We start from the raw sequence: 56,560 nt of genomic DNA on the forward strand, positions 1-56,560 counted from the left end.
CGTCCAGACCCCATGCGGGGATTTGCCCACCGGCACCTGGCGCAGGACCTTGCCCTGCACCGTGTCGATGAAGGTCAGCTTGCGCGCCCAGCGCGAGGTCACCAGGATGGTCTTGCCATCGGACAACAGGTCCATGCAATCGGGCCCGCCCGGTGCCGGGTAGGTGGCCACCACCGTCAGGGTGATCAGATCGATCTTGCTGATCGTGTTGGCCACCCGGTTGCTCAGCAGCACATGACGCTTGTCACCCACCGCACGGAAGGCATGCGCCCCCTCCCCGGTCACGATGCGCTTGACCAGAACCGGCTTGGGCCCCGCCACGTTGTAGACCTCGACGTAACGGTCGCCCGTCAAGCCGATCAGCACATGGCGATCATCGGGTGTCACGAAGACATCGGCCGGCAACTTGCCTGTCGGTATCTTCCAGCGGGGCTTTTGCGTGGCCAGGTCGATGGCGATCAGCTCGTCGCTGTCCTGCATGGTCACGTAGGCCACGGTGCTCTTGCTGTCGAAATAGACATGGCTGGGCGTCTTGCCCGTGGGCACGCGCTTGACCAGCGCCAACTCCAGCCCGGTGGTCGGCTTGAAGGTGGCCCGGTAGATGTCGACATGGTCCAGCCGGTTGGCGGCCGTGACAAACCACTTCATGTCAGGCGAAAAGCGCAGTTGATAGGGGTCGGCAATGTTGGGGATCACCTTCTGGATGGCGCCGGTGCGCGGATCCAGCAAGGTGATCGAATCGCTCAGGGCGTTGGCCACCAGCAAAGATCGCTCGTCAGGCGAGAGGTAGAGGTGATGCGGCTCCTTGCCGGTGGGCACGCGCCGGATCTCCTTGAAGGTGACAGGATCGATGATGCTGACATCTGCATCCAGGGAATTGAGCACGAAGATCGGACTGGGTGCACGCGGAGCCGACACTGGCGACGGCGCAGCCTTGGGCTGCGCCCCCACCCAGCCACACCAGGACAGCAGGAGCGCCGCGCACACGCGAGAAACGATGGAACGAGCTTGGGTCAATTCGGTCACCTGAAATCAAGCCGCGCAGTGTACGCGGCCGATGCGACTGCCCGTCTGAGTCGCATCAAAGCATCAGAGTTCAACGCTTTACTCGTCATCTCCGCCCAACAGGCCACCCAGCAGACCACCGCCGGCCAGGCCGCCGAGCATGGAGCCCTCCTCGCGGCTGCCGCCACGTTGGGGTGCGGCCGCGAAGATGCGCGAGGCCAGGCGCGAGAAGGGCAGGCTCTGCAGCCACACCGTCCCCGGGCCGGCGAGGCGGGCCAGGAAGATGCCCTCGCCGCCAAACAGCGCCGTCTTGATCTTGCCCACGTACTGGATGTCGAAATCCACCGACGGGGTGTAGGCCACCACACAGCCCGTATCCACCAGCAAGGTCTGACCGGGCTGCAACTCACGACGTACCAGGGTGCCGCCGGCATGCACGAAGGCCAGGCCATCGCCCTCCAGCTTTTGCATGATGAAACCCTCACCCCCGAAAAACCCGACCCCCAGCTTCTGCTGAAAGCCGATGCCCAGCGACACACCACGCGCGGCGCACAGGAATGAGTCCTTCTGGCACAGCAGGGTGCCCCCCAGTTGCTGGAGGTCCATGGGGATGATCTTGCCCGGATAGGGTGCGGCAAACGCCACACGTTTCTTGCCCGAACCCTGATTGGTGTAGACGGTGGTGAACAGCGATTCACCCGTGATCAGCCGTTTGCCAGCTCCCAGCAGCTTGCCAAAGATGCCACCTTCCTGCTTGGAGCCATCCCCAAACACCGTGTCCATGTCGATGCCGGCATCCATGAACATCATGCTGCCGGCCTCGCCGATGGCGGCCTCGCCCGGATCGAGTTCGACCTCGACGAACTGCATCTCGCTGCCCTTGATTTCGTAGTCCACAACGTCCATTGCCATGAGAGTGCTCCAAAAAAACAACATGAGGCCGGGCGCCAACCGGCCCGCAAAAACACCGCACAATCAGCGCTAGCTGCGATGCAGATCCGTCCTGCCGTGCGAGGACCGGATTGTGCTTGAGTTCACAAACCCTTTGCTGCCAACATCATCACTGTGGAGTCATTGCACGCCCCCACCCTGTTCGTCACTGTGATCGTGGTGATGGCCACGGCCGCCAGCCTGATGACCTTTGTCGGGCTGGTTCAGCGCACCTACCGAGGCTTCTGGTGGTGGGTGCTGGCGCAGTGGCTGAATCTGGCCGGCGCCTTGTGCCTGGTCTTCAAGGAACAGTCTCCGCTGGCCTTCGCGCTGTCGGTGGTGCTGGGTCTGCAATGGCCCATCACCATGCTGGCGGGCCTGCGGCGCTTCTACGTGCGCTCCGAGCTGCCCGTGCCCTCCTGGGGCGACAGCGTCGTGCTGGCCGGGGCATTCCTGTGGTGGGTCGTCATCTGGGGTCGCGACCCGGACGATGCGGGGGCCCGCGTGGCCGCATTCACCATGTCCAGCATCACCTGCTACCTGTACGCCGCCTGGATGGTCTGGTCCATCCGGGAATGGCGTCAGAGCGCGCACCTCAAGGCCTTCCTGACCTTTCTGGTCGTCGGCATCGTGGTTCAGATCCCTCGGCTGCTCGAAGGCCTGAGGCATTGGGGCCACCCGGTAGAAAACCCCAACGCATTCGTGCAACAGCCCTTCCTGGTGCTGGTGCTCACGGTCGGCGTGATCTTTGCCGTCTACATGGGCCTGCTGCTCACCTACGAGCGCACCGAGCAGGACCTGCGCGAATCACAGCGGCAACTGCGCATGATGGTGGACTTCGACATGCTCACCCAGTTGCCCAACCGGCGGCATTTCCAGGACATGGCCCAGCAGACGGTGCGCCTGTCCCCCCCGGGCGCCTGTGCCCTGATGCTCTTTGACATCGACCACTTCAAAAGCATCAACGAGAAGCACGGCCATGCCGCTGGCGACTCGGCCCTGCGGCTGGTGTCCAGCGTGGCGCGCACCATGTTGCGCGGACGTGATCTGGTCGGACGCATGGGGGGCGACCAGTTCGTGGCCCTGCTGCCCGACACGGCCACCCAGGATGCCCTGCGCGTGGCCTCCCGCATGGCGCGCCAGATCGAACAGAAACAGGCCGACTCGACGCGGGAGCCCATTCGCCTGAGCGCGGGCATCGTGCAAGTCCAGGAGCAGGAGCCCCTGGACAAGGCCCTGCATCGGGCCATCGAGGCGCTGGCCGAGGCCAAGCGCCAGGGGCGTGGTCGGGTGGTCAGCGCCGACACCTCTCCAGAAGGCAACCTCGTGGTCATCGCCACGCGCACGCTGGGATCGTCGCCCCGCTGACCCTGCCTCCTTGAACCATGAACTCCTTTGATGTCGTCGTGATCGGCGCCGGCGCCGCCGGCCTGTTCGCCGCCGGTGCGGCCGGCCAGCGCGGACTGCGCGTGCTGCTGATCGACCATGCGGCCAAAGTGGCCGAGAAAATCCGCATTTCGGGGGGCGGGCGCAGCAACTTCACCAACCGCGATGCCACCCCTGCCAACTACCTGGGCGACAACCCCCACTTCTGCCGCTCGGCCCTGTCGCAGTACACCAGCGCCGACTTCATCAAGCTGGTGCAGTCGCACGGCATCGCCTTTCACGAAAAGCACAAGGGGCAGCTCTTTTGCGATCACAGCAGCCAGCAGTTGATCGATCTGCTGCTGGCCGAATGCGCCAAGGGCGGCGTCGAGCGCTGGCAGCCCTGCGGCGTGCAGGCCGTGCGCCGCCATGAAGGCGATGAGGCCCGCTTCGAACTGGACACCGACCGGGGCCTCGTGCGCTGCCACAACCTGGTGGTCGCCACGGGCGGGCTCTCCATCCCCAAGATCGGCGCCACCGACTTCGGTCACCGGCTGGCCACGCAGTTCGGGCACCGCATCACCCCCTTGCGCCCGGCCCTGGTGCCGCTGACCTTCGATGCCACCCTGTGGACGCGCTGGTCGGCGCTGTCGGGTGTGGCCGTGCCGGTCACGGTGTCGGTGACACCGCCACCACCGGGGGGCAAGGGCAAGGCCAGGCCGGTCAGCTTCGACGAAGACCTGCTCTTCACCCACCGGGGCCTGAGCGGCCCGGCCATCCTGCAGATCTCCAGCTACTGGGCACCGGGTCTGCCCCTGAGCATCGACCTGGCCCCCGGCACGGCCCTGGCGTCTGCACTCAAGCAGGCCAAGCAAGGCAGCAAGCGCCAGTTGTCCACCGTGTGGCGCGAGGCCCTGCCCGAGTCCCTGCCCCAGCGCCTGGCCCTGGCCTGGCTGGCCGACATCCGCCATGAGCACCCGGCACTGCGCGATGAGGCCCCCGCCGCCGAGCTCAAGGACAAGGACCTTGATGCGCTGGGACAGTCGGCCAATGCCTGGACCCTCACGCCCAGTGGCACCGAGGGCTACGCCAAGGCCGAAGTCACCGCTGGGGGCGTCGACACCCGGGAGCTGAGTTCACAGACCATGGAGAGCCGCCTGTGTCCCGGCCTGTACTTCATTGGCGAAGTGGTGGATGTGACCGGCTGGCTGGGTGGCTACAACTTCCAGTGGGCCTGGTCCAGCGGCATGGCCTGCGCCAGGGCCTTGCAGGCAGCCTGAAGGGGTAAGATGCGCCCATGAGCTCTACCCACTTCGGTTTCGAAACCGTCGACGAATCCCAGAAAGCCTCGCGCGTGCGTGGCGTGTTTGACTCGGTGGCCGGCAAATACGACGTCATGAACGATCTGATGTCGATGGGCCTGCACCGCCTCTGGAAGGCCTACACCATCGCCGCCAGTGGCGTGCGCGAGGGCCACAAGGTGCTGGACATCGCGGGCGGCACGGGCGATCTGGCCCTGGCGTTCGCCAAACGGGTGGGCCCGCGCGGCACCGTGGTCCACACCGACATCAACGAGGCCATGCTCAGCACCGGCCGTGACCGCCTGATCAATGAAGGCGTGATGCTGCCCACCACGATCTGCGACGCCGAGCATCTGCCCTTCCCCGAGGGCAGCTTCGACATCGTCACCGTGGCCTTCGGTCTGCGCAACATGACCCACAAGGATCAGGCGCTCAAGGAAATGTGCCGCGTGCTCAAGCCTGGCGGCCGTCTGCTGGTGCTGGAGTTCTCCAAGGTCGCCAAGCCCCTTGAAAAGGCTTATGACTTCTACTCGTTCAACATCCTGCCCAAGATCGGCAAGCTGGTGGCCAACGACGAAGAAAGCTACCGCTATCTGGCCGAATCCATCCGCATGCACCCGGACCAGGCCACGCTCAAGTCCATGATGAAGGACGCCGGCTTCGGTCATGTGGACGTGCACAACATGACCGGTGGCGTGGTGGCCCTGCACATGGGCCTCAAGTGCTGATCTCGGCCACCCGGGCCGGCGAGCGGCTCAGCCGGTCTGGCCCAGCAGTTCCCGCTTGAGGTAGTCCCCGGCGGGACGGGGGCCCAGCCAGACCTTGAGCAGGCCCTTGTAGAAATCCTCGCCCGGGATGTCATTGCCCAGGGACATGCCATTGATGGTGATGTGTGTGCCCGAATCGGGGGCGTAATCCAGGATCACCAGAGACCCCTTGCTGGCTTCACCGCGCAGCGCCATGGCCTTCTTGAGCTGATCCACCCGGGGCTGCAATGCGGCCATCTCCTGGGCTGACAGATTGTCAGCCATGCCCTTGCCCAGCACTCGCCCGAAATCCTCGCCGTCCACGTCGCGCATCAGCACCAACTGGAGCCGCTTGGGCCCGGGCATGTCCAGCACCTCGGCGGGCGAACTGGCACGGTGCGGCAGGTACATGCCGATCACATAGACCCGAAACACTGCCAGGGCCCGCATGCCTGCGCCATTGAGGACCAGCGATTGCTCTCCGACCTTGGTGCCCTCGGGCAGGACCACGCCAGACACCTCGGCTGCCTGAGCGAGCGACACGGACGCCCCATACAGGGTCAGAGCCGCCACGGCCGAACGCCACGCCATACGCGGGAAAAGAAGCTGTTTCATCACGAATTGGCTCCTTGCCCGGAGCTGGGTTTTAAAACGATACTTTATGCTACATCAAAAATGCAACATAGTGCTCGGTATCATCCAACTCCAGCTCCCATGATCGTTCGATGACGACTTCCAAACCGCCGCGCCCTCCCCGAGTCAAGAAGCGTGCGTCCGCGCCCGCAACGTCCGCCGCCGAGCCTGGCACCGCGGACACCAGCGGCGGCATGACGGTGGATGATCTGGCCCAGCGCACGGGCGTGTCGGTGCGCAACATCCGCGCCTACCAGACCGCCGGTCTGCTGCCGCCCCCGGCCCTGCAAGGGCGTCTGGGTCTGTACTCGCATCGGCATCTCTCGCGCCTGGAGCTCATCCGCGAACTGCGTCAGATGGGTTTCGGGCTGGAGGCCATCAGCGACATGCTCGATCACGTCCCCAAGGGGGCCGGCGCGCAGTACTCGCTGATCGCGCAGATGTTCTCCAACGGCTTTTTCCAGGTGGAGCAACCCGAATCCAGGACACTGCAGGAACTCACCGCGCACTGGGGTGAAAGCGCCACACAGGCGCAGCTCACCCGCCTGCTGGAAAGCGGCCTGTACCGCCGCGTCGGGGGCGACGAGCAGACCGACGCCTCCCAGGTGCGCTTCGAGATGCTCAGTCCCTCGCTGTGGAACATCGGTAAGGAGATGGCCGCGCTCAACATCCCCCTGGACACCGTGCTGGACATGCAGGACAGCCTGATTCGGCACACACGCGCCATTGCCCGGGGTTATGTGGACCAGTTCATCCTGGCCATGGTGCGAGAGATCACGGCCTCCAGTCAGGATGGTGCGGCACTGACCGACGAACAAGGGAACCCGACCCTGCCACCCAGCCTGCTGCGCACCGTGCGCGGGGTCATCGAGCGCCTGCGGCCACTGGCCATCGGCTCGGTGTCGGCCGCCTTCCCGGTCGTGCTGCAGCAGGAGTTCGAGCGCGACGTGCTGGACCGCATCCAAACCCACCTCCAGCAGCAAGGCGACCGCCCACCGAAGGGTGACGTCGACTGATCCCCGTGACCGACACCAGTGCCCTGCCCCCGCTGGACTCGCCTCTGGGTGTGGGCATCGCTGTGGCGCTGGGCTGCGGCCTTCTGATCGGTGTGGAGCGCGAGCGTCGCAAGAACACGGCAGGTCACCGCGCCACGGCCGGCGTGAGAACTTTCACCATCGCGGCCCTGGCCGGAGCCCTGGCTCAGGGCCTGGGCCAGACCTGGCTGCTGGCCCTGGGCGGCCTGCTGGTGGTGGCCCTGATGTGCATCGGCTACTGGCGCGAGCGCTCCAAAGATCCGGGCATCACCACCGAGCTGGCCTTGTTCGTCACCTATGTGCTGGGCGTCACCGCCGTGGACTACCCCCGCGTGGCAGGCGCCACCGCCGTGATCGTGGCCATCTTGCTGGTGGCACGCAACCGCCTGCATCAGTTCTCCACCGAGGTGCTGACCAGCCGCGAATTGCACAGTGCCCTGGTGCTGGCCGGCTCGGCCCTGGTCGTCATGCCCCTGATCCCCGATCGACCGCTGCCTTATCTGGCGCAGGTCAACCCGCGTGATCTGTGGCGCCTGACCGTGCTGCTCATGAGCCTGCAGGCGGCCGGCCATGTGGGTCTGCGCATGGCGGGGGCCCGCCTGGGCCTGGCCTTGACCGGGGTCGTCTCGGGCTTCATCTCCAGCACCGCCACCATTGCCGCCATGGGCGCACGTGCCAGGGAAGAACCCGCCCTGCGCTCAGCCTGCATCACCGGTGCCCTGGCCTCCAACCTGTCCACCGTCGCCTTGATGTTCGTGGTGGCCACCACCGTCGAGGCCCGGCTGTTGCCCGCCATCGCCCTGCCCATGCTGGCCTGTGCGGCCGTCGTCGGTCTGACCGCCATCCTGAGCCTGCGCCGCCAACAGGAAGTGCCCAGCGCGGTGAACCCGCAATCTCGGGTGTTCAGCTTTGCTCAGACCATCGGTTTTGCCGCCATGCTGTCCGGCGTGACCACGGTGGTGGCCCTGCTCAGTGAGCATGCCCCTCAGGGTGCGCAGTATCTGGGCGTGGCCATGGCCGGGTTTGCCGACGTGCATGCCGCCAGCGCCGCAGCCTTCAATCTGGTCGCCAGCCACAAGATCCAGCCTGATGGGGCCGTGGTGCCCATGCTGCTGGCACTGACGACCAACAGCATCAGCAAGGTGATCGGCGCCTGGGTCAGTGGAGGCGCCCGCTTTGGCGCCCTGATCGGCCTGGTCATGGCGGCCATGGTCGCCGCTGGCTGGTCAGCCTGGTGGCTGAGCCTCTGAGCCTCAAGACGCGCCGCCTGATTCTGGCCGCCAGACTCTAGCCGTCTCCTCGATACCGCGCTTTGCGGCCCATCAAGCCCGATCCACGGCGTGGCCCCCACCTGTGACCCTAGGGGGGCTCAGCCCCCTAGTCCTTGGGAGGCGCGCGCGGCATGCACTTCCTAGACTGAGTCACATCTCACTTCAGGAGTTCCTCATGCCCACCCTCACACCCTTGGCCAGTGGTCTGTCCGGCGCCATCGGTTCCCACTTTCATGCCCCCAGCAACCGCCTGTACTTTGTCGAGTTTGGCGGCAAGCTGTCGGTCTACCACTTCACCCGGCCCGTGCAGAGCATCGCGCTCAATGGCGTCACCCGCACCCTGCACGGCACCTGGTCGCTGGACCTGGACACCGGCATCGAATCGACCAACAACCAGTCCGACATCTTCTGGAACCAGCAGACCAGCATCGAGCGCCGCATCGTGCCCAGCAATGGCGCGCAGATCGCCTATCTGGGTGTCATGAGCACCACGGCCTTCAATGCCCTGGGCGCGCCCCAGTTGCAGGCGCTGGACTACAGCAGCACCCCGATCAACGGGGACAACAACGCCAGCAACCTGCTGGTGGTCAACGCAGTGTTCGCGGTCCGCACCAGCCAGGGCCATGTCAGCAAGGTGCAGGTCAAGACCTATGGCTACGACCTGGTCCTCAAGATCACGACCTACCGCCTGCAAAGCGCCTACCAGGTGCTGGGCACGGGCTATGTGCAGCCCGAAGATGTCAAGGTCAACCCGGCCGGCACGGTGGCCTACATCACCGAGCGTGGCGGGCAGGTGCTGCGTGTGGCCCTGAACAACCCGGCCGTGCCGCCCCACCGATCGGCGGCCTCCGTGCTGAGCAGTGGCCTGACGGCCCCCCATCAGATCTCCCTGCACACCGACCGGGGGGTGCTCTACACGGTGGAGTTCGCGGCGCTGGGCCGGCTGGTGCGCATCGACCTGGGCACGGGTGCCGTCACCCCACTGGCCTTCAACCTCGATCGTCCGATCGGGCTGGCCCTGTCGGCGGACCATCAATACGCCTACATCAGCGAACAGGCGGCGTCAGGCGGGCGCGTGCGGCGCATCCGTCTGGACTCGGGTGTGGCCGAGTCCGTGGCTTCAGGGCTGACCTCGCCCTTCATGTTGTCCTTCCTGGACAGCAGCGCCAACTTGCTGGTCGTGGCCGAGCGGGATCCCGCCAACCGCATCAGCGTGCTGGACCTCAGCGCCACCCCGGTGGTTCGACGCGACCTGGTCACCGGTACACCGGCACGCCCCTCCAGCGCCGTGGGTGGCCCCGAGGGTCAGTTGCTGATCTGCAGTGACACGGTGCTGAGTGCCTGCCCCCTCACCCTGAGCCCCTCGGCAGGCACCGGCCCCCTGATCATCGGCATCGGCCATGTGCCTGTGGACCGCATCGTCAGCGGCTACGCCGACACCAGTGTCGATCCGGCCTACTTCTTCCAGGTCAAGGACTGCCCCTTTGGCGGCTCCCTGCGCCTGATGTTCAACCACGAGCGTGCCCGCCTGATGGGCGCGGCCTACTACCAGGTGCTGGTCGATGGCATCCCGGTCACCAGCACGGTGAGCGACTACCGCTGGAACAATGCGACCAGCCACTTCGACCTGATCACCACGGCGCCCACAGCCTTGTCGATGCTGCCCGTGCGCACGCCCGGCCCGCTCTGGTACACGCCCCACCTGGGCCTGGACCTCAACAGCACCACCTTGAGCGATGGCTTGCACACTGTCAGCGTGCGTCTGTTCGGCAGCACCAGTCTGGCCAGCCAGATCAACACCACGGGCGTGCCCTTTGTGCAGACCCAGCTGATGATTGACAACACGGTGCCTACGGCCCGCATCAATGCCATCTTCCATGATGGCGCCCCCGTGGGAGCCTGTGCCATCGTGGACAGCGGCTCTGACCAATTCACCTTCGACATCACCGCCTCAGACCCCGAGCAGCACCTGCTGAGCTGGAATCTGTATGCGGTCTGGGGCAACAACCAGTCCAAGGGCGTGGCCAGCGATCACTACAACAACCATGTGTCGCCCACGCGCCGATGGGCCGGACTCAGCGGTGGCGGACCGGCCAGCACCGTGCCCAGCCCGGCGTGGACAGCCACCGTGGCCGGCGACCCCACCTCGCGCCGCTGCGCCCACACCTTCATCCTGCAGGTCTGGGACCGGGTGATCAATGGCTACGGCTACATCCACCCGAACTCGGCCACCTACTCGGTGACCTTGATGCTGCCATGAGACAGTGATCGGTTCATGCTCCGCTACATTGGCGGAGCATGAACCCCCACGCTTCGCGCCTTGCTCCCAAGGATCTCCGATCCTTGATCATCACCCTGGTGATCGGCCTGCTCTTCAGTGTGGGCGGCATCGTCCTGGGTGTGCTGCCCCTGGGCAAGATCGCGATCGAGTACTGGCATCTGTCGCGCTATGTGGAGGTGCCCGCCACGGTCCTGGATGTCGGTCTGTTTGACGACAGCGATGGCGATCCGTGGGTGACGGTCCGCTACAGCTACCGTGTCCATGGCCGCACCCTGGTGGGCGATCGCATCGGCATCAGCATGGCGGGATCGACACAGCAGGCATGGCACGAACGGCTTCAGGCCGCCCGACACAGCGGCCAGACCATCCCGGCCTGGATCGATCCGGAACACCCAGGCCTGAGCCTGCTGACGCGCGAGGTGCCTGTGGGCGCGGTGCTGATGCTGCTGATCCTGGCCATCGTCTTCCCCGCCCTAGGTCTAGGCGCCTTGTGGCAGGCCGGGCAGCTCCTGTTGGGCCGACGCATGCAGGCCAAGGACCAGGCACCCGGGGCCTCAGCCCCCACCCTCACGCTGAAAGACAACACCCTGCTCCAGGCGGTCGGCATGGGCACCTTCGCCGCACTGTGGAACCTCCTGGCCATCCCGGTCACCTGGCTGACCTGGAATGAGCACGGCATGCTGTCTGGCGAAGGACTCTTTGTGAGCTTGTTCGCAGTCCTGGGTCTGCTGCTGATCGCGCTCACCTTGAACCTGCTCCTGTCGGCCCATCGAGGCCGGGGCGTGACGCTGCACCTGGGCCCCGAGGGTCTGCACGCCAGAGAACCCGCACAGGTGCATTGGCACCTTCCCGCCCACCGAGTCAGGCACGCCACTCCCCACGGCTTTCGGGTGCAATTGCGCCAGACTCGGTTGAAGGACAACAACAGCGACAACACCTGGGAAACGCTGTGGGTGGACACCTTGCCATGCACGCTTCATCCGCAGCCCGACGGCAGCGCGCACCTGCAGGTCGACGTGCGATGGCCGGATCACGCCCAGCCCTCGGGCGTCAATGCCGATGGCGATGCGGTGGCCTGGTCGCTGTCGCTCGGCCAGGAAGGGCAAACACATGTCCAGACCTTTGGCATCCCGGTGGATGCAGGGCGCATGGGGCGGGTGGTGCCCTCCGCCGTTCCCCAGGATCAAGGCGATGGCCGTGCGACGCCTCCTCCGGCCGCCATCGTGCGCATTCACACCTCGCCTGGCCTATGGATGGCCCGCTTCCACCCGCCCCATCGGGGAATCCTGAGCGGGTTGTCGGGCGTGGTGGCGCTGGGACTGGGCCTGATGGCCAGACAGCTGTGGGGGTCGGATGAACAGATCGATGCGATCGTCTGGCTGCTGCTCACCCTCGGATCTCTGCTGATGCTGGCGGTCATGCTGCATGTGCTCACACGGCAGTGGCTGATCGGCATCGAGGCCGGGTCCTGGTGGCTGGATCGCTCGTCTGCGTTGCGGCGCCAGCGCCATGCCCTCCCACCGCGCGATGCTGCCAGTCTCCTGCCTCGGCATGTGTACACCACCTCGTCCGAGACCACCGCCCCCCGGCACCACCACCGCGTCGATCTCTACAGCCCCGGCGAGGGCACCCAGGCGATCAGCCCGGCCCTGCCCAGTCGGTCCATGGCCCTGGGGCTGATCGATCAACTGCATCAGGCGCAAGCGCCCGCGAGCCACGCCCTGCTGCCTGCCGAATGGACCGCACACACGGCTCCTGACACGGTCTGGCGTGCACGACACCGCGTTGGCACCGGCTTGGCCTGGATCCTGATGTCAACGCTGATCCTGGCCCTGAGCACCCGCACGGAGGATCACCTGAGTTCGCACCCGGCGGCCGCCTGGCAAGGCTGGCGCAATGCCTTGCTCGCTCAGGGTGAACTGATGCTGGGCATCGGCCAGGCAGAGCGCGCCCTGCTGCGCGCCATCGATGGCGACCGGGATGAGGATGTGGAAAAGGCACTGCGCCAGGGCGCCCACCCCGATGCCACCGGCGAGCGCGGCAGCTCAGCCCTGATGCTGGCCGCCACCCGGGGCAAGCTGAGCACCGTCAATCTCTTGCTGGCCCATGGTGCCGACGTGCAGTTCGTCAATCAGACCAGCGTGAACGAGCGTGGCGACACGGCCCTGCTGCGCGCCGCCTACTTCGGACACGCTGAAGTGTTTCAGCGCCTGATCGAGGCAGGAGCTCGCACGGATGTGCGCAACCGCTGGGACTGGACGCCCGTTCACATGGCCAGCATGGGCGGCTGCCTGCCCTGCCTGGAGTCACTGCATGCGCGCGGCCTGTCGCTGGACGCACGCGCCACGGCCAGCCGGGGCGAGACCCCGCTGATGCTGGCCGCCGCCAAGGGGCAGATCCCTGCCATGCAATGGCTGATCGAGCACGGCGCTGACACGGCGCAACAAGACGATCACGGTCAGGATCTCATCGCCTGGGCGCGGTTTTTCAAACAAGGAGACAGCGAGCGCTGGCTGATCACGCATGTGAAGCAAGTGCGCGCCCCATGAAAAAACCGCCAGCCCCTGACGGGATCTGGCGGTCTGCACCGATGCGGGCAAGCCTGAAAAAATCAGGCCTTCCGTGATCAGTTCTTGGACTGGTCGACCAGCTTGTTCTTGGCGATCCAGGGCATCATGGCGCGCAGCTCGGCGCCCACGGTCTCGATCGGATGAACGGCGTTCAGGCGACGGCGAGCGGTCATGCTCGGGTAGTTCGTGCGGCCTTCCAGGATGAACATCTTGGCGTATTCGCCGGTCTGGATGCGCTTCAGAGCAGCTCGCATGGCTTCGCGCGACTTCTCGTTGATCACTTCCGTGCCCGTCACGTACTCGCCGTATTCGGCGTTGTTCGAGATCGAGTAGTTCATGTTGGCGATGCCGCCTTCGTACATCAGGTCGACGATCAGCTTCAGTTCGTGCAGGCACTCGAAGTAGGCCATTTCCGGAGCGTAACCGGCTTCGGTCAGGGTCTCAAAACCCATCTTCACCAGCTCGACCGCGCCACCGCACAGCACGGCTTGTTCGCCGAACAGGTCGGTCTCGGTTTCTTCGCGGAAGTTGGTCTCGATCACGCCGCCCTTGGTGCCACCGTTGGCAGCCGCGTAGGACAGGGCGATGTCACGGGCCTTGCCGGACTTGTCCTGGTACACAGCGATCAGGGAAGGCACGCCGCCACCCTTGAGGTACTCGGAGCGCACGGTGTGGCCAGGGCCCTTGGGGGCGACCATGATCACGTCCAGGTCAGCGCGGGGCACGACCTGGTTGTAATGCACGTTGAAGCCGTGAGCGAAAGCCAGAACAGCGCCTTGCTTGATGTTGGGGGCGATGTTGTTGTTGTAGACCTCGGGGATGTTCTCGTCAGGCAGCAGGATCATGACGACGTCGGCGCCCTTGACGGCTTCATCGACTTCAGCGACCTTGATGCCAGCGGCTTCCACCTTGGACCAGGAGGCACCACCCTTGCGCAGACCGACGGTCACATTGACGCCCGAGTCACGCAGGTTTTGTGCGTGGGCGTGGCCTTGCGAGCCGTAGCCCACGATGGTGACGTTCTTGCCCTTGATCAGGCTCAGGTCGGCGTCTTTGTCGTAATAGACTTTCATAGAGTGCTCCAGAGAGAAATGGGGGGGTGAGTAAAGGGGGGGCGGATGGAGTCAGACGCGCAGGATGCGCTCGCCGCGACCGATCCCGCTGGTACCGGTGCGTGCGGTCTCCAAGATGGCCGCACGATCAATCGCTTCCAGGAAGGCGTCGAGTTTAGACGCATCGCCCGTGAGTTCAATCGTGTAGGTCTTGTCGGTCACGTCGATGATGCGGCCACGGAAGATGTCAGCCATGCGCTTCATCTCCTCGCGCTCCTTGCCGACAGCGCGCACCTTGATGAGCATCAGCTCGCGCTCGGTGAAGGGGCCTTCGGACAGATCCACCACCTTGACCACCTCGATGAGGCGGTTGAGGTGCTTGGTGATCTGCTCGACGATGTCGTCCGAGCCAGTGGTGACGATGGTCATGCGCGACAGGGAAGGATCTTCCGTGGGCGCCACCGTCAGGCTCTCGATGTTGTAGCCACGGGCAGAAAACAGGCCGACCACGCGCGACAGGGCGCCGGGTTCGTTTTCAAGCAGCAGGGCAATGACGTGTTTGTTCATGATGGATCGTCCTTTCGTGCTCTTGAGCCAGGCGGTTTGTGTCCGACTGGCCGTGGCCACGGGGTTCGATGAAACGGTTTCAGCAGTGATCCGGTGCCGCCCTGCCCGACCGCCACCCCAGGTGGCGAAGGCTTGAAGCGCTCACACAGACACCGGCAAGTGCCTGCGTGACGCCCCCCGGGCTGCACCGGGATGGGATGTCAAGCGGTGATCACAGGTCCTCGGAGCCCAGCAGCATCTCGGAGATGCCCTTGCCGGCCTGCACCATCGGCCAGACGTTTTCGGTCGGGTCGGTGCGGATGTCCAGGAAGACCGTGCGGTCCTTGAGCTTGATGGCCTCGCGCAGTGCGCCTTCCACGTCCGAGGGACGCTCGATCAGCAGGCCGATGTGGCCATAGGCCTCGGCCAGCTTGACGAAGTCAGGCAGCGCATCCATGTAGCTGTGCGAATAGCGGCCACCGTAGTCCAGTTGCTGCCACTGGCGCACCATGCCCAGATAACGGTTGTTCAGGGCGATGACCTTGACCGGCGTGTTGTACTGCTTGCAGGTCGAGAGCTCCTGGATGCACATCTGGATGGAGCCTTCGCCGGTGATGCAAAACACATCGGCGTCGGGCTTGGCCAGCTTGATGCCCATGGCGTAGGGCAGGCCCACCCCCATGGTGCCCAGGCCACCGGAGTTGATCCAGCGACGGGGCTCTTCGAACTTGCTGTACTGCGCCGCGAACATCTGGTGCTGGCCGACGTCCGAGGTGATGTAGTAGTCGGTGCCGGCGGTCAGCTCGGCGAGCTTCTCAACCACGGCCTGAGGCTTGATGACCTCGTCGGAGATCTTGAACTTCAGGCAGTCGCGCTTTTTCCACTCGTTGACCTGGTTCCACCACGCGGTGAGCGCACCCTGGTCGGGCTTGAGGGGCGATTCCTTGATCTGGGCCAGCATCTCCTGCAGCACGTCCTTGACGTCGCCCACGATGGGGATGTCGACCTTGACGCGCTTGGAGATCGACGAGGGGTCGATGTCGATGTGGATGATCTTGCGCTCGACCTGGGCAAAGTGCTTGGGGTTGCCGATCACGCGGTCGTCGAAGCGGGCGCCCACGGCGATCACCACGTCGGCGTTCTGCATGGTCATGTTGGCCTCGTAGGTGCCATGCATGCCCAACATGCCCAGGAAGGTCTTGTCCGACGCGGGGATGGCGCCCAGGCCCATCAGGGTGCTGGTGCTGGGGTAGCCCAGCAGGTTGACCAGTTCGCGCAGCTCGTTGGAGGCTTCGCCCAGGATCACACCGCCGCCGGTGTAGATGTAGGGGCGCTTGGCGCTCAGCAGCAGTTGCACGGCCTTGCGGATCTGGCCGCCATGGCCCTTGCGCACCGGGTTGTAAGAGCGCATTTCCACTGTCTCGGGGTAGTGGAAGGCGGTGGTCTTGAGCGAGACGTCCTTCGGGATGTCGACCACCACGGGGCCGGGACGGCCGGTGCGGGCGATGTGGAAGGCCTTCTTCATGGTCACGGCCAGATCGGCCACGTCCTTGACGAGGAAGTTGTGCTTGACGATGGGGCGCGTGATGCCGACGGTGTCGCACTCCTGGAAGGCATCCAGGCCGATGGCGGCCGTGGGCACCTGCCCGGTGATGATCACCATGGGGATCGAGTCCATGTAGGCCGTGGCGATGCCGGTGATGGCATTGGTCACGCCGGGACCGGAGGTCACCAGGGCCACGCCGACATCGCCGGTGGCGCGCGCGTAGCCGTCAGCGGCGTGAACGGCGGCCTGTTCGTGGCGCACCAGTACGTGCTCGATCGTGTCTTGTTTGTACAGGGCGTCATAGATGTAGAGCACGGCCCCGCCGGGGTAGCCCCACATGAATTTGACGTTCTCTGCCTGCAGGCAACGGACGAGGATGTCCGAGCCATTGAGGATTTCGGCTGCAGTGCCTTGTGACATGTCCATTTTGAAATCGACCTTTCGGATTTTCTCTAACGAAAAACGATCGGTGCCCCTCTTCACAGCCGTTTGCCCCCTGGGGGAAACCACCGCAACACCACGACGACGGATCGTCGCGACGTTCGCCCTTGTGAGGCGGATTCGAAGCCTGCGCGGCCTGCCATTGACGTGTGTACTGCCTCTCGGCGCGTCAACTCAGACCAGATCGGGATGGCGCAGAATCCGGCATTATCGCATCACGTCGCGCCTGATTGGAAGAAACCCTCGCGGAGGGTGCCATAATCCGCCCGCGTTTTGTTGTCCAGCTACCGCGCCGCCCTGGTGCCCCTGCCTGATCGCCCCGCCTTGACCGACTCTTCTTCGACCTCTCCCGACGAACTCAACGAGTTCCTCAAGAGCGTGGAACGCCGGGCTTTCAAGCGCGCGGTCTACGCCGTGCGGGATGAGGACGCGGCCCTGGACATCGTGCAGGACGCCATGCTGCGCCTGAGCGTCAGCTACGCCGACCGGCCGCCCAACGAGTGGCCCATGCTGTTCCAGCGCATTGTCTCCAACGCCACCCTGGACTGGTTCCGCCGCCAGAAGGTGCGCAACGCCGTGTTCCAGAACATGAGCGACCTGGAGGCATCGGTGCCGGGCGATGAAGACGGCGACTTCAACCTGCTGGAGATTCTCAAGATCGACGTGGCAGGCACGGAAGGTGCTGAGGATTCCGCCAACCGTGCGCAAATCCTGGCGGTGATCGAGGAAGAAATCGGCCACCTGCCCCCGCGTCAACGGGAGGCCTTCCTGATGCGTTACTGGGAGGAACTGGATGTCGCCGAAACCGCAGCGGCCATGGGGTGCTCCGAGGGCAGTGTCAAAACCCACTGCTCCCGGGCCGTGGCCAGCCTGGCCAAGGCGCTGTCCGCCCGGGGGGTGTCCTTGTGACATCCACAGATCCTGATCCACCGACCTCAGCCTTTTTTGCATCGTGAACACGTCCAAGCCCGATTCACTCACTGCGGCACAAGCCGAGGCCCTCTCGGCCCGCTTCGCCCTGCGCGTGAGTGCCCGGCTGAACGAGGGCACGGAGCAACTGCCTCACGACATCAGTGAGCGCCTGCGCGTGGCGCGACAACAGGCCGTGGCCGCAGCCCAGTTGGCGCGTGCCGGAGTGCTCGCCCGCCCGGCCGCACAAGCCGCCACGGTGGTGGTGACCGGCCCTCAGCCGGCCCTGGCTGGAGCAGGTCGTGGCGCGGGCATGACCCTGCCCATCCCTCACGCCCCGGCCTCCCGCACGCACCGTCAACACGGCCGCGACGTCCTCCACGGTCGCCGCCTGGATGAGGCACCGCCCACCTGGGGCTGGCGCCTGGCTTCGGCCCTGCCCGTGCTGGCTCTCGTGGTCGGCCTGTGGCTCATCCACAAGACCTACCAGCAAGAACAGGTGCAGGCCGCCACTGAGGTCGACATGGCCTTGCTGACCGACGAGCTGCCGCCCAGCGCTTACGCAGATCCAGGGTTCGAAGAATACCTGCGCTCGGCCGATGCCCCCGCCATCGACACAGGCCATGCCGAAGACCAGGACGCGATCGAAGAGTCGTCCGATCTGCTGCCATCGATCGATGCCGACACGCCCGAGGCCGTGCCCGGCAGCGCGATGCCTGCCCGGCCTTGAAGGCATCCTGGCCATGACCATGCCTCGCCTCGCCTTGCCTTGGTGCTCAGCCCTGCTGCTGGCCTCGGTGCTGTCGCTGGGCGGCGCGCAACACGCCCGGGCTCAAGCGCTGCCGTCGGCCACCGCCGCAGTCTCCACCCACGAAGCCACCGACTGGGGCCGCCTGACCGCCGCCCAGCGCCAGGCACTGGCTCCCCTGGCGGCCCAATGGGCCAGTCTGGATGACGCCTCTCGCGACAAATGGCTGGTGGTGGCGGAGCGCTATCCCCGCCTGTCACCCTCTGCACAGGAGCGCATGCGCTCGCGCATGACGCAATGGGCCAAACTGCCGCCGCAACAACGCGGTGAGGCTCGCCTGCGTTTCCAGAATTCACGCCAGCTCAGCGCCGAAGAGCGCCAGAAGAAATGGGCCGCCTACCAGGCACTCCCGCCTGAAGAGCGCCAGGGCCTGGCTCAGCAGGCACGCCGCAAGCAGCAACCCGTGGTGTTGCCAGATTCCGAACCCGGGCCGCGCGAAGCCGGCCAGCGCAGCAGCCTGCGCCGCCACGGTCAGGACGAGCGCAAGACCAATGTGGTGCCCAACACCACCCATGCCGCCCCGGCGCCCCAGGCCATCACCCCCACCCTGATCAAATCTGGGCCCGGAGCCACCACCTCACTGGTCAACCAGACGGCCTCGCCGCCTCTGCACCAGCACACGGGCTTGTCCAAGATCAACGCGGCCAAGGGCTTCGTCGACCCTCAGACCATGCTCCCCCGCAAGGGTCCGCAAGGTGCGGCCATGACCCCCGTGACAGGCTCTCAGGCCACATCGGCTACAGTCGGCAAGCCCTGACGTTCACCGTCGTCCTTTCCTGTCCGATTTTTTGTCCGCATGTCGCGTCCGCCCGTCGTTCCCCCTCTGAGCCTGTCAGCCTGTATCGAACGTGCCCAGGGCACGGCTGCGCCCCTGCGTCGCCGCATGGCAGCCTTCATCTACGAAGGCGTGCTCCTGTTCGGCGTCCTGATGGCGGTGGGACTGGTCTTTGGCATCGCCGTGGGGCAACGTCATGCCATGCATGACCGGGCCGGCCTGCAGGCGGCCGTCTTCCTGTCCTTGTCGCTGTACTTCATCTGGTTCTGGATCCAGGGCGGACAGACCCTGGCCATGAAAACCTGGCACGTCCGACTGGTGCGTGCCGATGGTCTGCCCGTCACTCTGTTTCAGGCGGCCCTGCGCTTCATCATGTCCTGGCTGTGGTTCTGGCCTTCGCTGCTGCTCTCGCGGCTCGCGGGCTGGCACCACAGTCGCGAGATCGTGGGCCTGCTGCTGATCTGGATCGTGATCTACGCCGCCCTGAGCTGGCTGCTGCCACGTCGCCAGTTTCTCCATGATGTGATCTGCCGCACCCGCGTGATCGACACCCGTCCATGACCCCTCAAGCGTTCTCCGTCTGCGTCTACTGCGGCTCTCGCAGCGGCGCCCATCCCGCCTTTGCCCAGGCGGCCACCGACTGCGGCCGCCTGCTGGGTCAGCGGGGTTGGCAACTGGTTTATGGCGGTGGCAGCACCGGCCTGATGGGCACGGTGGCCGATGCGGCCCTGGCCCACGGCGCCGCGGTCGTCGGTGTGATCCCGGAGCGGCTGATCCAGCGCGAGCTGGGGCACGGTGGCGTCAGTGAACTGCATGTGGTGGATTCCATGCACGAACGCAAGCACCTCATGGCGCAGCGCTCGGACGCCTTCATCGCCCTGCCCGGCGGCATCGGCACCATGGAAGAGATCTTCGAGATCTGGACCTGGCGCCAGTTGGGCTACCACGCCAAACCCCTGGGCCTGCTCAATGTGGGGGGCTACTACGACGATCTGCTGCGCTTCATCGAACGCAGCCGTGACGACGGCTTCCTGTGGCCAGATGTGCAGGAGCTGCTGCTGGTCGACGACCAGATCGAGCGCCTGCTCGATCGCCTGCACGCCCAATCCCTGGTGCTGCAAACGCAAACGCCACCGTCCCTGCGTCAGGCAGAGCCCGGTGGCGTGGCCGACGGGACCTGAGGCCCCCTCGCTGCTGCCGTCAGACGGCGGCTTCGTCGGTCTCGCCGGTGCGGATGCGCACGACCTGCTCGACGGGCGTCACGAAGATCTTGCCGTCACCGATCTTGCCGGTCTTGGCCGCCTTGACGATGGCCTCGATGCAGCGCTCGACGTCATCCCCCTTGACCACCACCTCGACCTTGACCTTGGGCAGGAAGTCGACCACGTACTCGGCGCCACGGTAGAGCTCGGTGTGCCCTTTCTGGCGACCAAAACCCTTCACCTCGGTGACGGTCAGGCCGGTCACGCCGACCTCGGCCAGGGCTTCGCGGACTTCTTCGAGTTTGAAGGGCTTGATGATGGCGGTGATTTGCTTCATGAGAGAACTCCAGAGGTCTGCCGGACAGGCGACATGTCTATATTGGTTGTCTAGGTGCTAATTTAAGCACGGAAGCGCGAGGTGATCGGATAGCGCCAGTCACGCCCGAACGCACGATGGGTGATTCGGATGCCCACGGGGGCCTGTCGGCGCTTGTATTCGTTGATTTTGATCAGGCGGGTGATCTTGTCGACGTCGGCCCGATCAAAGCCGGCGGCCACGATCTCCTCGATCGATTGGTCATGCTCCATGTAGCGCTCCAGGATGGCGTCCAGCGCCTCGTAGGGCGGCAGGCTGTCCTGATCGGTCTGGTCGGGGCGCAGTTCGGCCGAAGGAGCACGCGTGATGATGCGCTCAGGGATGGGTTCGACCTCACCACGCAGTCGCGCCTGCTCGTTGCGCCAACGCGAGAGCCGATACACCGTGGTCTTGACCAGGTCCTTGATCACGGCAAAGCCCCCGGCCATGTCACCATACAGAGTGCAATAGCCCGTGGCCAGTTCGCTCTTGTTGCCGGTTGTCAACACAATGGACCCCGTCTTGTTGGACAGAGCCATCAGCATGGTGCCCCGGATACGGGCCTGGATGTTCTCTTCGGTGGTGTCCTCGGGGCGGCCCTCGAACAGAGGCGCCAGCGAGTGCCTGAAGGCATCGAACTCGGGCGCGATGGCGATCTCGTCATGGCGCACCCCGACACGATCGGCCATGTCCCGTGCATCGATCCACGAGATGTCGGCCGTGTAGGGCGAAGGCATCATCACCGTGCGGACCTTGTCGGCACCCAGCGCATCCACCGCGATGGCCAGCACCAAAGCCGAGTCGATGCCGCCCGACAGACCGATGATCGCGCCGGGGAAGCCGTTCTTGCCCAAGTAATCACGCACCCCCGTGACCAGGGCTTGCCAGATCTCGGCATCCTGGGAGAGTGAGGGCGCCATGGGGCCGTCGATCCCACCGTCCGCCTTCAGGGTCAGTGGCAGCACCGCCGACTGGAAGGCCGGCGCACGGGCACCCACCTGTCCCTGGGCATCCAGGGCGAAAGAGGCGCCATCAAAGACCACCTCGTCCTGCCCGCCTACCAGGTGGGCGTACACCAGCGGGCAGGCACAGGTGCGAGCGCGCTCGGCCATGCGCTGCTCGCGCTCGGCCACCTTGCCAGCATGGAAGGGCGAGGCATTGAGAACCAGCAGGGCCTGTGCGCCCAGGGCACAGGCGGCCTGGGCCGGCTCGTCGAACCACGCGTCTTCGCAAATGAGCAGACCCAGCTTCCAGCCTGCGGCCTCGATGACCACGGGGCCGAAACCGGCGTCACGCCCGCTGACAAAATAGCGTCGCTCGTCAAAGACCTGGTAGTTGGGCAACTCGCGCTTGGCGTAGGTGGCCATCACCGCCCCCCGGTGCAGATGGCTGGCGGCATTGAGCAGGCCCGGCAGCGCCCAGGAGCGGGTGCGCATGTCCAGCCCGGGTCCTGCAGCCGGGTGCCCCACGATGAGGTGCAGGTCGCCCAGATCCGCCAGGGCTTCGGCCACGGACAGCAGGGCTTCCTGACTGGCTTCGATGAAACGGGGGCGCAGCAGCAGGTCTTCCGGCGGGTAGCCGCACAGGGCCAGCTCCGGCGTGAGCACGACGCGGGCGCCATCGGCATGGGCCGAGCGGGCCAGCTCGATGATCTGGCGGGCATTGCCCTGAAGATCCCCGACCACGGGGTTGAATTGCAGCACGGTCAGAGCAAGGTCCACCGTGGGGCGAGGCGTGTGTGCTGATGTCATGAAAGTCGTCGACGATGGGCGAGCGCTGCCGCCCTGGCTGGCAATGGTAGCGCCCCGCGCCGCCGTTTTCAGGCGTGCATTCATCACGCTTCGCCTCATTCATCGTTCAACAAGAGACGTATAGACCGTTCAAACCCTTAGTTATGAAGGCATCAAGCGGTGCGAGACTGCCTTCCATTCACAACAATTCAGTCAGCACAGGGTCTCATGTCAGTTCTGCCTTCACCGCAGCGTCCTTCGCCCCCCCCGATCCTCGACATCGAGGCATCGGGTTTCGGCCTGGGCAGCTACCCCATCGAGGTCGGGCTGGTGATGTGTGATGGCCGCAGCTGGTGTTCGCTCGTCAAACCCGAACCGTCCTGGCAGCACTGGGATCCCAACGCTGAGGCGGTGCACAAGATCACGCGCGAGCAACTCGATCTGCATGGCCGTCACGCCAAAGACATCGCCCGTGTGCTCAATGACTGGTTGCATGGCCTGGTGGTCTACTCCGACGCCTGGGCCCATGACTACACCTGGCTCAACAAACTCTATGAGGTCGCCGAACTGGTGCCCAGCTTCCGCCTGGAGAACCTGCGCGCCCTGCTGACCGACGACGAGGCTGCTCGCTGGCACGAGCTCAAACTGGCGGTCGCCCGCCGTGCGGCCATCGTGCGCCACCGCGCCAGCAGCGATGCCAAGCTGCTCCAGATGACCCTGCAGGCTCTGCGCGAACCCCAGCACAGCATTTCATCGGTCGTCTGATCGTCAGAACCCACCCATGCGCTGACGCTGTGCGTCTTCCTGCTGGCGCATGCGCGTGCATTCCGCGTGTTTGGCATAGGCAGGGCGGCTGCAGTGACGTTTCATGCACACCGCCAGCGCGATGAACACGCGCTCACCGCAGGCCAGACGGGGATTGAGCGGCGCACTGGCGTCTCGTGTCGTGTCACTGCTGCCCTCCTTGCGGGACGAGGCTTTGGCGCCGCCGCTCCTGGTCTCGCGCGACGCGGCTGTGTTCTTGGCCGGGCGGACGACACTGGCTTTCACGGCGGGCTCTGTTGGACGAGCCGGCGGCACCTCGGGGCCTGGGATGCCAGCGGCAGATGCCAGGTCGGCAGGCCCATCGGATGCCTGCGCCAGCACCACAGCCTGCGTGGCAGAGCCCACAGGCGCAGCGCGATCGCGCTTGAACGACCAGGCCGACAAGGCCACCACCGCCGCCAGCAGCAGTGCGCCCCCGCCCCACCACGCCGCCCTGGGCCACGCTGCCGCACGTGGGTGGTGGAACAAGTCGCTCATGGGCATGGCCTCCGGCACGCGCCCTCCCTCCACCTTGCCTGCCTGCCCCTCCGCGGGACGCGCCACCATCACGGTGCGCTCGGTCCAGACATCACGGGAGGCATCGACGGTCGGTTGGGTGGCCGACACTCCCTCCGACGGACGTGACAGGTCGACCGTTCGAGGCTGCTCGATCAGCGCCTCCCGCCAGGCAGCCACCGACGCGGGCCGCTCGTCCGGCTTGACCGACAGGGCTCGGTCGATGGTGGCCAGCAAGGCCGGACTGTAGGTCTGGCCGAAATCCTGCGCCAGGCCGGTGGCCATCTGGCGCAGGGACGGCAGGTCGTCATGCACCGCCCGGGCCGTCGCTGGCACGGGCGTGCGCCCGGTCACGCAGTAATGCAGCACCGCCGCCAGACCGTACAGGTCGGTCCAGGGGCCCTGACGCAGCTGCGAGGTCTCGGCATACTGCTCGATCGGCGCAAAACTGGGCTTGAGGATGGCAGTGAGGGCCTGGGTGTGATCCCCCAGAACCCGTCTGGCCGCGCCAAAATCCAGCAGCACGGGCCGGATGCCACAGGGCGCATCAGGATCCTTGAGGATCAGGATGTTGTCAGGAGCGACGTCGCGGTGATAGACCTGCTCGCGGTGCAGGCAATCCAGGGCCCCCAGCAATGGCTCCATGAGGGCCCGCAACCAGGCCTCGTCCGGTGGCCCCGACAGGTCTCGACGTGCCTCGTACAGCGTCTGCCCTTCGTAGCAGGGCATGACCATGTAGGCCGTCCCCCGGTCTTCCCAGAAGCGGATGACACGCACCAGGGCCGGGTGGTCGAACCGGGCCAGCAGACGCGCCTCGTTCACAAAGGAGCGCAAGCCCAAGGCAAACGCCTCCCCATGCTGAGGCGCGCGCAGGACCACCGAGCCATCGCTGCCGCGCGCCGCCAGGGACGAAGGCAGGAATTCCTTGATGGCCACCACCCGTTGCAGCGCAGCCTCACGGGCGCGGTAGACGAGACCAAACCCACCGACGCCCAGCAGGCCTTCGATGTCGTAGTCCATCAAACGGGTGCCCACCGGCAAGGCGTCGGGGGTGGAAGAGACGTTGTTACTCACTCTTAGCAGCTTACCGCAGCGCAGCAATCTCAAGTCGCGAAGGAAGTGACCGAAAACACCATTACTGTCCTTGCAGTCGGGGTGTCCATGTCATCGAACATCGTTTCGTCGACCTTGGAGACGCCCTCTCTTGTCCGTCATCTGCCCACCCTGGCCCATCTGGCCGCCGGGGCCTCCATGGCAGCGACCGGATACGTGTTGTCGTCTCCCAGTCTTTCTCCTCTCCATTGGGTCGGGCCGGGTGCCCTGGCCCTGATCGCCGCATTCAGCTGGCGAGCCGGCCTGGCCAGACCCCGTGAAGCGCCATTGCGCATCGAAGAGGCCCCACCGCCCAGTGTGCGGCAGACGGACACACCCGCGCCCACCGCCGACACATCGACGCTGACGCAGCGCGCACTGGGCCTGCTCGGTCAGGCCTTCGACCAATCAGGCCAAGCCATGGTGATCACGGATGCCCTGGACCGCGTTGTGCTGGTCAATCCGGCCTTTGAGGCCCTCACGGGGCGCATCGGCCGTCAGATGGTGGGTCAGCCCGCCGAGTTGCTGGGCCTGGTGCCTCTTCGCCCCAGTCATCTGGCAGGCATCGATGACGCCCTGCGACAGGGCACGCGCTGGTCCGGTGAGTCCGAACTGGTCGGCGCCGACGGTCAAACCCATGATCTGTGGCTTCATGTGAGCACCATCCGTGACGCCGAAAAGCGCCTCAGCCACCACTGTCGCGTGTTCCAGAACGTCGAGCCGCTGAAGGAGCAATTGCGCCAGATGGCCGACCAGGCCCGCCACGACAGCCTCACCAGCCTGCCCAACCGGCGTGCCTTTGGCGAATACCTGTTCCAGGCCATGGCCCGCACACGACGCTACCCCAAGACTCTGGCCATCATGTGCGTCGATCTGGACGGCTTCAAGGCCGTCAATGACCAGCATGGTCACCATGTGGGCGACCTGCTGCTGGTGCAGGTGGCACGGCGGCTGGAGGCCTGCGTGCGCACCACGGACACGGTCTGCCGCATGGGCGGTGACGAGTTCATGCTCATCCTGGAAGGCGCGGGCACCTCCGGCGAAATCCAGCGCATCGGACAACGGGTGCTGTGCTGTCTGACCGAGTCCTACGCGATCGAGGGTAAGCACCTGCGGGTGACGCCCAGCATCGGTGCCGTGGTGCACGAGCCCCAGGAAAGCGACACCACCCTGGTTCAACGCGCCGACGCCGCCATGTACGCGGCCAAGAACGCCGGCAAATGCCGGATGGTGCTGGACGAAGGCCTGGGGGTTTCACCAGATGCGCAAGCGGCGTGAAGCAGACGGCGGACGCGTGACGACGGGCGTATGACACCCCACGATCCGGGGAGGCACCATGATGGTGCCAAACCACACACGAGGACTCGACACTGGTATAAACACCAACATAAACACTGACACCGATCAACATGCTGCCGAGCGCTCTGTGCTCAGGCAGCCCAGACCAAAGAAGTAGAGAGTCCGCATGCCCAAGACTGCCGCCGTCACCTCATCGTCGACTGCTTCCGGGGCCCCTGCGGCGCAACGGCCGCGTGTGGTCATCATCGGCGCGGGCTTCGGCGGGCTGGAAGCGGCCAAGGCGCTGGCCCGAGCCGATGTCGACATCGTCGTCATCGACCGCACCAACCACCACCTCTTCCAGCCTCTGCTCTACCAGGTCGCCACGGCCGGACTGCATGCCCCCGCCATCGCGGCCCCCATCCGCCACATCCTGCGCCATCAGATCGCGAGCGGCCAGCTCACCGTGCTGATGGGCGAGGTCACCGGCATCGATGCGGCCTCCGATTGCGTGGTGATGAACGGTGGCGAGCATCTGCACTTCGATCACCTGATCGTGGCGGCCGGCGCCACCCACAGCTACTTTGGCAACGACCAGTGGGCCAAGTACGCCCCCGGTCTCAAGACCCTGGGCGATGCCTTCACCATCCGCCGCCGCGTGCTGACGGCCTTTGAACATGCCGAACGCGAAACCGACCCCGTGGCGCGCGAGCCGTGGCTGACCTTTGCCGTGGTCGGCGCGGGCCCCACCGGGGTCGAGATGGCCGGCACCATGGCGGAGATCGCCCAGCACACGCTAAGCGAAGAGTTCCGCCGCATCGACTCGCGCAGCGCCCGCGTCATCCTGATCGAAGGCGCCCCGCGCGTGCTGGGCACCTTTCCCGAAGACCTGTCGGAAAAGGCCCGCACCCAGTTGCAAGGCCTGGGCGCCGAGGTGCTGACAGGCGCCAAGGTCACCAACATCACCGCCTTCGGCATCCACTACGACCTGCAGGAGCCCGGCCCCGATGGCCAGCCCCGCACCGTCTCGCATTTCCTGCCCGCCCGCACCGTGGTGTGGGCCGCAGGTGTCGCCGGTTCGCCTTTGGGCCGCGCCCTGGCCAAGAGCACAGGCTGCCAGCTCGATCGTGCCGGCCGCGTGCTGGTCGAATCCGACCTGACCGTGCCGGGCCACCCCAACATCACCGTGGTGGGTGACCTGGCCAGCGCCAAGAGCTATCTGGACCCCGAGCACCCGGCCCCCGTGCCCGGGGTGAGCCCGGCCGCCAAGCAGATGGGCCGCAAGGTGGCACTCAATCTGATCCGTCGCATGAAGGGCCTGGAGCCCCAGGCCTTCCGCTATTTCGACTACGGCTCGCTGGCCACCATCGGCAAGCGCGCGGCTGTGGCCATGATCGACATCCCCTTCACGAGCAAGAAGATCAAGTTCAGCGGCTTCCCGGCCTGGCTGTTCTGGCTCTTCGTGCACGTGTACTTCCTGATCGGCTTTCGCAACCGCATGGTGGTGTTCATGGACTGGGCCTGGGCCTACTTCACCTCGCAGCGCCATGCCCGCGTCTTCCCTGATCCGCATGCGCTGGAGCCCAACACCATGCTGGTGAAGGTGCCCGGGGTGGTGGTGTCCAACCCGCCCGCGCCGACACAGCAGCAGCACAACGCCAGCGCCTCCAGCACCATGGCGCCAGGATCCCGCGCCGCCTGAAGGGGCGGACGATGCGGCCAAGCGGCGGCATCCGTGGCACGATGATGCCCTGGCCTGCCACTGGGGCAGGCCCATCGTCAGACCACCGTACCGTGACCGACACCTCCTCGACCGCCACACCGCTGGCCACCATCCCCGAACGCCTGCACGCCTGCCGTCAGGCGCTGGCCGCACAAGGGCTGCACGCCTGCCTGCTGCCCAGCAGTGACCCTCACCTCTCCGAGTACCTGCCCGAGCGCTGGCAGGGCCGCCAGTGGCTCAGCGGTTTCACCGGGTCCTCCGGCACCCTGATGGTCAGTGCCGAGCGCGCCGCCCTGTTCACCGACAGCCGCTACTGGGAACAGGCCGAGGCCGAACTGGCCGGCAGCGGCATCGATCTGGTCAAGCTGGAAGGCGCGGCCACCCCGGCCTACCTGAGCTGGCTGGGCACGGCCCCCGAGGGCACGCCCACCGTGGTGGTCGATGGCGATGTGCTGGGCCTGGCCCAGACACAACAGTTGCGTGAGGCCCTGCGCGCGCAAGGCTGGGCTTTGCGCACCGATCTGGACATCCTGGAGGGCGTCTGGCCCCAGCGCCCAGGCCTGCCGCAGGACCCGGTGTACGAGCATGCGGCCCCGCATGCCTGCATCCACCGCGACGACAAGCTGGCCCGCATTCGCCAGGCGATGATCGAGAAAGGCGCCACCCACCACTGGCTGGCCACGCTCGATGATCTGGCTTGGCTGCTGAATCTGCGCGGCACCGATGTCGAGTACAACCCCGTCTTTCTGGGCCATGCCCTGATCGAGCTGGACAGCGCCACGCTGTTCGTGGCGGCTGGCAAGATCGAGCCGGACCTGATCGAGCGGCTGGCCCACGATGGCGTCAAGGTGCGCGACTATGGCGAGGCCTTGCCCGCCCTGCGTCAGTTGCCTGAGACGGCCGTGCTGCTGATCGACCCCAAGCGGCTGACCTGGGGGCTGCGTCAGGCCGTGCCCGAGGGCGTCAAGGTGATCGAATCGATCAACCCCAGCACCCTGGCCAAATCCCGCAAGAGCCCGGCCGAGGCGGCCTTCATCCGCGAGGCCATGGAGCGCGACGGCGCCGCCATGTGTGCCTTCTATGCCTGGTTCGAGCAGGCATTGGGCCGGGAGGCCGTGAGCGAGCTGACCATCGATGAGCGACTGACTGCCGAGCGTGCCCGGCAGACCGATTTCGTCTCGCTGAGTTTTCCCACCATTGCCGGCTTCAACGCCAACGGGGCCCTGCCCCACTACCGCGCCACAGCCGAAGCGTTTGCCATGCTGAGCACCTCGGCGGGCCTGAGCGCGCAGGGCCTGGTGCTGATCGATTCGGGCGCACAGTACCTGGGTGGCACCACCGACATCACGCGTGTGTGGCCCGTGGGCACCCCCACGCCGGCGCAAAAACGGGACTTCACCCTGGTGCTCAAGGGCACGATCGGCCTGTCGCGCATGAAGTTCCCCCGGGGCACGCTGTCGCCCATGCTGGACGCCGTGGCCCGCGCGCCCCTGTGGGAGCAGGGCATGGACTTCGGCCACGGCACGGGGCACGGTGTGGGCTACTTCCTCAATGTGCACGAAGGCCCGCAGTCCATCTCCAAGGCCGTGCCCGATGCCACCATGGCCATGCAGCCCGGCATGATCACCTCGATCGAGCCGGGGCTGTACCGCCCTCGCCAATGGGGCATCCGCATCGAAAACCTCGTGCTCAATGTGCCCTCCCCGCCCCTGGTCCAGGACGCTGCCCCGGGCTCGCCCGAATACGGCGAATACCTGGCGTTCGAGACCCTGAGCCTGTGTCCCATCGACACCCGCTGCATCGACCTGGCCCTGATGCGCGATGACGAGCTGGCCTGGCTCAATGGCTATCACGCCGAGGTGCTGCGTCGCCTGCGTCCGCACGTGAATGGGGACGCCCTGTCCTGGCTGGAGACCCGCACGCGGGCACTGCAGCGCTGAACTGCGCCACGGCTGTGCAGCCGTGCACCAAAAGCCTTCATCCCTGCGGCCCAAACACCGTCAGGGAGCGGGCATTGTTCTTGCGTACATGGACGGGGCCAGACAAGCACTTCGCTCAGGGCCCCGTGCTGAGCACCCGGACTGCGGCCGCCGCGGCCCGGGTGCCGCCAGCATCCTTGATGCCACATCGCCTGACAGGCGCTTCGCTCAGAGCACCGCGCTCGCCGCACGCAGATACAGCGGAATCCCCAGCAAGATATTGAAGGGAAAGGTCAGCCCCAGCGACATGCCCAGGTACAAGGCAGGTTGCGCCTCGGGAATGGCATGGCGCACCACGGCCGGCACGGCAATGTAGGACGCGCTGGCCGCCAGCACCATCAGCAAGGCACCGTCACCCTCGCTCATGCCCGCCGCCCAGGCGCAGACCAGAGCCAGCGTCGCATGCACGATGGGCGCCAGGGTGGCGTAGGCCAGCAACCAGGGCGAACGCCCCTTGAGGCCGCCCATGTGGCGCGCAGCATTCAGCCCCATGTCCAGCAGGAAGAAGGCCAGCATGCCCTTGAACAGATCCACGGAAAACGGGCTCATCACCTCCTGACCCTTGTCCCCCGTGAGCAGTCCCACCACCATGGCCCCCAGCAGGAGCAACTGTGCCCCATCGGTGAGTGACTCATGCAGCAGCTTGCCCATGGAGACCTGCTGCCCTGCGACCGCACCACCCTCACGCTGACGCACCCGATTGGCCAGCAGCACCGCCATCACGATGGCCGGCGACTCCATCAAGGCCATGGCCGCCGCCATGTGACCGCCGTAGCTCAGGCCCCGGCTGTCAAGCACCTGCACCGCCGTGATGAAGGTGACCGCGCTGACCGAACCATAGGTGGCCGAGACGGCCGCTGCGTCAAAGCCTGACAACCAGCGCCGCAGCAAGCCGTAACCCATCAGCGGCACCACGAACGCCAGCATCAGCGCCAGACCCAGGCTGATCGCCACCTCCATCGTCAAACCCGTGCGCGCCAGGGCAAATCCGCCCTTGAGGCCCAGTGACATCAACAGATACAGGGACAGGAAGCGGGCTATGGGCGGTGGAATCTCCAGGTTGGAGCGCACCAGACCGGCCAGCAGGCCGAACACGAAAAACAGGATGGCCGGGTCAAGAAAGGTCTGCATGCCGCGCATGGTGCCCCATCACACACATCCTGAAAAGTGATATGTTTCGATCAAATACATCGGACTTTCAAATGACCATGGATTCACCGGAAAACACCCCGCCAGGTCTGGAGCGTGTGCCACGCGCCACCCTGGTCCAGTTGCGCAGCTTTGAGGCCGTGGCCCGGCTGGGCGGCGTAGGCCGTGCCGCGCGCGCCTTGCATCTGGCGCAGCCCACCGTGTCCACCCAGATCAAGGAGCTGGCCACGGCCATCGGCATGCCCCTGTTCGAGCCCCGCGGTCGCGGTCTGGCACTCACACCCCATGGCGAACTGCTGGTAGGCACCGTGCGCGAGATCTTCGCCACCTGGCAGCGCTTCGAGGAGCAGACGGCCGAACTGCAGGGCTTGCGGCGCGGTCGCCTGCGCATCGCCGCGGTGACCACCACCGAGTACTTTCTGCCTGATCTGCTGGGCCCCTTTGCGCGCGCCCACCCCGGCATCGACATCGAGCTGGCCGTGGAAAACCGAGACCAGATCATCGCGCGCCTGGAGCGCAATGAGGACGAACTCACCGCCATGATGCTGCCGCCCACCCACTTGCCCCTGCACCGCTGGCCCTTCCTGGAGAACCCGCTGGTCATCATCTGTGCGCTAGGACACCCGCTGACTCAGCGCAAGCGGCTCAAGCTCGCCCAGCTCACGCATGAGCCCCTGCTGGTGCGCGAGGCCGGTTCGGGCACCCGACTGGCCACCCACCAGGCCCTGGACGAACACGGCATCGAATGGCGGCCCCGCATGGCGCTGGGCAGCAACGAAGCCATCAAGCATGCCGTGCGCGCAGGTCTGGGCCTGGCCGTGCTCTCGCGGCACACCCTGGGGGATGACCCCGCGCGCGAAGGCCTGGCCGTGCTCCAGGTGACAGGTTTTCCGATCCGCCGCATGTGGCACCTGGTCTGGCGCCGGGACCGTGCCTTGTCCCTGCCGGCTCGCACCCTGCTGCAGGACATCCGCTCACGCCTGGGTGTGCGCACGGCACCGGCCCCCTGAGGGGATGGGCGCTCAGCGGTGCGGGCTACCCGAGCCGCTGTCCTGCGGGGATGAACGCTCCCGCTCGCGCTGGCGCAGCACGTCGATCAGCACATTGAAGGTACGCGAGAGCTGACCGATCTCATCCCGTGTTCTGACCACCAGGCTGGCCTTGGCAAAGTCGCCGCGCTTGAGCGCTTCAGCCGCGCGTGTCAGGGCTTGAATGGGCCGCACGATGCTGCGCGCCAACAGCAGGGCCAGACCCACAAACAGCAGGCCGACCAGCCCCATGCTCCACAGCAATTGAGTGAAGAGACGGTCCACAGGCGCCTGGAAGGCCGCACGTGATTCACTCACCCCGACCACCCAGTTGTGCCCTGACACGGGCGCAAACCCCGCGATCTCGTCTTCCCTGGACAAGGGAGAGTGGTAGGCCAGGTGCCCCTGACGGGAGGCGCCGACCATGGCCCGCGCCAGATCGACCAGCCCCAGGTCATCGATGCGCTCTCGCTGGAAGCGCCGGTCTGCATGGATGCGCTCCAGCGCCTTGGGCGGCAAGGGGGCCAGGCTGCGATAGAGCAGACGGGCGTCAGGGTGAGTGATCACCACACCATCGCCATCCACCATGAAGGGTGTGAGCTGAGCATCGTCCGTGGACTCCTTCAACATGGTGCGGAAAGCCTCGGCGCGGATGCGCATGGCCAGGACCCCGATCACGGCTCGCGCTTCGTCCAGCACGGGCACGGCGTGGAACATGCCTGCCTGCCCCGTCACCGACCCCACTACCATGCCTGAGACATGACGCCGGCCGGCCCGCGCCGACTGGAAGTAGTCACGGAACCCGAAGTTGCGGCCCGTGATCTGAGGATCACTGGACACCAGCACCTGGCCTTGCAGGTCCATGAGCATCATCAGATGGAGCTCTGGATTGGCCTGCACCAGACGCTCGAACTTGTGCCGCAAGGCCTGCGCAGCGCCCTCGTCAGGCGCGTGCAGGAAGCCCGACAGAGCAGCATCGGATGCGAGTGAGCCGGCCAGCAGATCCGTGTCCTCGATCAACTGCGAGACACGAGCGGCCGCCCCTCTGGCCAGTTGCTCCAGATTGCTCAGCTCGGCCTGAGAGACCGCGTCCAGACTGCCCTGCAGGTTGACATAGCCCGTGGCCAGCATGGGCGCCAGCGCAGCCACCGTCATGGCCACACTCATCTTGACCGCCATGGGCCAGGAAGCAGGCTGCACCAGTTGGCGCCAGGCCCGACGCAGGTGCGGCCCCCACTGAGCGGGAGAGCGAAGCACCGCCCATCCCTGCAAACCCGGCAAGGCGGGGGCATCACCCGCCATCAGTGCCTCACGCAGTCCCAGGCTGCTGGCATGCGCAGCAAACAGGGCGGCACGCCATGGTGTGATGTCTTGCGGGCGATCACCTGGCTGCAGGGCCAGCGCCCAGTCGATGGCCGCCAGGAATGGCTCGCTGAAGCGTCCCTGCCCTGCCTGCTTTGCGGGGATCAGGGGATCGGCACCTCGCCCCGCCGCGATCAGACGGTCCATGGCATCGGGTGGCTTGCGTCCGGTCACGGCCCAGTACAAGGTGGCTCCCATGGCATAGATGTCGGTCCATGCGCCCTGCGCGCCGTCCTCGTATTGCTCGATGGGGGCATAGCCGGGAGTCACCGCCACATCGTCATCGGTGCCCCCACCCACGGCCTGCCGGGCCGAGCCGAAGTCCAGCAGCACCAAGGAGCCGTCATAGCGACGCACCTGGATGTTGTCCGGTTTGATGTCCCGGTGCAAGAAGCCCGCCGCATGGACCACCGACAAGCCGTCCAGCAAGGGCTGCAGCAGGCGGGCCAAGGCCTTTTCGCCCAGATGGGCATGGGCAGGCCACCAGGTTCTGAAGGACTCACCGGGCTCATAGTCCAGCACCATATAGGCCGTCTGATGCGCCTCGAAGAAGCGAGACACCCGCACGATATGGGGATGCCGAAAGGTCGCCAGCGTGCGCCCCTCCACCAGGAAGCTGCTCAAGCCGCTCTTGTAGCGCGGCAGATAGCGGCTGGAATGCGCGGACACGGTCTTGCCGGAGGTGCGAAACGCGATCTCCTCGGGCAGGTACTCCTTGATGGCCACCCTGGCGTTGAGATTGACGTCGGTGGCCAGGTAGGTGATGCCAAAGCCCCCCTGCCCCAGCACACGGTCGATGCGGTATTCATGCAATCTGAACCCGGCGGGCAAGGCCAGCGCGGTGCCCGACTGCGGCTGGAAGGGCCGAGCGGGCTTCACCGCCTCGGGCATCGGCAAGGAGAACGCGACCGCGCCCTTGACGAGGGTCTGATCTGGATCGTCCTGAGGCAGACAAGGCGCCCCCGTGACCCGGGTGATGTCGTCGTCCTCTGCCCTTGGATCACTGACACGGTTCATGCCCAGGCGCTCCCGCAGTCGTCGTCAACCCGACTTCAACGCCAGGCCCAGATGGCGCGCCAGCAGGCGCATCAGGTCCTCCGGCCGGAAGGGCTTGGCCAAGTGGTCATCCATGCCCGCCGCCATGCAGCGCTGCACATAGGTCTCCAGGCCATTGGCGGTCAAGGCCACGATGCTCACCGGCGCACGGCCCGTGGCGCGCTCATGTGCGCGGATGCGGCGCGTCGCCTCGAAGCCATCCATGTCCGGCATCTCACAGTCCATCAGCACCAGATCGGCTTGCTGGTGGGTCAGCCATTCGAGCGCCTCGCGGCCGTTGTCCTTGACGGTCACCGTCATCCCGAGGCGTTGCAGCTCGGCTTCGGCCACGAGGGCATTGACGGGGTTGTCCTCGACCAACAGCACATGGTGCACCTGACCATCGAGCTCCGCCATGGTGGCGGGCAGGGTGTCGGCACGGATCGGTTCGTCCGGCAACACCGGCAGTGGCAACAGGAAGGTGAACACCGATCCCTGCCCCGGCGTGCTGCGGCAGCTCATGTCTCCGCCCATCGCGCGACACAGGTCGCGAGAAATCGTCAGGCCCAGCCCCGTGCCGCCGACATGCCGGCGGTAGGTGTCCTCGGCCTGATAGAAGGCATCGAACACATGCGCCAGATCGTCGGGCGCAATCCCGATGCCAGTATCCTGCACCTCGATGCGCACCATCTGCCCCCCGCGCTCACGAGTGGCACGCAGGCTGACCTCCCCTTCGTGCGTGAACTTGATCGCATTGCCCAGCAGGTTGTGCAGCACCTGGCGCAAGCGCACCGGGTCGCCCATCACATCCACGCCGCGCTCGATGTCCAGCGCCAGTGTCAGCGTGAGGCCCTTGTCGGTGGCGGCAACCTGCGAGGTGTCGGCCACTTCAGTCAGCAGATCATGCAGATCGAAACGCTGCTCATGCAGCGGCAGACTGCCTGATTCCATGGCGGAAAAATCCAGCACGTCATTGATCACATTGATCAGGTGGTGGCCCGAACCGCGGATCAGCGTCAATTGCTTGAGGGACTGAGGATCCTGCTCCTTGGTCAGCAGGAGGCGCACCAGGCCCAGGATGCCGTGCAAGGGGGTTCGCATCTCATGGCTCATGGTGGCCAGGAAACGGCTCTTGGTCTCGCTCAGCAAGCGTGCCTGCGTCAATGCCTGAGACTGCGCATGGGCCACCTGCTCGCTCTGGAAGCGCAAACGCATCAACTCGCTCATGCGGCGATGCGAATGGCGCGACTCGCGCAGCAACAGCATGAGCATCCCGAACAGGGACAGGGCGCAGAACACGCCCAGATCATCGTGACGGGTCAGCGCATAGATGCCATTGGGCAGCAAGATGGGCACGATGAACAGCGCAGCCGCCAGGCGATCGATCTGCAGCATGAAGGTGCCCAGCGCGGACACCGCGATCATCACACCGATGGTGACCGCCGCCACTTCGAGGTTCTGGAGCGGTGTCAACCACCAGCCCAGCATGCCCCAGGTGACGCCATCCACCCCCACCAGCAGCCGAAACACGGGCAGGGAGGAATGCTGATCCGCCGGCTCGCGCGCCAGAAAGACCAGCGAATTGCGCCAGCGGATCGTGCCCATGACCAGACGTGCAAAGGCAAAAAAGGCCAGATGCTCCACGGGCAAGCGGCGTTGCAGGATCCACAGGACACCCAGGGTCAGCACCCAGCCAAACAAAATATAGCGGGGCACCACCTCGTGCGAAGCACGTTCCAGTTCGCGGACAACGCGGACATCCAGGTCGCGCGACTCCGCCACCGAGGCAGAAGCCAAGGCAGTCGAGGTCGAAGCGGGGGAAAGCAAGGAGCCCATCACAAGCAGTCGGAACGCACAGAGTGGACTGAAGTCCGACGAGTATGCAGGGGCCTCGGAGAAGGCATAAGGCAGAGTTGCACCGGGACCTGCCCCCAGTCGTGAGTTTCTGTGCCGACGACCTGATGACCCCAGGCGGTAGCATGTCACCTTGAACAGTCCCCACTCATCCGGTTTCATGACGCCCCTGCCCCACCCCACGACGCTCTACACCATCGCCATGTCGCACTACAGCGAGAAGATCCGCTGGCTGCTGGACCATGAAAAGGCGAGCTATCGCGAGGTGGCGCTGACACCGGTGTTCCATGTGCGCCCGGCCCTGCTCAAGGGCATGCGCGCCCGAACCACCGTGCCGGTGCTGCAGGTGGGGAACACATCGGTGCAGGACAGCACCCGGATCATTGAATGGCTGGCGCGTGACCACGGTCCCCTGAGCACCCTGCCCGCGGCCTACGCGGCCGACATCATGGCGGTGGAAGACCGTTTTGACGCCATCGGCAAGGACGTAGCGCGCTACCTGTACTTCACGGGTTTCGAGCACACCGAGACCATCCTGGACATGTGGACCCGCTTTGCGTCGCCCTTCGAAGCGCGCGTGGTGCGCTGGAGCTACCCGCTCATCAAGGCCGTGTTCAAGATCAAGCTCAACATCAACGCGGCAGCCGCTCAACGTGCCGAGCAACGCATCGACGCGGCCTTGACATGGCTGGAAGAGCGGATCGCCCAGGGCCAGACTTACCTGGTGGGTGATCAATGGACGGTGGCCGACATCACCGCCGCCTCCCTGCTGGCCCCCATGGCCTGCCCCCTGGAGCACCCGGTCTATGGCGCACCGTCGTTCCGCAGCAAGATGCTCCCCACGCAGGCCTTGTGGCGTGATCGCCCGGGGCTGGAGTGGGTTCGCCAGATGTATGCCCGTCATCGGGGCCCCGTGTGGGTCCAGGCACCCACGGGGCACGCCTGAAAGCGACCTGGATCGAGCCAGTCTGGCGCTCGTTCAGCTCGTTCGCCCCTGATACCAGCTCGAGTCCACCTCATTGAAGATGGATCCGCTGTCCTCCTCGGGCTGGTGGTAAGGCCCCGTGCCGCTGTGCTCCGCCGTCGAGGCGGGCACGAAGCTACCTGACTTGACGTCGAAGACATAGACCTCGCCTTCTTCGATGACGTAGTGCCATCCATGCAGTGAGATCTCTCTCTTTTCGACGCGCTGGCGCACCATGGGGTAGTCCATCAGGCGCTCCAGCTGCAGCACCACCGAGCGCTGCTCCGTGCGGCGCAGGGCCTCGGGGCTGACCTGCACGGGCAAGGCGGCCTCACGCGCCAGGTCCAGCCAGGCCTGCAGGTTCTTGGCCTCGGGTGAGATCTCTTCGTACAGTGCCTTCACGGCACCGCAGTGCGAATGGCCGCAGACGATGATGTGGCTGACGTGCAGATTGAGCACGGCATACTCAATGGCTGCGGCCGTGCCATGCAGACCATGCAGGCCGTTGTAGGGCGGCACCAGGGCCCCCACGTTGCGGACGATGAACAATTCTCCCGGCCCCGTGCCTGTGAGCATGTAGGGCACCAGGCGGGAATCGGAGCAGCCCACGAACAGGATGGTCGGGTGCTGCCCCTGCTCCACCAGGTGCTGAAACTTCTCCTTGTAGTCGGGGAAGAAGTCGTCGTGAAAGCGCCTCAGGCGCTCCAGCAGGTGGTCATCCATGGGCAGATCACTGCAGCAGTGGCGAATCGGCCGCGTCCAGATCGACGCCTTCGACCTCCCAGCGGCCAGCCAGCAACTGCATGGCCTGACGCAAGGCGGTCACCCAGGCCTGCTGACGCAATGACTGGGCCACAGCCGCCTGCACAGCCTCAAAAGGCTGCGCCTGACCAGGGTCACGCGCCAGCACCTCGACCACGTGCAGGCCGAAGCGGCTGTGGACCAGGCGCGGGAGTACACCCACATTGGCACTGCCCTCGTCCTTGGCAAACAGTTCACGGGCGAACTCAGGAGCGCAGTCCTGGGCGGACAGCCACCCCAGATCACCCCCCTGCGCCGAGCTGGGGCAGTTGGAAAGCAACTGGGCCACTTCGCCAAAACGGCGGGGCTCGGAGCGCACATCCAGCAGGGCCTGCTCAGCCCTCAGGCGCAGGGCCTTGACATCGACCCCGGGTGTGACCGCAAACAAGATGTGTCGGGCCTGCACACGCTCACCGATCGCGTACTGCGAGGCATGCGCGGCAAAGTGTCGACGGCAACTGGCCTCATCGGGCTCGGGCACCTTCAGGTGTCGATCCAGCCAGGTGTCGATGGCTTCAGCCGCCGCTTCGGAGATCACACCGTCCTGGGGAGCGGGATCGTCCGCCGGCAGCAGGCCGTCCTCGATGGCGGCCTGGCGCAAGAGCTCCAGGCTGGCACGCTGGCGGCACTCGGCGTCACTGAGGGCGCTGGCATCATCGGCCAGCACCACCTCACCCACCCGCAGGGTGGCCACCACGGGCGGAACAGCTTCGTTCAAAGGGGTATGGCTGTGCATGGCTGATCACTCCGGCAAACCGATCTTGCGACTGCGCACCACCTGCCAGGGTCGGACCAGATAGCCCACCGTGGCAAAACCGCTCCACACATGCACCAGACGGGTGAAGGGGAAGATGGCGAACAGGCTCATGCCCATGAACATGTGGATCTTGAAGACCGGCGACACATCCGTGATGAAGCTGGCGGCATCGCCCTGGAAGGTCACCAGATGCTGGGCCCAGGACATGAGCTTGAGCATGGTGGCGCCATCGCTGTGCTGGATGGACAGCGGCACGGTGGACAGGCCCAGCAGCAGCGTGGCCAGGATCCAGAACAGCACCAGGAAGTCACGGCCCCGCGAGGTGGCACGCACACGGACATTGGTCAGGCGACGATGGATCAGCAACAAGAGCCCGATCAGGCCAATGCTGCCCAGGATGCCACCGGCCACCACGGCCAGCATCTGCTTCTGTGCGGGTGTCACACCCAATGCATGGATGACCTCGTGCGGGGTCAGCATGCCGAAGAAGTGGCCGAAGAACAGGCCGATGATGCCCAGGTGGAACAGGTTGGAGCCCACCCGCAGGGTGCCGGTGGACAGCATCTGGCTCGACTCGCTGCGCCAGGTGTACTGGTCGCGATCGAAACGGGCCAGGCTGCCCAGCAGAAAGATGGCCCCACAGATGTAGGGATAGATGCCAAAGATGAATTGGTGTGAGAGGCTCATGCTGATGCTCCTCGTTGCGCACCCGACGACGCGCGCCGGACGATCTGGATGGGTTGAGGCTGGTCAGGGCTTTGCTGCCCCTTGCTGGAACAGCCACCGAAGGCTTCGGGTTCGGCCCAGGACGCATCCAGGGCTTCGTCCTCGGGCACCTCGACGGCCTGCAGGGCTTGGTTGGCCAGCTCCAGCACGGCAGCCACCACATGGGCGTACAGGCTGCGGCGCTTGAGCAAGGCGGCATACAGGGCGTTGAGGATGTGGGCAAACTCGGCCACGAAGCCCTGCATCTGCTCGATGGCCAGCGTGGAGGTGAACTCCAGCACCACGGGCAGGTAGTCGGGCAACTCGCCCGCGACCTGGGCCGGGTCCAGGTACAGACCGCCCTGCTCATAGGTCTTGAGCAGGTCGATCATGGCTGGTCCCCGGTCACGCGAGTCTCCGTGCACATGCTCGAACAGGTGCAGCGAGGTGGAGCGCCCCCGGTCGAACAGCTCCACATACTCGGCCTCGACCTCGATGGGGTCCCGTGAGGACAGCACCTCGATGAGAAGCTCCAGCCCCTGCAGGCGCTTGGCCGGCAAGGCATGCTCGGCGTTCAGGGCCTCGCGCAGTTCTGGCAGGGCCGCGCGCAGCTCGGCGTTCGGATAGGTCAGCAAGTGGGCCAGGGCGCGCAGGCTGTAGACCGGCGTGACATGCTGGCCCATGAGGCTTTTCAGGGATGGCAAGGCACTCATGCTCAGACCTCCGACTTGATGGGAATGGTGCGCTTCTTGGTGCCACCGAACAGGCTGGCCTCGGAGGCGCCGTCAGAGCACCCATTGCCAAACGAGAAGCCGCAGCCACCGCGCAGGTCAAAGGCGTTCTCGGCGTACTCGCGGTGCGCTGAGGGGATGACAAAGCGGTCTTCGTAGTTGGCAATGGCCATGACGTGGTACATGTCCTCGACCGTGTTCTTGTCCAGGCTGACCTGGTCGAGCACACGCTTGTTCTCGGCCCCATCCACATGGCGGCTGCGCATGTAGGCGCGCATGGCCAGCATGCGCTCCAGCGCCCGGGTCACCGGGAAGGTGTCGCCGGCCGTCAGCAAGTTGGCCAGGTACTTGACCGGGATGCGCAACTGGTTGACGTCGGGGATCTCGCCATTGACGCCCAGATCGCCCGAGTTGGCGGCGGCCTGGATGGGCGACAGGGGCGGCACGTACCAGACCATGGGCAGGGTGCGGTACTCGGGGTGCAGGGGCAGTGCCACCTTCCACTCGACCGCCATCTTGTAGACGGGGCTGTTGCGGGCAGCCACCAGCCAGGACTCGGGGATGCCGTCGGCCCGGGCCTGCTCGATCACCTTGGGGTCGTTGGGATCCAGGAAGAGATCCAGTTGGGCCTGGTACAGGTCACGGTCGTGTTCAACGCTGGCGGCCGCCTGGATCTGGTCGGCGTCATACAGCAGCACGCCCAGGTAGCGGATGCGGCCCACGCAGGTCTCGGAGCACACCGTCGGCTGGCCCGCTTCGATGCGGGGGTAGCAGAAGATGCACTTCTCGGCCTTGCCCGATTGCCAGTTGTAGTAGATCTTCTTGTAGGGGCAGCCTGAGACGCACATGCGCCAGCCGCGGCACTTGTCCTGATCGATCAGGACGATGCCGTCTTCCTCGCGCTTGTAGATCGAGCCCGACGGGCACGATGCCACGCAGGCGGGGTTGAGGCAGTGCTCGCACAGGCGAGGCAAGTACATCATGAAGGTGTTTTCGAACTGCCCGTAGATGTCCTTCTGGATGGCGTCGAAGTTCTTGTCCTTGCTGCGCTTGGCGAACTCGCCACCCAGGATCTCCTCCCAGTTGGGGCCCCACTCGATCTTCTCCATGCGCTGGCCGGTGATCAGGCTGCGCGGACGCGCGGTGGGCGCGGCCTTCGACTTGGGCGCGTTCTGCAGGTGCTCGTAGTCGAAGGTGAAGGGCTCGTAGTAGTCGTCGATTTGTGGCAGGTTCGGGTTGGAGAAGATCTTCATCAACAAGCTGAGCTTGCCGCCCTGGCGAGGCTCGATCTTTCCGTTGCTCTTGCGCACCCAGCCACCATTCCACTTGTCCTGGTTCTCCCACTCTTTGGGATAACCGATGCCGGGCTTGGTCTCGACGTTATTGAACCAGGCGTACTCGACGCCGGGGCGAGAGGTCCAGACGTTCTTGCAGGTCACCGAGCAGGTGTGGCAACCAATGCACTTGTCCAGGTTCAGGACCATCCCGATTTGAGCGCGAACTTTCATGCGTGTGCTCCTTGCGAGCTGGTGGCGGAACCTTCACCGTCCAGCCAGTCGACCTTGTTCATCTTGCGCACCACGACGAACTCGTCGCGGTTGGTGCCGATGGTTCCGTAGTAGTTGAAGCCGTAGCTGAGCTGGGCGTAACCGCCGATCATGTGGGTGGGCTTGAGCACGATCCGGGTGACCGAGTTGTGGATGCCCCCCCGCGTGCCGGTGATCTCCGAGCCCGGGGTGTTGATGATCTTTTCCTGTGCGTGGTACATCATGACCATGCCCGGGTTGACGCGCTGGCTCACCACCGCACGGGCCGCAATGGCGCCGTTGGTGTTGAACAGCTCGACCCAGTCGTTGTCCACGATGCCCGCCCGTTTGGCGTCATCCTCGCTCAGCCAGATCACCGGGCCACCGCGGTTGAGCGTGAGCATCAACAGGTTGTCCGTGTAGGTGGAGTGGATGCCCCACTTCTGGTGCGGCGTGATGAAGTTGAGCGCGATCTCCTTGTGGCCGTTGGGCTTGCGATCCTGCACGTCGTGCAGGGTCTTGAGGTCCACGGGCGGACGGTAGGACACGAAGCCCTCGCCGAAAGCGATCATCCAGGGGTGATCCTGATAGAACTGCTGACGGCCCGTCAGGGTGCGCCATGGAATCAGCTCATGCACATTGGTGTAGCCGGCGTTGTAGGACACCTTCTCGCTTTCCAGGCCTGACCAGGTGGGCGAGGAGATGATCTTGCGCGGCTGCGCCTGGATGTCGCGGAAGCGGATCTTCTCGTCTTCGCGGTGCAGGGCCAGGTGGGTGTGATCCAGACCGGTCTGCTTGCCCAGCGCATCCCAGGCCTTGACGGCCACATGGCCGTTGGTCTCGGGAGCCAGCATCAGCACCACTTCGGTGGCGTCGATGTCGGACTCGATCTTGGGCAAGCCCTGGCTGACACCTTCGTCACGCACACGACCATTGAGATCCCCCAAGGCCTTGACTTCATCCTGGGTGTTCCAGCCGATGCCCTTGCCGCCATTGCCCAGCTTGTTCATCAAGGGGCCCAGCGAGGTGAAGCGCTTGTAGGTGTTGGGGTAGTCGCGCTCGACCACGGTGATCTGCGGCGCGGTCTTGCCTGGGATCAGGTCGATCTCGCCACGCTTCCAGTCCTGCACGCCAAAGGGCTGCGCCATCTCGGCCGGGGTGTCGTGCATGATGGGGGTCATCACGACCTCCTTCTCGGCACCCAGGTGGCCCACACAGACTTCGGAGAAGGTCTTGGCAAAACCCTTGTAGATCTCCCAGTCAGAGCGTGCTTCCCAGGCCGGGTCCACCGCCGTGGACAGCGGGTGGATGAAGGGGTGCATGTCGCTGGTGTTGAGGTCGTTCTTCTCGTACCAGGTGGCCGTGGGCAGCACGATGTCCGAGTACAGGCAAGTGGTGCTCATGCGGAAGTCCAGCGTGACCAGCAGGTCCAGCTTGCCTTCAGGTGCATGGTCATGCCATTTGACTTCCAGCGGCTTGGCATCGTTGGACCCGAGGTCCTTGCCTTGCACGCCGTGGGTGGTGCCCAGCAGATGCTTGAGGAAGTACTCGTGCCCCTTGCCCGATGAGCCCAGGATGTTCGAGCGCCACACGAACATGTTGCGCGGCCAGTTGGCCGGGTTGTCCGGGTCCTCGCAGGACAGCTTGAGCGAGCCGTCCTTGAGGGCACCGATGACATAGTCCTTGGGATCCAGGCCCTTGGCCGTGGCGTCCTGAACCACCTTGAGCGGGTTGGTCTGCAGCTGGGGTGCCGAGGGCAGCCAGCCCATGCGCTCGGAGCGCACGTTGTAGTCGATCATGCTGCCGCCGAACTGGGCCTTGTCAGCCAGCGGTGAGAGCACTTCTTCGACGCCCAGCTTCTCGTAGCGCCACTGGTCGGTGTGGGCGTAGAAGAAGCTGGTGGAGTTCTGCTGACGGGGGGGGCGCGACCAGTCCAGGGCAAAAGCCAGCGCGGTCCAGCCGGTCTGGGGACGCAGTTTTTCCTGGCCCACGTAGTGAGCCCAGCCGCCACCGGACTGACCGATACAGCCGCACATCATCAGCATGTTGATGATGCCCCGGTAGTTCATGTCACAGTGGTACCAGTGGTTCATGGCTGCGCCGATGATGACCATGGACTTGCCATGGGTCTTGTCGGCGTTGTCGGCGAACTGGCTGGCCACGGTGATGAGCTGGGCGCGTGGCACCCCGGTGATCTGCTCCTGCCAGGCCGGGGTGTAGGGCACGTTCTCGTCGAAGGACTTGGCGCCATCGTCCACCAACTGGCCACTGGCGTCCTTGAGGCCACGGAACACGCCGTAGCTGGCCACCTGCAGGTCGAACACGGTGGCCACCCAGACCTCGCGGCTCTGGCCATCCTTGCCCTGCACGGTCACGCGCTGCATGGGCACATTGCGCAGCAGGATGTCGCTTTGCGTGTTGTGCTGGAAGTTGGGGGTCTCGATGCCGCCAAAGTAGGGGAAGGCCACCTTGTTGACGTCGGCCGGGCGCACTTCGGCCTGGCTGGCGTCCTCCAGCACGGACAGCTTGAGCGTGATCTGGCGATCGCCCACGGCTTCCTTGTCTTCGAGGTTCCACTTGCCCTGGTCGGGGCGGCCATCGGCGCCCCAGCGGAAGCCGATCGAGCCATTGGGCTGCACGATGGCGCCTTCGCTGTCATAGGCCAGGGTCTTCCACTCGGGGTTGGTGCCGCTGGCCAGATCGCCGCTCATGTCGCTGGCGCGCAGGTAGCGGTCCGGCACCAGCGCCTTGCCTGCAGGGGTGTCCTGCTCCTTGAGCATGACCAGCATGGGCAGGTCGGTGTAGCGGCGGGCGTAGCCGTCGAAGTAGGTGCTGCGCTTGTCAAAGTAGAACTGCTTGAGGATCACATGGCCCATGGCCATGGCCACGGCCGAGTCGGTGCCCTGCTTGGGGTGCATCCAGATGTCGGCCAGCTTGGAGATCTCAGCGTAGTCGGGGGTGACGGCCACCGTCTTGGCCCCCTTGTAGCGCACCTCGGTGAAGAAGTGGGCATCGGGTGTGCGGGTCTGGGGCACGTTGGAGCCCCAGGCGATGATGAAGTTGGAGTTGTACCAGTCGGCCGACTCGGGCACGTCGGTCTGCTCACCCCAGATCTGCGGGCTGGCTGGCGGCAGGTCGCAATACCAGTCGTAGAAGGACATGCACACGCCACCGATCAGGCTGAGGTAGCGGCTGCCGGCGGCATAGCTGATCATGGACATGGCCGGGATCGGCGAGAAGCCGATGATGCGGTCAGGGCCATGCTGCTTGATGGTGTAGACGTTGGCCGAGGCGATGATCTCGTTGACCTCTTCCCAGGTGGTGCGAACAAAGCCACCCAGGCCACGCTCCTTCTGCCAGCTGCGACGGGTCTCGGCGTTGCTCATCAGGGCCGCCCAGGCGTCCACCGGGGTCTTGGCCACCGTGCGGGCGGCACGCCAGTGCTTGAGCAGCTCACCGCGCACCATGGGGTGCTTGACGCGGTTGGCGCTGTAGAGGTACCACGAGTAGCTGGCGCCCCGGGCACAACCACGGGGCTCGTGGTTGGGCAGATCGTCGCGGGTGCGGGGGTAATCGGTCTGCTGGGTTTCCCAGGTGACGATGCCGCCCTTGACATAGACCTTCCACGAGCACGAACCCGTGCAGTTCACGCCATGGGTGGAGCGCACGATCTTGTCGTGCTGCCAGCGGTTGCGATAGGCATCTTCCCAGGTGCGATCTTCACCCGTGGTGACGCCGTGACCATCGGCGAACCCCTGCTTGGGTTGGGCGAAAAAGGTCAGTCGGTCGAGGAAATGACTCATGAGTGTTCTCCGAGTTCTGATCAGCAGGGCTGTTCAGCGTTGTCGCGGGCATAGAACCACCATGTGGTCACGATGCACAGCAGATAGAAGGCGATGAAGACCAGCAGGGCCGCCTCGGGGCCGCCGGTGGCGGCGATCGAGGTGCCGTAGCTCTTGGGGATGAAGAAGCCACCGTAAGCCGCGAAGGCACCGGTGAAGCCCAGCACGGCGGCCGCTTCGGTATTGGCCTCCTTGATCGCAGCGTTCATGGCAGACTCGTCATTGCGGGCCACGCGGCTGGTCTTGAGGTTCATGAAGATCACGGGGATCATGCGGAAGGTCGAGCCGTTGCCGATGCCGGTGGTCAGGAACAGCACCAGGAAGCTCAGGAAAAAGCCGGTGAAGCTGCCTTCAGCAGGCCCCCAGGGCAGTGCGTACGCGCTGTGCGAGCCCTTGGGCAGGAAGATCAGCACGCCCACCACGGCGATGGCCATGACGATGAAGTTCCACAGCGTGACCTTGGCGCCACCGAGCTTGTCGGCCAGCCAGCCACCCACGGGGCGGATCAGGGCGCCGACCAGGGGACCGATCCAGGCGTAGGCCAGCGGGTTCACATCCTTGAACTGCGACTTGATCAGCAGGGGAAAGCCAGCGGCATAACCGATGAAGGAGCCGAAGGTGCCCAGATACAGGATGCACATCAGCCAGTTGTGCTTGTTGCGAAAGATGGCCGCCTGTGTGGCGAAAGAGGCCTTCGCATCGGCAATGTCGTTCATGAAGAACCAGGCGGCCAGCGTGGCGATCACGATCCAGGGCACCCACACGAAGGCGGCGTTCTGGGCCCAGATCTCGACGTGCTGACCGGCCTTGTTGACGATCTGCTGCGACTCACCGCCAAACACACCGAACAGGCCCACCGAGATGATGATGGGGCTGAGGAACTGCACCACCGACACCCCCAGATTGCCCAGACCGGCGTTCACCCCCAGGGCCGAGCCCTTGCGCTCCTTGGGAAAGAAGAAGCTGATGTTGGCCATGCTGGAGCTGAAGTTGCCGCCCCCCAGGCCGCACAGCAGCGCCAGGATCAGCATGGTGGGATACGGTGTGGTGGGATCTTGCACCGCGTAGCCGATGCCGATGGCCGGAATCAGCAGCGAGGCCGTGGAGATGGCCGTCCAGCGACGACCGCCCACCACCGGCACCATGAAGGAGTAGAAGATACGCAGCGTGGCACCCGAGAGCGCCGGGGCCGCGGCCAGCCAGAACAGCTGGTTGGTGGAGTACTTGAAGCCCATCTGCGGCAGGTTGACGGCGACCACGCTCCACAGCTGCCAGACGGCAAACGCGAGGAAGAGCGCGGGCACGGACACCCACAGATTGAGCTTGGCAATGGCCTGACCCTGGGTTTCCCAGAAGGCCTTGTCCTCAGGGGTCCAGACGGTCAAGGTACTGCCCGGGCGGGCCGATCTTGCCGATGTGGTGGTGGTTGACATGATGGTTTCCTTGAGAGGGGATTTCAAGCGCGTTGACCGACCACGGCGCCCTGGGGCTCGCCGCCCAGCACGTCACGGGTGCGCACTTCGGTCAGATACATCCAGATCAGCGAGACCCAGACCACGCCATAGAGCAACATGAAGGCGCTGGAGCGGATGCCGGTGACATCCAGCAGGAAGCCGAAGATGATGGGCAGCACGAAGCCCCCCATGCCACCGGCCAGACCCACGATGCCCGAGATGGCACCGATGTTCTTGGGATAGTCATCGCTGATGTACTTGAAGACGCTGGCCTTGCCGAAGGCCCAGGCGATGCCCAGGACAAACATCAGCGCAGTGAAGGTGTAGACATTCAGGCCGATGTGAAAGGTCTTGGGGCCGTTGATCGTCAGGATGGTGAAGTCGGTCTGCGGATAGCTCAGCAGGAACAGGCAGATCCAGCTCACCCACATCACCCACCAAGTCACCTTGTGGGCGCCATGCTTGTCCGACAGGTAGCCGCCGATGGCCCGCAGCACGCCGCCAGGCAGCGAGAAGCAGGCGGCCAGCAGCGCGGCCACGCGGATGTCCAGGCCGAATTCACCCACGTAGTACTGCACCATCCACAGGCTCAGGCCCACATAACCGCCGAACACGATGCTGTAGTACTGGCAGTACTTGAGCACGCGCGGATCCTTGAGCTGCTTGAGCTGCTCTGCAAAGCTGGCCTTGGATTCCACCAGGTGCGAGGGGTCCGAGTGGCTGCCCACCCAGAACAGCAGGGCGGCGCCCAGCATCACGGCCGCGTAGACCTGGGGCACCATGGTCCAGCCGAAGGCCACGACCAGGGCCGGGGCCACGAACTTGTTGACCGCGGCGCCCGAGTTGCCCGCCCCGAACACCCCCATGGCGAACCCTTGCTGGTGCTTGGGGAACCAGCGAGCCACATAAGGCGTGCCCACCGAAAAGGAGCCCCCTGCCAGACCGACGAACAGCCCCAGCACCAGGAAGTGCCAGTACTGCGTGGCGTAGCTCATCAGCCAGATGGGGATCACGCACAGCATCATCGTGATGAACAGGACGATGCGCCCGCCGAAGCGGTCGGTCCACACGCCCAGAGGCACGCGGATCAGGGACCCGGTGAGCACCGGGGTGGCGGTCAGGAGACCGAATTCAGTGGCACTGAGGCCCAGGGATTTCTTGATCGGTATCCCGATCACCCCGAACATCATCCACACCATGAAGCACACGGTGAAAGCCAGTGTGCTGACGCCCAGTACCGACAGGGCCTTGCTTCTTTGAGACATGGAACTCTCCTTTTCCATGTCTGCCAGTGTGGGAATTCCCGGGGAATCTGACCATCCTTCTCACGGCCGGATGCTGCACTGCAAAAGAACGATGGGCTGCCGATCTCGCCACACCCCCATCGTTCGAAAGGAGTAGTCCGCCACCAGGCTTGCGCCAGATCAAGGCCGACGAGCCGAGAGTTCGCCATCCTCTGCCGACCACCCTCCTCCCAGCGCCTTGTAGAGCAGCACGGTGTAGGTGTTGAGGGAGACATCGGACTGGATGGCCTCGTCCTCCCGCTTCAGCGCTTCGGCATCGGCCTCCAGACTGACCTGCAGCAACTCCTGTCCGGTCGTGAACAGCGCTGCCTTGCGCTGGGCAATCTGCTTGGCCAGCTCCGCCGCCTGCACCATCAGTTCATGGCGTGTCTGAAAGGCCTTGAGGGCCGTGTAGACGTTGTCGACGTCTTCCAGCGCCGACAGCACTTTCTGCTCATATTCCGCCGCCACACCCTCGAGCTGGGCTTGGTTGACGGCGATGTTGGAGCGGATGCGTCCGGCATTGAACAAGGGAATGCGAACCCCCACTCCCAGGGTCTGCAGGCCAAAGTTGGTCCCTTCGATGTTGTCGGGGTGCAGTCGGCCCGCCGCGTTCGAAAAGCCCAGGTAGAACTTGGGCAGCAGGTCGGCCTTGGCCGACCCCACCTTGGCCGCCTGCGCCCTCACCCGCCGGGCCGTGCCCCGCACATCGGGGCGACGCTCCAGCACATCCCCTGGCAGCACGGCCGGCAGACTGGGAGGTCGCCGGGCGGTGGTCGGCCGCGGTGGCAAGACAGCGACCGCCGCGCCCTGAGGAGCCAGCCCGCGAAGCACGGCGATCCGCCTCAGGTGACTGGCCAGGAGCGCCTTGAGCGGCTCGATCTGGGACTGCACGCTGCGCAACTGCAACTCGGCCTTGGCCACCTCGCTCATATTGGTATGCCCGGCCTTGTAGCGCCCCTGGGCATAGCGGACGGCCCGCTCGGCCACGAGCACGCCCCGCTGCAGGGCCTCCATGCGTTGCTCGGCCCCCCGCGCCTCGAAGTAACGCGTGGCGATGTCACCGGCCACCAGCAACTGCGCCCCGTGCTTTTGCTCCTCGGCACCCATGATGAACTGGTGCACCATCTCTGCATCGGCCTGGCGACCACCGAAGACGTCGATCTCCCAGGTCACCTGCAGGCCTGCGGCCGTGGTGTTGCCCATGGGCGTGGACGTGTTGGGGTTCAGGGAAGGCAGCGGAATCTGTGTCGGAATGGGCAGCGGGATGGGCAAGGTGGGCATGCTCAAGCTGCTCTGCCCCGGGACCTGCGAGGTCTGCCGCCCTCTGGCCACCCCACCCATGGCCTCGACCGTGGGGTAGTAGGCCGATTCGGCCATGCCATGGTAGGCCCGGGCTTCCTTGATGCGCGCCAGCGCGATGCGAACATCGGTGTTGTTGCGCAGACCCTCCTCGATCAGCCCGGTGAGCACCGGATCGCGCAGGCTCTCCCACCATTTGGCGATCTCGGCCGGGTCCTGATGACCCGGTCCCAGATCGACCGTGTCGAACTTGTCAGGCAAGGTGGCCTGAAGCGGCGGGATGTCCACGTTCACCGTGGTACAGGCACTCAGGAGCAGCAGCGAACTCCACCCCAGCAGGCGCCCTGCAAAACAACCAGAAGGAAGCGCATTCATGAGAACCCCTCAGCCCTGGCGGGCCAGCATCAGACGGAAGCGCATCAGCGCGATGACCAGAAAGGCCACACCGATCCCGGAAACGGCCAGCATCTGCGGCCACACGATGTCCACCCCGGCCGCGCGGTACAAAACGCCCTGAGCCAGCTTGACGTAGTGGGTGGACGGCGACAGCTGCATCAGGTGTTGCAGCCACATTGGCATGTTCTCGGCGGGCGTGGCAGAGCCCGAGAGCAGGTACATGATCACGAAGACCGGCACCGACAGCAGGCCGAACTGCGGCATGGACGAGGTCACCGTGGCCAGCATGATGCCCAGGGCCGTCAGCGAGAACAGATACAGACCCGTGCCGGCCAGAAAGAGCAGGACCGAGCCTTCGACGGGCACCTGCAGCACGACCTTGATGACCAGCAGCGTGGACACAGCCACCGCCAGGAGGATGACCACGCCATTGGCGGCGATCTTGGCCACAGCGATCTCGCTGGCACGCACCGGCATGACCAGCAGGTGCTCGATGGTGCCGCGCTCACGCTCACGCATCACGGCCGCGCCCACCAGCACCACGGACAGCACCGTGACGTTGTTGATCAACTGCATCACCGAGGTGAACCAGCTGGTCGTCGTGTTGGGGTTGAACATGACATGGATCACCGCCTTGGTCGGCAGGCGTTCATCCATGCCCATGACTTTGAAGTCGGCCAGGGTCTCGCGCAGCACGATCTCGGTGATGTAGGCCACGCCCAGTTGCCCCTGGGCCATCGCAGTGGCATCCACCGTCAGGCCAATGGTGGCCTGGCGCTGCCCGTGGATGTCGGCCTCCAGGTTGCGGGGGATCTCCATGATGAAGAGAAAGCGCCCCTCCTCCATGGCCTGCTGAGCCGACTCCTGGTCCAGCACGACTGGCTCCTGGAACATCGGCGGGCGGATGGCCTGACGGATGCGCATCGACAGGCCGGACTGGTCATGGTCGATGATGCCGAAGGACACATTGGTCACATCGGCCTTGGCCCCGGTGGCCACCACATAGATCGCGATGGTGAAGGACACCACGATGGCGCCCATCATGGTGCGGTCACGCAGCACGCAGCGCAACTCCTTGACGCACAGGTGCAGGACGTTGATCAGCCAGATCATCATGTCATTTCTCCTGCTTGCTGACGAACTGGCGGGCAGCGACCAGATAGATCACCGTGAAGCCCAGCATGGCGCCACAGGCCATCCACAGCTGCCGGACCTGCAGGGACCAGCCCTTGGTGATCACGCCCAGGCTCACGCCCTGGAACCACGAGGCCGGGAAACCCACGGCGATGCCGTAGCTGCCGCCGCTGAGCGTCGAGATCGGGCTGAGCAGCCCCGAAAAGTTGGTGGCCAGCACCACGCACAGGATGGCGGTAAGGAACTGCGAGGCCACCTGGGTCTGCACAAAGGCCGAGATCAGCAGGCCCAGGGCCGTGATGGCAAAGGCATAGCACAGCGCCCCCAGCGTCAGGCCCAGCAGGCTGCCCTTGATCGGCAGGGCGAACACCGTGGCCAGCACGGCCACCAGGGTGACATAGCTGATCATGGTCAGGGCCACATAAGGCAGTTGCTTGCCGATCAGAAACTCACCGATGGAGCCGGGCGAAGCGTACAGATTGACAATGGTGCCCATCTCCTTTTCTCGCACCACGCCCAGGGCGGTGAGCATGGCGGGAATCAGGGTCAGCGCCACCATCAGGTTGCTGGGCGCGAACGAGAAGATGCTGCGGTACTCCTGGTTGAAAGACAGGCTGGGCTCGACCTTGATGGGCATCTCGGGGATGGTGGCGCCGGGCGTGGCCTTGCCAAACGCCAGGGCGTGCTCCATGGCCACGGCCCGCGCCGAATTGGCGGTGTGGGCCGCGCGCACCAGGCTGCCGCCGTCGACAAAGAAGCCGACTTCAGGTTGACGCCGCGCGATCAGATCCCGACCGAACCCTGGCGGAATGTCGATCACCAGCCACGATTCGGACGATTTGAGCTGCTTGTCGATTTCGCTGGCATCACTCAGGGTGGGCAACTCCTCAAAGTAGGGAGAGCCCCGGAAGTGATCGACCAGACGGCGGCTGTCGGTGCTCTGATCGCGGTCCAGGACCGAGTAGCGGATCTTCTCGACGTCAAAGCTCAGCCCCCAGGTGGCGGCGCACAGCACCACCAGCGGCCCGATGATGGCAAAGGCCAGGCGGATGCTGTCGTGACGCAACTCCATCGCTTCGCGCTGGGCATAGGCCCACATGCGGCTGAACCACAAGGCCACGGGTGAGCTGGACGGGGCCGTGGGGGCCGCCGTGATGGGCGCATCGAGCGGGTCGTCCTGAATGGGCTCGATCGTCATGTGCTCGGCCTCGGTGTCGGCCTCCAGGTAGTCGATGAAGGCCTGCTCCAGCGTCTCGCAGCCCTGACGCTCGCACAACTCGTCAGGCGCCCCCACGGCCAGCACGCGGCCATGGTGCATCAGGGAGATGCGGTCACAGCGGTGCGCCTCGTTCATGAAGTGGGTGGACACGAAGAGGGTCACGCCCTCCTCGCGCGACAAGCGGATGAGGTGGCGCCAGAACATGTCTCGCGCGGCGGGATCGACCCCCGAGGTGGGCTCGTCCAGGATCAGCACCTGCGGCTGGTGCAGACAGGCGGCGGCCAGTTGCAGGCGCTGGCGGATGCCCAGTGACAGGCTGGACGGGAAGGCATGCTCATGCTCGGTGAGCTCAAAGCGCGCCATGGACGAGTCGATGGCGTGACCCGCCGTGGCCGGGTCCATGCGGTAGAGCTTGGCGTGCAGGTCCAGGTTCTGGCGGACCGTCAATTCCTCATACAGCGAGAAGAGCTGAGACATGTAGCCGATGTGCAGGCGGGTGCTCAGGTCACTGGCGTCCACGGGCTCCCCCAGCAGCTTGGCACTGCCTTCGGTGATGTCCAGCAGCCCCGTGAGCATCTTCATGGTGGTGGTCTTGCCGCAGCCATTGGAGCCCAGGAAACCGAAGATCTCACCGCGCTCGATGCGAAAGCTCACGTCCTTGACCGCCGTGAAATCCCCGAAGCGGCGGGTCAGGCCTTCGGCCTCCATGGCCGGCGCCCCCTCGCGGTGTGGCAGGGGGGGAATGATCAAGGGCTCCGTATCACCCCGTTGCGAGAGCTTGACATAGGCCTCTTCCAGAGAGGCCGAGCGTGTCTGCTCCAGCACCTCCACGGTGGGGGCGCACACCAGCACCCGGCCGGCATCCATGGCCACCAGGTGATCGAAGCGCTCGGCCTCTTCCATGTAGGCGGTGGCCACCAGCACGGTCATGTGGGGGCGCTCGGCGCGCAGGCTCTCGACCAGGGCCCAAAACTGGCGCCGTGACAGCGGGTCCACCCCCGTGGTCGGCTCATCGAGCACCAGCAGATCGGGGTTGTGAACCAGGGCCCCGCACAGGGAGACCTTCTGCTTCATGCCCCCCGAGAGCTTGCCGGCGGGACGGTCAGGAAATGGCGCCAGCCCCGTGGCGCGCAGGAGCCGCTGGATGCGCGGGTCGCGCTCGGCGGGCGGCACGCCAAACAGTCGGGCTGAAAAATCGATGTTGTCGTAGACCGACAGGGATCGGTAGAGATTTCGTCCCAGACCCTGGGGCATGTAGGCCACCCGAGGTGCCAGTTCGCGGCGGAAGGCCTTGTCGGCCACATCGCCGCCCAGCACGCTCATGCGCCCGGACTGCAGCTTCTTGATCCCGGAGATCAGCGCCAGCAGGGTGGACTTGCCAACGCCATCGGGCCCCACCAGACCGATGGTGCGCCCCATGGGCAGGGACAGGCTGACCTGGTCGAGCGCCACCTGCTGGTCGTAGCGGTGACTGACCTGATCGATCTCGATGGCGTACTGCATGATCGATCACCAGGCATCGTCACTCTTGGCTGCGCTGGTCTTGACGTCGCCCGGCCAATCGTCCTGGGTCGACTCCGAATGGAGCTTGACAAAGCCATTGCCGGTCAACCCCGCCTTGAGCAAGCCGGCGTGCTTCATGGCCGTCTCTTCCGACAGGGCCAGTCTCACGCGATAGCTCAGCTTCTCACGCTCGGCAGGCGTCTCCACATGCTTGGGCGTGAACTGGGCCTCGGCCGATACGAAGGCCACCTTGGCGGGCAGGCGCAGATCGGGCGCGGCGTCCAGCACGATGCGGGCGTCGTCCCCCACCCGCACCCGACCGGAGGCGGCCGAGGGCAGGTAGATGGTCATGTGCACATGCGAGGTGTCCAGCACCGTGGCCACGCGGCCACCGGCGGGGATCACCGAGCCGGGCTCCACCACACGGTACTCGACACGGCCCGTCACGGGCGCGCGCAGGGTGTGGTCCTTGATCGCGGTCTGCAGGCGTTTGATGCCGGCATCGGCCTCCTCACTGGCGGCCAGGGCCTCACCCATGGCGGCGGTCGCAATGCCGATGCCTCGGGTCTCACCGTCGCGTTGGGCCTTGCGTTTTTGCAGCTCGGAGTCGGAGATCAGCACCTGCTTGCGCAGCTCATAGGCACTGTCGAGCTCCAGTTGCGCCACACTGGCCTTAATGCTCTGCACATCCCGCTCCCCCTCGGCTCGAGCCCGCGCCTTGAGGGCCCGCTGCTTCATGGCGTACACGCCTTCGAGCTGCCCGACATAGTCCGACGGGTCCATCTGTGCGATGACATCGCCAACCTTGACCTGATCGCCCTCGTTCACATTCACGGTCGACACCTGGCCAGCGAACTTGGTGGCGATTTCAACGCGCTGGACCTCCAGGCGGCCATTGACCTGAACGATGTTGTTGGGTCCCTCATCGCGGTTCATGACGGCATAAGCGGTCCATGCCGCTGACAAGGTCAGGGTCGACGTCAGAGCGCCCAGTACAAATCCACGGTATTTCATGATGAGTCTCCTTAAGGTCAGCCGAACTCATGATCGTGGTGGCGACGGCTGCGTCGCCTTGAACAAGGTCAACTCCAAAGACCCATTCCCAGGGACAAATCACGACTGTCGCGTGTGACGTCGCCCACGAAACCTTGTTGTCGTCACCCCTCCCCTCAAGGCCTCATGGCGCACGTCGGAGACCGTCTCCAGGGACTCGGTGAAAACCCTCGCCGTTCTTGAAATGCTTCAAGGACAGCTCAGACCCTACTGACCACCATGGTATGGCCCAGGACGGGATTGCTGCCACCCCTGGGTCGCGGTGACCCGCCCGCGCCGTCGGCACCAAAACGATGGAGAACTCACATGACTAAACCGCGCATGGTCCGAGTCGCTACTGCCTTGATGGCGGCACTCGCCTTCGGAGCGCAGGCTGATGACAAGAAAAGCATCACGCAACCCGAGATGAACTACCAGGCTGGCACCTCGCCGCTCGCCAATGAGCCGATGTACCAGAGCAGCAACCCCAAGGCGCCGCCCATGACGCTGACGGAGTTCGACAAGGCCCGCAAGATCTATTTCGAACGCTGTGCCGGCTGTCACGGTGTGCTGCGCAAAGGGGCCACCGGCAAGGCCCTGACGCCCGACATCACGCTGGGCAAGGGCACCGACTACCTCAAGGTCTTCATTGCCTACGGCTCACCGGCGGGCATGCCCAACTGGCTGACATCGGGCGAGATGAGCGAGGCCGACGTCGACCTGATGGCCCGCTACATCCAGCAAGACCCGCCCCAGCCACCCGAGTTCGGCCTGGAGCAGATGAAGCAGACCTGGAAGGTCATCGTCCCGCCTGACAAGCGCCCGACGAAGAAGATGAACAACTACAACATCACCAACATTTTCTCGACCACCCTGCGTGACACCGGTGAGGTCGCCCTGATCGACGGCGACACCAAGAAGATCATCAACATCGTCAAGACCGGCTATGCGGTGCACATCTCGCGCCTGTCGGCCTCGGGTCGCTACCTGTTCGTGATCGGCCGCGATGCCAAGATCAACATGATCGACCTGTGGATGCCCAAGCCCGACAACGTGGCCGAGATCCGCGTGGGCCTGGAAGCGCGTTCGGTGGACACCTCCAAGTACAAGGGCTATGAGGACAAGCTGGCCATCGCGGGCAGCTACTGGCCGCCCCAGTACACCATCATGAAGGGCGACACCCTGGAGCCCCTCAAGATCGTGGCCACCCGCGGCATGACCGTGGACACGCAGGAGTACCACCCGGAACCCCGCGTGGCCTCGATCGTGGCATCGCACTTCAAGCCCGAGTTCGTGGTCAACGTGAAGGAGACCGGCAAGACCCTGCTGGTGGACTACTCCGACATCAACGCCCTCAAGACGACCGAGATCGGCACGGCGCGCTTCCTGCACGACGGTGGGTTTGACTCATCCAAGCGCTACTTCATGGTGGCGGCCAACCAGAGCAACAAGATTGCCGCGGTGGACATGAAGGAAGGCAAGCTGGCCGCGCTGATCGATGTGGGCAAGATTCCCCACCCGGGGCGTGGCGCCAACTTCGTGCATCCCAAGTACGGCCCGGTGTGGAGCACCTCGCACCTGGGTAGCGAAG

At 65.2% G+C, this 56,560-nt stretch carries 43 protein-coding genes; 19 read left to right on the forward strand and 24 right to left on the reverse strand.

Annotation, left to right across the window (positions count from 1 at the left end; translation table 11 throughout):
- The coding region (locus VFW84_RS04655; RefSeq protein ID WP_329679270.1) for a YncE family protein at nucleotides 1-1,017 on the reverse strand (1,017 nt) is incomplete at its 3' end.
- 87 nt (nucleotides 1,018-1,104) lie between these two features.
- Nucleotides 1,105-1,917 carry a TIGR00266 family protein gene (locus tag VFW84_RS04660; RefSeq protein WP_329679271.1) on the reverse strand — a complete coding sequence of 271 codons (813 nt, stop codon included), beginning with the start codon at nucleotides 1,915-1,917 and terminating at the stop codon, nucleotides 1,105-1,107.
- Between the two features lie 162 nt (nucleotides 1,918-2,079).
- Here VFW84_RS04660 and VFW84_RS04665 point away from each other — a divergent pair, with 162 nt between their 5' ends.
- The 3 genes from VFW84_RS04665 to ubiE are packed head-to-tail and all read left to right on the forward strand — an operon-like array spanning nucleotide 2,080 to nucleotide 5,329.
- Nucleotides 2,080-3,303 carry a GGDEF domain-containing protein gene (locus VFW84_RS04665; RefSeq protein ID WP_329679272.1) on the forward strand — a complete coding sequence of 408 codons (1,224 nt, stop codon included), beginning with the start codon at nucleotides 2,080-2,082 and terminating at the stop codon, nucleotides 3,301-3,303.
- A gap of 17 nt (nucleotides 3,304-3,320) precedes the next feature.
- Nucleotides 3,321-4,580 (forward strand): NAD(P)/FAD-dependent oxidoreductase, encoded by a 1,260-nt coding sequence (locus VFW84_RS04670; RefSeq protein ID WP_329679273.1) that lies wholly within the window; start codon nucleotides 3,321-3,323, stop codon nucleotides 4,578-4,580.
- A gap of 17 nt (nucleotides 4,581-4,597) precedes the next feature.
- Complete coding sequence (ubiE, locus tag VFW84_RS04675) at nucleotides 4,598-5,329, forward strand: bifunctional demethylmenaquinone methyltransferase/2-methoxy-6-polyprenyl-1,4-benzoquinol methylase UbiE (protein ID WP_329679274.1); 732 nt, start codon at nucleotides 4,598-4,600, stop codon at nucleotides 5,327-5,329.
- Nucleotides 5,330-5,356: 27 nt separating this feature from the next.
- On the opposite strand, the gene VFW84_RS04680 is transcribed toward ubiE, so the two are convergent.
- Nucleotides 5,357-5,962, reverse strand: a complete 606-nt coding sequence (locus tag VFW84_RS04680) for a chalcone isomerase family protein (protein WP_329679275.1) — start codon at nucleotides 5,960-5,962, stop codon at nucleotides 5,357-5,359.
- 110 nt (nucleotides 5,963-6,072) lie between these two features.
- Here VFW84_RS04680 and VFW84_RS04685 point away from each other — a divergent pair, with 110 nt between their 5' ends.
- From VFW84_RS04685 to VFW84_RS04700, 4 genes are all read left to right on the forward strand, one after another.
- The gene (locus VFW84_RS04685) at nucleotides 6,073-6,996 is read left to right on the forward strand and encodes a MerR family transcriptional regulator (protein WP_329679276.1); all 924 of its coding nucleotides are present in this window, start codon (nucleotides 6,073-6,075) and stop codon (nucleotides 6,994-6,996) included.
- Nucleotides 6,997-7,001: 5 nt separating this feature from the next.
- Nucleotides 7,002-8,264 carry an MgtC/SapB family protein gene (locus VFW84_RS04690; protein WP_329679277.1) on the forward strand — a complete coding sequence of 421 codons (1,263 nt, stop codon included), beginning with the start codon at nucleotides 7,002-7,004 and terminating at the stop codon, nucleotides 8,262-8,264.
- A gap of 196 nt (nucleotides 8,265-8,460) precedes the next feature.
- Nucleotides 8,461-10,545, forward strand: a complete 2,085-nt coding sequence (locus VFW84_RS04695; RefSeq protein WP_329679278.1) for a hypothetical protein — start codon at nucleotides 8,461-8,463, stop codon at nucleotides 10,543-10,545.
- 83 nt (nucleotides 10,546-10,628) lie between these two features.
- Nucleotides 10,629-13,115 carry an ankyrin repeat domain-containing protein gene (locus VFW84_RS04700; RefSeq protein WP_329679279.1) on the forward strand — a complete coding sequence of 829 codons (2,487 nt, stop codon included), beginning with the start codon at nucleotides 10,629-10,631 and terminating at the stop codon, nucleotides 13,113-13,115.
- 77 nt (nucleotides 13,116-13,192) lie between these two features.
- Here the strand turns inward: VFW84_RS04700 and ilvC are convergent, their stop codons facing one another.
- The 3 genes from ilvC to VFW84_RS04715 all read right to left on the reverse strand — a co-directional run bounded on the left by ilvC (nucleotide 13,193) and on the right by VFW84_RS04715 (nucleotide 16,727).
- Complete coding sequence (gene ilvC / locus VFW84_RS04705; RefSeq protein WP_329679280.1) at nucleotides 13,193-14,209, reverse strand: ketol-acid reductoisomerase; 1,017 nt, start codon at nucleotides 14,207-14,209, stop codon at nucleotides 13,193-13,195.
- A 51-nt stretch (nucleotides 14,210-14,260) separates the two neighbouring features.
- Nucleotides 14,261-14,755 (reverse strand): acetolactate synthase small subunit, encoded by a 495-nt coding sequence (gene ilvN, locus VFW84_RS04710; protein ID WP_329679281.1) that lies wholly within the window; start codon nucleotides 14,753-14,755, stop codon nucleotides 14,261-14,263.
- 211 nt (nucleotides 14,756-14,966) lie between these two features.
- Nucleotides 14,967-16,727 (reverse strand): acetolactate synthase 3 catalytic subunit, encoded by a 1,761-nt coding sequence (locus tag VFW84_RS04715; protein WP_414638896.1) that lies wholly within the window; start codon nucleotides 16,725-16,727, stop codon nucleotides 14,967-14,969.
- 318 nt (nucleotides 16,728-17,045) lie between these two features.
- Between VFW84_RS04715 and VFW84_RS04720 the strand changes: the two genes are divergently transcribed.
- Genes VFW84_RS04720 through VFW84_RS04740 form a run of 5 tightly spaced genes read left to right on the forward strand, consistent with a single transcriptional unit; the run spans nucleotide 17,046 to nucleotide 20,394 of the window.
- Nucleotides 17,046-17,630 (forward strand): RNA polymerase sigma factor, encoded by a 585-nt coding sequence (locus tag VFW84_RS04720; protein WP_329679283.1) that lies wholly within the window; start codon nucleotides 17,046-17,048, stop codon nucleotides 17,628-17,630.
- A 43-nt stretch (nucleotides 17,631-17,673) separates the two neighbouring features.
- A complete protein-coding gene (locus VFW84_RS04725; protein ID WP_329679284.1) occupies nucleotides 17,674-18,360 on the forward strand; it encodes a DUF3619 family protein in 687 nt (228 codons plus the stop codon).
- A 13-nt stretch (nucleotides 18,361-18,373) separates the two neighbouring features.
- The gene (locus VFW84_RS04730) at nucleotides 18,374-19,195 is read left to right on the forward strand and encodes a DUF3106 domain-containing protein (RefSeq protein ID WP_329679285.1); all 822 of its coding nucleotides are present in this window, start codon (nucleotides 18,374-18,376) and stop codon (nucleotides 19,193-19,195) included.
- Between the two features lie 39 nt (nucleotides 19,196-19,234).
- Nucleotides 19,235-19,774, forward strand: coding sequence for an RDD family protein (locus VFW84_RS04735; protein ID WP_329679286.1), 540 nt, complete (start codon nucleotides 19,235-19,237; stop codon nucleotides 19,772-19,774).
- Nucleotides 19,771-20,394 carry a TIGR00730 family Rossman fold protein gene (locus VFW84_RS04740; RefSeq protein WP_329679287.1) on the forward strand — a complete coding sequence of 208 codons (624 nt, stop codon included), beginning with the start codon at nucleotides 19,771-19,773 and terminating at the stop codon, nucleotides 20,392-20,394. Before VFW84_RS04735 ends, VFW84_RS04740 begins: the two co-directional genes overlap by 4 nt.
- 19 nt (nucleotides 20,395-20,413) lie before the next feature.
- Here the strand turns inward: VFW84_RS04740 and VFW84_RS04745 are convergent, their stop codons facing one another.
- The gene (locus VFW84_RS04745) at nucleotides 20,414-20,752 is read right to left on the reverse strand and encodes a P-II family nitrogen regulator (RefSeq protein WP_329679288.1); all 339 of its coding nucleotides are present in this window, start codon (nucleotides 20,750-20,752) and stop codon (nucleotides 20,414-20,416) included.
- Nucleotides 20,753-20,814: 62 nt separating this feature from the next.
- The gene (locus tag VFW84_RS04750) at nucleotides 20,815-22,521 is read right to left on the reverse strand and encodes an NAD+ synthase (RefSeq protein WP_329679289.1); all 1,707 of its coding nucleotides are present in this window, start codon (nucleotides 22,519-22,521) and stop codon (nucleotides 20,815-20,817) included.
- A 207-nt stretch (nucleotides 22,522-22,728) separates the two neighbouring features.
- Between VFW84_RS04750 and VFW84_RS04755 the strand changes: the two genes are divergently transcribed.
- Complete coding sequence (locus VFW84_RS04755) at nucleotides 22,729-23,265, forward strand: hypothetical protein (RefSeq protein ID WP_329679290.1); 537 nt, start codon at nucleotides 22,729-22,731, stop codon at nucleotides 23,263-23,265.
- Nucleotides 23,266-23,268: 3 nt separating this feature from the next.
- Here VFW84_RS04755 and VFW84_RS04760 read toward each other — a convergent pair whose 3' ends face one another.
- Nucleotides 23,269-24,894, reverse strand: a complete 1,626-nt coding sequence (locus VFW84_RS04760; protein ID WP_329679291.1) for a serine/threonine-protein kinase — start codon at nucleotides 24,892-24,894, stop codon at nucleotides 23,269-23,271.
- A gap of 87 nt (nucleotides 24,895-24,981) precedes the next feature.
- Between VFW84_RS04760 and VFW84_RS04765 the strand changes: the two genes are divergently transcribed.
- The 3 genes from VFW84_RS04765 to VFW84_RS04775 all read left to right on the forward strand — a co-directional run bounded on the left by VFW84_RS04765 (nucleotide 24,982) and on the right by VFW84_RS04775 (nucleotide 29,853).
- On the forward strand, nucleotides 24,982-26,190 hold the full coding sequence (locus VFW84_RS04765) for a sensor domain-containing diguanylate cyclase (RefSeq protein WP_329679292.1): 1,209 nt from the start codon (nucleotides 24,982-24,984) through the stop codon (nucleotides 26,188-26,190).
- A gap of 187 nt (nucleotides 26,191-26,377) precedes the next feature.
- Nucleotides 26,378-27,892 (forward strand): NAD(P)/FAD-dependent oxidoreductase, encoded by a 1,515-nt coding sequence (locus VFW84_RS04770; RefSeq protein WP_329679293.1) that lies wholly within the window; start codon nucleotides 26,378-26,380, stop codon nucleotides 27,890-27,892.
- Nucleotides 27,893-27,903: 11 nt separating this feature from the next.
- The gene (locus tag VFW84_RS04775) at nucleotides 27,904-29,853 is read left to right on the forward strand and encodes an aminopeptidase P family protein (RefSeq protein ID WP_414638895.1); all 1,950 of its coding nucleotides are present in this window, start codon (nucleotides 27,904-27,906) and stop codon (nucleotides 29,851-29,853) included.
- A 207-nt stretch (nucleotides 29,854-30,060) separates the two neighbouring features.
- Here VFW84_RS04775 and VFW84_RS04780 read toward each other — a convergent pair whose 3' ends face one another.
- Nucleotides 30,061-31,023, reverse strand: coding sequence for a sodium-dependent bicarbonate transport family permease (locus VFW84_RS04780; protein ID WP_329679295.1), 963 nt, complete (start codon nucleotides 31,021-31,023; stop codon nucleotides 30,061-30,063).
- Nucleotides 31,024-31,094: 71 nt separating this feature from the next.
- Here VFW84_RS04780 and VFW84_RS04785 point away from each other — a divergent pair, with 71 nt between their 5' ends.
- Entirely contained in the window at nucleotides 31,095-32,051 is a 957-nt protein-coding gene (locus VFW84_RS04785; protein ID WP_329679296.1) for a LysR family transcriptional regulator, read from the forward strand.
- Nucleotides 32,052-32,063: 12 nt separating this feature from the next.
- Here VFW84_RS04785 and VFW84_RS04790 read toward each other — a convergent pair whose 3' ends face one another.
- Nucleotides 32,064-34,448 carry a protein kinase domain-containing protein gene (locus tag VFW84_RS04790; protein ID WP_329679297.1) on the reverse strand — a complete coding sequence of 795 codons (2,385 nt, stop codon included), beginning with the start codon at nucleotides 34,446-34,448 and terminating at the stop codon, nucleotides 32,064-32,066.
- A 24-nt stretch (nucleotides 34,449-34,472) separates the two neighbouring features.
- Nucleotides 34,473-36,263 (reverse strand): ATP-binding protein, encoded by a 1,791-nt coding sequence (locus tag VFW84_RS04795; RefSeq protein ID WP_329679298.1) that lies wholly within the window; start codon nucleotides 36,261-36,263, stop codon nucleotides 34,473-34,475.
- A gap of 217 nt (nucleotides 36,264-36,480) precedes the next feature.
- Between VFW84_RS04795 and VFW84_RS04800 the strand changes: the two genes are divergently transcribed.
- Complete coding sequence (locus VFW84_RS04800) at nucleotides 36,481-37,266, forward strand: glutathione S-transferase family protein (protein WP_329679299.1); 786 nt, start codon at nucleotides 36,481-36,483, stop codon at nucleotides 37,264-37,266.
- Between the two features lie 33 nt (nucleotides 37,267-37,299).
- Here VFW84_RS04800 and VFW84_RS04805 read toward each other — a convergent pair whose 3' ends face one another.
- The 12 genes from VFW84_RS04805 to VFW84_RS04860 all read right to left on the reverse strand — a co-directional run bounded on the left by VFW84_RS04805 (nucleotide 37,300) and on the right by VFW84_RS04860 (nucleotide 54,951).
- Nucleotides 37,300-38,007 carry a carbonic anhydrase gene (locus VFW84_RS04805; RefSeq protein WP_329679300.1) on the reverse strand — a complete coding sequence of 236 codons (708 nt, stop codon included), beginning with the start codon at nucleotides 38,005-38,007 and terminating at the stop codon, nucleotides 37,300-37,302.
- A gap of 7 nt (nucleotides 38,008-38,014) precedes the next feature.
- The gene (locus VFW84_RS04810; RefSeq protein ID WP_329679301.1) at nucleotides 38,015-38,821 is read right to left on the reverse strand and encodes a peptidylprolyl isomerase; all 807 of its coding nucleotides are present in this window, start codon (nucleotides 38,819-38,821) and stop codon (nucleotides 38,015-38,017) included.
- 6 nt (nucleotides 38,822-38,827) lie between these two features.
- Nucleotides 38,828-39,529, reverse strand: a complete 702-nt coding sequence (gene narI, locus VFW84_RS04815) for a respiratory nitrate reductase subunit gamma (RefSeq protein ID WP_329679302.1) — start codon at nucleotides 39,527-39,529, stop codon at nucleotides 38,828-38,830.
- Nucleotides 39,526-40,260 carry a nitrate reductase molybdenum cofactor assembly chaperone gene (narJ, locus tag VFW84_RS04820; RefSeq protein WP_329679303.1) on the reverse strand — a complete coding sequence of 245 codons (735 nt, stop codon included), beginning with the start codon at nucleotides 40,258-40,260 and terminating at the stop codon, nucleotides 39,526-39,528. The genes narI and narJ overlap by 4 nt, the downstream gene beginning before the upstream one ends.
- A gap of 2 nt (nucleotides 40,261-40,262) precedes the next feature.
- Nucleotides 40,263-41,786 (reverse strand): nitrate reductase subunit beta, encoded by a 1,524-nt coding sequence (gene narH, locus VFW84_RS04825; RefSeq protein ID WP_329679304.1) that lies wholly within the window; start codon nucleotides 41,784-41,786, stop codon nucleotides 40,263-40,265.
- Complete coding sequence (locus VFW84_RS04830) at nucleotides 41,783-45,607, reverse strand: nitrate reductase subunit alpha (RefSeq protein WP_329679305.1); 3,825 nt, start codon at nucleotides 45,605-45,607, stop codon at nucleotides 41,783-41,785. Before VFW84_RS04830 ends, narH begins: the two co-directional genes overlap by 4 nt.
- 20 nt (nucleotides 45,608-45,627) lie before the next feature.
- Entirely contained in the window at nucleotides 45,628-47,079 is a 1,452-nt protein-coding gene (locus VFW84_RS04835) for a NarK family nitrate/nitrite MFS transporter (RefSeq protein WP_329679306.1), read from the reverse strand.
- 23 nt (nucleotides 47,080-47,102) lie between these two features.
- Complete coding sequence (locus VFW84_RS04840) at nucleotides 47,103-48,365, reverse strand: nitrate/nitrite transporter (RefSeq protein WP_329679307.1); 1,263 nt, start codon at nucleotides 48,363-48,365, stop codon at nucleotides 47,103-47,105.
- A gap of 159 nt (nucleotides 48,366-48,524) precedes the next feature.
- On the reverse strand, nucleotides 48,525-50,060 hold the full coding sequence (locus VFW84_RS04845; RefSeq protein WP_329679308.1) for a TolC family protein: 1,536 nt from the start codon (nucleotides 50,058-50,060) through the stop codon (nucleotides 48,525-48,527).
- A gap of 9 nt (nucleotides 50,061-50,069) precedes the next feature.
- Entirely contained in the window at nucleotides 50,070-51,197 is a 1,128-nt protein-coding gene (locus VFW84_RS04850) for an ABC transporter permease (RefSeq protein WP_329679309.1), read from the reverse strand.
- Nucleotide 51,198: 1 nt separating this feature from the next.
- A complete protein-coding gene (gene rbbA, locus VFW84_RS04855) occupies nucleotides 51,199-53,937 on the reverse strand; it encodes a ribosome-associated ATPase/putative transporter RbbA (RefSeq protein ID WP_329679310.1) in 2,739 nt (912 codons plus the stop codon).
- A gap of 6 nt (nucleotides 53,938-53,943) precedes the next feature.
- The gene (locus VFW84_RS04860) at nucleotides 53,944-54,951 is read right to left on the reverse strand and encodes an HlyD family secretion protein (protein ID WP_329679311.1); all 1,008 of its coding nucleotides are present in this window, start codon (nucleotides 54,949-54,951) and stop codon (nucleotides 53,944-53,946) included.
- A gap of 345 nt (nucleotides 54,952-55,296) precedes the next feature.
- Between VFW84_RS04860 and VFW84_RS04865 the strand changes: the two genes are divergently transcribed.
- The coding region (locus VFW84_RS04865; RefSeq protein WP_329679312.1) for a cytochrome D1 domain-containing protein at nucleotides 55,297-56,560 on the forward strand (1,264 nt) is incomplete at its 3' end.

This window comes from Aquabacterium sp. (assembly GCF_036279655.1).
GTDB lineage: Bacteria > Pseudomonadota > Gammaproteobacteria > Burkholderiales > Burkholderiaceae_C > Aquabacterium.

Bases quoted from the DNA above. Each gene is read 5' to 3' on its own strand.
- VFW84_RS04660 (WP_329679271.1), bottom strand. From the start codon at position 1,917: ATGGCAATGGACGTTGTGGACTACGAAATCAAGGGCAGCGAGATGCAG.
- VFW84_RS04670 (WP_329679273.1), top strand. From the start codon at position 3,321: ATGAACTCCTTTGATGTCGTCGTGATCGGCGCCGGCGCCGCCGGCCTG.
- ubiE (WP_329679274.1), top strand. From the start codon at position 4,598: ATGAGCTCTACCCACTTCGGTTTCGAAACCGTCGACGAATCCCAGAAA.
- VFW84_RS04680 (WP_329679275.1), bottom strand. From the start codon at position 5,962: ATGAAACAGCTTCTTTTCCCGCGTATGGCGTGGCGTTCGGCCGTGGCG.
- VFW84_RS04685 (WP_329679276.1), top strand. From the start codon at position 6,073: ATGACGACTTCCAAACCGCCGCGCCCTCCCCGAGTCAAGAAGCGTGCG.
- VFW84_RS04695 (WP_329679278.1), top strand. From the start codon at position 8,461: ATGCCCACCCTCACACCCTTGGCCAGTGGTCTGTCCGGCGCCATCGGT.
- ilvC (WP_329679280.1), bottom strand. From the start codon at position 14,209: ATGAAAGTCTATTACGACAAAGACGCCGACCTGAGCCTGATCAAGGGC.
- ilvN (WP_329679281.1), bottom strand. From the start codon at position 14,755: ATGAACAAACACGTCATTGCCCTGCTGCTTGAAAACGAACCCGGCGCC.
- VFW84_RS04730 (WP_329679285.1), top strand. From the start codon at position 18,374: ATGACCATGCCTCGCCTCGCCTTGCCTTGGTGCTCAGCCCTGCTGCTG.
- VFW84_RS04735 (WP_329679286.1), top strand. From the start codon at position 19,235: ATGTCGCGTCCGCCCGTCGTTCCCCCTCTGAGCCTGTCAGCCTGTATC.
- VFW84_RS04740 (WP_329679287.1), top strand. From the start codon at position 19,771: ATGACCCCTCAAGCGTTCTCCGTCTGCGTCTACTGCGGCTCTCGCAGC.
- VFW84_RS04745 (WP_329679288.1), bottom strand. From the start codon at position 20,752: ATGAAGCAAATCACCGCCATCATCAAGCCCTTCAAACTCGAAGAAGTC.
- VFW84_RS04750 (WP_329679289.1), bottom strand. From the start codon at position 22,521: ATGACATCAGCACACACGCCTCGCCCCACGGTGGACCTTGCTCTGACC.
- VFW84_RS04755 (WP_329679290.1), top strand. From the start codon at position 22,729: ATGTCAGTTCTGCCTTCACCGCAGCGTCCTTCGCCCCCCCCGATCCTC.
- VFW84_RS04765 (WP_329679292.1), top strand. From the start codon at position 24,982: ATGTCATCGAACATCGTTTCGTCGACCTTGGAGACGCCCTCTCTTGTC.
- VFW84_RS04770 (WP_329679293.1), top strand. From the start codon at position 26,378: ATGCCCAAGACTGCCGCCGTCACCTCATCGTCGACTGCTTCCGGGGCC.
- VFW84_RS04775 (WP_414638895.1), top strand. From the start codon at position 27,904: ATGCGGCCAAGCGGCGGCATCCGTGGCACGATGATGCCCTGGCCTGCC.
- VFW84_RS04780 (WP_329679295.1), bottom strand. From the start codon at position 31,023: ATGCAGACCTTTCTTGACCCGGCCATCCTGTTTTTCGTGTTCGGCCTG.
- VFW84_RS04785 (WP_329679296.1), top strand. From the start codon at position 31,095: ATGACCATGGATTCACCGGAAAACACCCCGCCAGGTCTGGAGCGTGTG.
- VFW84_RS04790 (WP_329679297.1), bottom strand. From the start codon at position 34,448: ATGAACCGTGTCAGTGATCCAAGGGCAGAGGACGACGACATCACCCGG.
- VFW84_RS04800 (WP_329679299.1), top strand. From the start codon at position 36,481: ATGACGCCCCTGCCCCACCCCACGACGCTCTACACCATCGCCATGTCG.
- VFW84_RS04805 (WP_329679300.1), bottom strand. From the start codon at position 38,007: ATGGATGACCACCTGCTGGAGCGCCTGAGGCGCTTTCACGACGACTTC.
- VFW84_RS04810 (WP_329679301.1), bottom strand. From the start codon at position 38,821: ATGCACAGCCATACCCCTTTGAACGAAGCTGTTCCGCCCGTGGTGGCC.
- narI (WP_329679302.1), bottom strand. From the start codon at position 39,529: ATGAGCCTCTCACACCAATTCATCTTTGGCATCTATCCCTACATCTGT.
- narJ (WP_329679303.1), bottom strand. From the start codon at position 40,260: ATGAGTGCCTTGCCATCCCTGAAAAGCCTCATGGGCCAGCATGTCACG.
- narH (WP_329679304.1), bottom strand. From the start codon at position 41,786: ATGAAAGTTCGCGCTCAAATCGGGATGGTCCTGAACCTGGACAAGTGC.
- VFW84_RS04830 (WP_329679305.1), bottom strand. From the start codon at position 45,607: ATGAGTCATTTCCTCGACCGACTGACCTTTTTCGCCCAACCCAAGCAG.
- VFW84_RS04835 (WP_329679306.1), bottom strand. From the start codon at position 47,079: ATGTCAACCACCACCACATCGGCAAGATCGGCCCGCCCGGGCAGTACC.
- VFW84_RS04840 (WP_329679307.1), bottom strand. From the start codon at position 48,365: ATGTCTCAAAGAAGCAAGGCCCTGTCGGTACTGGGCGTCAGCACACTG.
- VFW84_RS04845 (WP_329679308.1), bottom strand. From the start codon at position 50,060: ATGAATGCGCTTCCTTCTGGTTGTTTTGCAGGGCGCCTGCTGGGGTGG.
- VFW84_RS04850 (WP_329679309.1), bottom strand. From the start codon at position 51,197: ATGATGATCTGGCTGATCAACGTCCTGCACCTGTGCGTCAAGGAGTTG.
- rbbA (WP_329679310.1), bottom strand. From the start codon at position 53,937: ATGCAGTACGCCATCGAGATCGATCAGGTCAGTCACCGCTACGACCAG.
- VFW84_RS04860 (WP_329679311.1), bottom strand. From the start codon at position 54,951: ATGAAATACCGTGGATTTGTACTGGGCGCTCTGACGTCGACCCTGACC.